Source organism: uncultured Bacteroides sp. (assembly GCF_910585845.1).
In the GTDB taxonomy this organism is placed as follows: Bacteria; Bacteroidota; Bacteroidia; order Bacteroidales; family Bacteroidaceae; genus Bacteroides.
This window is the reverse complement of the sequence record NZ_CAJUHF010000025.1, coordinates 1-49,212: the sequence shown is the minus strand read 5'-3', so window position 1 is coordinate 49,212 and position 49,212 is coordinate 1. Positions and strand designations below refer to the sequence as shown.

Genomic DNA, 49,212 nt, shown 5'->3' with positions numbered 1-49,212 from the left:
TGTGTGCAACTTTTTCATTTGTAAATATTTAGATTCTTAATTCAACCAACGAGTTCATGTATATATTCTCCTACATTATTGCTGTAAATGCGTACAAGCCGTTTCTGATTAGTAACAATACCATCATCGTTTCTTTCAGGTTCTTCATTATCATCATCACTGCAAGAAGTAAAGTTTAAGCACGTCACTACGGCTAATAAAGCCATTCCGATTAATCTAAATGTTTTCATATTCATTGTTATTTTATGGTTATATATTCTTAGGATTGTTTTAATTTAGTAATTTGAGTAATTGTCACAAAATTCACTTCCGGCAATTCTTCTTTTGTGTCTACTGCTATATAGGGCGTTATCTTAGCGTTACCAACAAGTTTGACAGGCTCATTGCAAGGTAGTGTTGAGCGGTCATCAGTTTTCTCTATTTCAGCGGTGGCTTCAAAGGTCAAAAGATTGGTACTGACCTCTTTTAATGATTCTTCTGAGACTTTTACTTCGTGAATGCTTTTGATAGTAAAATCCCATACAGGTAATTCTACTTTTCCAGTATCTGTATGATACTTTTCAATAAAATAGCCAATAACTTCTGCTATGTCTTCTTTATTCATGATATAGTACTTTATATGCTATCCTAATTCCCCGAAGACAGCAGAAAACAATAAGGTGTGGGAACTATATCTGCTTTATCCTACTAACAGGCTTCTCGCATTGCCTTGACTGTGGATAAAACAATAGCATCCCACACCAGTCTTGACATATCTAAAAACCTTATAGAAGATATAAGGTAGGTATATATCAAATGGTGTGGTGCTATTGTTATCATCTTCACAGTCATCAAATTTTGCGAGAATTTGTTAGTAGAAGATAATCTCAATAACACCTTTCGTTAATATGTTCTTTCAGTATCTTAACGCATTAAGTTCACTGAAATCGCGGCAAAGTTAATGAAAGATTTTGAATGGTTAAAGATAAAACACTGATAAATGTAGTTTTAACGTGAGTTCGATATAATTCAGAACAATGCAAGTTGCCTGTCTTTGACGAACTCTATATCAATGGCACAATCAATACACATTTTAAAACTATTATCATTCATAATAATACAATTTATGTAATCATCAACAATAGTACCATGCTATTATATTGTATAACAAGATAGTATAAATAAATGATATTGTAATTTTTCGGAGCTTTTTGTGGTATTTCAAATCGCAAAAGCTTTGTTTGTTTATAGATTGACCCTTCTGGCCTATTTATAGAAAGAAAAAGAAAGCCGATAGTCCTACCTATATAAGGTTACACTATCGGCTCTGTTTCCTCATCCCCTGACGGTATGACAACTTCTTTCTCTCTTCTGCTAACTCTCAGTCAGCTTTTAGAGGCATTCCGTTGTCAGGGTAATGTTTTCAGCAATTCCTCTACAGCTGTCTTGAGTTGCGTATCTTCACCTTTCACGATGGTTTCGGGCGAATTGGCCACTTTGATGTCCGGCTCCAACTGGCTGTTCTCCAGATAGCTGCCGTCGGGCAGGCGATAGCCTATGATGGGAATACCGAATACGAGCGTCGGGTCTTGCAGACGTTCCCATGACACACTGGTCATGGTGCCCGGAACCGGCATGCCGACCAGCTTGCCCAACTTCCGATGGCTGTATACCCACGGCGTGCCATGTGCGTTGGAATAGTTGGCCTCGCACGTCAGCATGATGGAAGGCTTGTTCCAGCGCCGGCTGGGCATGTCGCAGGCTTCGCGCCCACGAACCACCTGTGTGAAGTACTTTTCTCCGCTGAACAAGATCTCTATGTCCTCGTGCAGGCGTCCGCCTCCGTTGAAACGCGTGTCTATCACGATGCCTTCCCGGTTGTTGTATTTTCCTAAGATGTCCGAGTAGACGGAACGGAAACTGTCGTCGCCCATCGACTTGATGTGCACATAGCCCAGACGACCGCCTGACCACTTGTCGACATCGGCAGCACGCTGCTTCACCCAGCGTGCGTAGAGCAAGTCGGTCAGTGCACTGCTTCGGATGGGGGTTACGACTTCGTCCCAACGCTCTTTGGTGTCGGCGTTGTAGAGTGAGACGAGTATCTTCTTTTGCGCCTTGCCGTTGAGCAGCGTGTAGCAATCCATTTCGGGAGTAATCTCGCTGCCATCTATCTTTTCGATGATTACCCCTGCTTTCACTTTGCTGCTTGCCTTGTCGAACGGTCCCTTCTCGATGACCTCGGCAATGCGCATGCCTTTTCCCTGATACTCCCAGTCGAAGAGCACGCCCAAGCTGGCAGTCGGTTCGCTCTGCCCGGTTGGGTAGAAGCGACCTCCGGTGTGCGACACGTTCAGTTCGCCCAGCCATTCGCTCAGCAGTTCGGAGAAGTCATAGTTGTTGTTGATGTGCGGCAGGAATTTGCGGTAGGCGGCTGTCATGGCATTCCAGTCCACACCGTGCATGTTGGTGTTGTAGAAACGTTTCTGCTGCTGTTTGTACACATGGTCGAACATGTATTCGCGTTCGGCGGCAAAGTCCAGTTTCAGCGAGGCGGAGAATCTCACCGGTTTCAGCTCATTGGAAGACATCGCCATCTTCTGCATGCTTTTGCTGCTCAGGATGAAGAGGTTTTTGCCGTCCTTGTCCAGCTCCATCGATGCCCATCCGGCATCTACCGAGTGCAACCACTTGCTTTCTTGTTTACGCAGTTCCATTTTCCAGAGGACGCGTCCGCTCTGAGTGCTTGCCATGTAGTAGAGGTTCTTGCCCTCTTTGTCGAGGATGGCGTTGCTCATATCCGAAGAGTACGGGGTCAGGCGCACGATGCGGTCTTCCATGCCCTTCAGTTCCACGACGATCTCTTTCACTTTGCTGCTGTCCTTCGGTTCGCTCTTTTTGCGGTCGCTCTTTTCCGCTTTGGACAGTTCGTAATCCTCCTTGCTCAGGCGGAACTTGTCGTAAGTTTCCTGATTGAGGAATACTAACATGGCGTCGTTCAGCGACCCCCACGAAGCATGCGCCCTCATGCCGTAACGCTCGGTGACGAACAGCACGGCATTGCCGTCAAGCGCGAAGCAAGGCGACCCGCTGCTGTATCCGCTGTTGGTCAGGTTGATGATTTCGCTGTTGCCTTTCGCGCTGACCAATCCTATGTCTGAGTACGGATCATGCTTGTTTCCGATAAATTCCAGGGTGAACCATTTACTGTCCGGCGACCAGGCGTAGTCGAATCCGCCGCCGGTGCTGTACCATGTGGAGCCATCGGTTATCTGCCGTACCTTCTTGCTCTCCAGGTTGTAGACCATGAGGCGGCTGCGGTTCTCGATGAAAGCAAGCTCCTTCCCGTCGGGCGAGAATTGCGGATGGGAACGTTCTATGGTGTTGGAGGGGAGCAGCGGCTCTTCCTTTATCAGGGTTGCGTTGGGGAAGTTCGGGTCTTCCTCCCGGACTATCTTTGCCAGGTAGATTTGCAGGTTCCCGTTGCGCTCGCTGTCGTAAGCCAGAGTCCGGTTGTCCGGAGCAAACGAGAGATGACTCTCCCGCGCTGCCGTATGGGTGATCTGCTTGGTGGTGGTGTACTCTGTGGAAGTGACGAATACTTCACCCCGCACGGTGAAAGCTATTTGCTTGCCGTCGGGAGATACAGTGGCGGAAGTGGCGCCGTCCGTATATTTGAAGTTGGCTATCTGCGGCTGGTCGTCGCGTATGATGTCCACGCGGGTTTTCCGGGGAGCGGAACCTACCTGCTGGGTGTAGATCTCCCCGTCGTATCCGTAGCACAGGATGCCGTTGCGGCTTATCGAAAGGAAGCGTACGGGATGCGTCTTGAAGGAGGTGACCGCTTTCACGGCTTGCGGCTGCGAGAGCGGGAAGGCATATACGTTGAACGATCCGCCGTTGCGCTCGCTCAGGAAGTAGAGGGTTTCTCCGTCAGGAGCCAGTACGGGGTTCCGGTCTTCGCCTGCACGGTTGGTGAGGTTGGTGTGGCGTCCTGTCTTCTGGTCGTACATCCACACGTCCCGAGTGATGGAGGAGGTATGGTGTTTTCTCCATTCGTTCTCGCCGCCTTTGCGGTCCTGATAGAAGAAACGTTTGCCCGACTTGTCGAAGCAGACGGCTTCGGCGGGCGTGCCTAATACCCGTTGCGTGCGTCCGCCCGCGACGGGCACTTGATAAAGCTCGGTCATAGAGGCAGCAGGAAAAAGCGCACTGCCTGCCGGGTCCTGTATGGAAGCCGAGAACAAGACCTGTTTTCCGTCCGGCGTAAAGGCAGAAGGGAGTTCGTTGGTCGAGTGGGTGGTCAGCCGTCGGGCGGCTCCGCCTTCTGCCGGCATCACGAAGATGTCGAAATTTCCATGCCTGTCGCTGGCAAAGGCAATCTGTTTGCCGTCCGGTGACCATACGGGGTTACACTCGTAAGAATCCTGAGTGGTGAGTTGTACGGCCGTTCCACCTCCGGCGGGCACTTTGTAGATATCTCCCTTGTAACAGAATGCGATTTCTGTTCCGTCGGGTGAGATTTGTATGTCGCGCATCCATAAAGGGGTGGCAGCATAACCGGTCATTGCCGCAAAACTGAGGGCAATGCAAGCAAAAAGTTTGTTCATAAATGTATTTAGATAAGTATTTGTGCAAAGATAGGCAATTCGGTGGCGTTTATGCAAGAGATTGCTTGTATAAAGTTAAAACTCTGTCCGGATCTGCTGTACTATTGTTCTATTTGCAATTCAACTGGGTTATGACAGAAATTTTCTTTTCCCCCCTTTCTGCGCTGTTCGTGCAGTTCGGGAAAATGTCTTTTGACGAATTGCACGAACGAACATTCGTTGAACCCGAACCGCCTTGCCAGCGATTTCACACTTTCGTTTGTTGTGGTGTATAGTTGCAGGGCTTCTTTATATTTCTCCATGCTTTTTGCCGATACAGTCTTGCCGTTTTCTGTCTTTTTCATTCCCAAGCTGGCGTGTAGTTCCGGTTCATGCTCTTTCAGATATTGTCTGAAGCAGTCAGGATGCAGGCTGAACTCGGCTGCTACCTGTGCCGTAGTCAGTCCTCCCTCTCTCAATCGGGCTATGGCATCAGTATATTTGGCTGCGGTGGCAGGGTTGTATCTGCGCACGGACGACCAGTCCACAGGCTTTCCTTCTTCGTAAGGGATGTCTTTGCGCTGACAGATCAGGTCTTTGTGCCAGGTTTGCAGATATTCGTAGAAACCTTTTATCGACACGTTTGTCTGTTTGGCTATTTTTCGGGCAGATGTAGGTGTGGTACGGTATAAGTGCAGAGCTTCCGCGTATTTCTCGATGATTTCAGGAGTAGGGGCATGAACTGTTCCGCGTCCGGTTATCTTACCTTTACACTGTTGTTTGACAGCCTGTTTGCGTATCTTGATGCGATTCTCGACTAATTCCTTGTGATAGAATATCAAGTGTTGTTCCAATCCGGAGTAGGAGACATTACAACGCTTGGCGGCATCTTGTACCGTGATATAACGGTCGGCACGCAACAGTTCCACCGCTTTGGCGTATTGTTCTTTGCACCACGGACGTGTGCCACGCGGCAGACCGTCATTCAATCCTAACCGTTGCCGTGCCCGCTCCCGAAATTCCAGTACTTCAGGATAATGTGTACGCAACTGTCTGGCAAGGTTCGTACCGTTCAGACCAAATTCACGGGCAATCTGTGAGATGTTATACCCTATATAGTCCATACTGTCGCACGCTGCGATAGCTTCCCTGTATTTGGCGTGGGTTTCAGGATGTTGCCCGCGCCGCTGGCGGATCTTGATACTATTGGCCTCCTCCTGGCTGCACTTGATGCCGTTGCGTTTCAGCATCAGATGGCGGTGGTAGGTATCGATATAGCAGGAAAATCCGTAGAGAGATACACCACACTGCCGACAGATCTCGACGTAGGAGAGGTCGGTAGTGGCGTACAACTCCAGTGCAGGACGATATTTCGCTTCAGTTTCGGGCTTGCACCCTCTTATTCGGTTACATTTATTATCTTTCAAGGTTTTATTCTATGTCTTCAACGCACCGGATAAAGCAGGCGGAACTCGTCTTATCCGTCTCTCCTCCTTCCAATGGTTCGGTTCCACCTGTATTAAAGTCAAGGGTAAAATAGTTAATATCGAGAAATGATTTTGCAGGATTTTGCTGATCAGTTTCATTCCCTGAATTGGGTCGAGGCTTCTCGTAGCGCTCACACCAATAAATAGCGCCTGGTCTCATATATATATCCTCAAATAATGGTCTATACTTAAGTGAATTCCAGCCATATTTTTCAGTGTATTCAGAGTATTTCTTTCCACGCCATGAGTATTGTAGACTGCCGGGACCGCCAATGTTTTCCTTGTCATACCATGTCTTGTCTGTTTTTCTTTTACCGTGACCCGACGCACCTATCGGGAAGAATAGATTGTTCCCGTTTTTTACATTATATACAAAGCACCCACGCATTCCGTAACGTTTATCCCCATCTCTGTAGTAGCCGTACACTTCCTCTATCTTCTCCAATGTTTCGGTAGCATCATCGCCATAAAGTACTCCGTAAGCAAATTCTCGGTCGTTGGCATTACGCAGGTTATCATAATCAGCTATACTTGCCACACGGACTTTAACTTTTGTGCCTGGATTAGTAATGTCAGTTACTTGTATGGCTTTATCGGAAAATCCAGGAGAATCAATATTTTTATTAGCGGCAGCAGTTATATCCTTCCATGACTTAGTTTTACCATCAGCTAAAGAAAGCGAATTGGTACCCACCTCACTCTGAAAGCCGTAAGTCTTATTATTCTCGGCAAGAATGGCATCATCTAAGTTTCCGTATTTGAAAAGTGATCCCTCTTCTAACGGTGACTGGGTTTCCTCAGTGGAGCTATACAGGTTGAAAGAGTGCCATTTTATATTTCGATCATTCAGTACCAGCGGTGCATATCCTTGGCGGACAAATATACGATGATGGCATGTATAATTGTTATACTCAACCAAGACAATCGCAGAACGTACCGTTGAACTAGATTTGCACTGTCCATTGAAGTCTATATGAAAGTCCATTGGTGAGTCGATAGTTCCATGTACATATCCATCTTCACCTGCTTCCCTAAGCTTAATCATCCCGTCGTTGTCGATTTCAACTTTTGCACGCCAAGGACCTTTAGACTCGTATGTTTCAAACTCGTCAGCATCTTCATGAGGAAGGATTTTCATTACAACATGGAAACTGTTTGTATTATCCCAACTTCGCCACACACCTTTAGGATTCACACATCGGCGTACCTGAATAATTGAAATTGTATCAATCAGGTTCTTACCATCTTTGTCTTTAAATACTTCCCCGGTATCCTTATTTATTAATTTTAGCTGTAGTTTCGCTTCTCGGGGATAGGCAACAAAAACGTTGTTTCCGGTATATCCGGTAGAGGGTACCAATTGTTTCGGGCGTGTATAAAACGGCATTATCAAATTGATACCTCCGCCTTTAGCCGTCTCTACAGAATAACCGTCATACGTACCAACAGTTAATTTATTAAATGTTCTTAATCCATTTTCTGGGTCCTTTTCCCATTCAGTTTTATTCAGGTCCGGTTGCGTCTTAAAGTAAGCACCATCATCATCTGGCGCAATTATTTTATGCTTATCCTTCTTGAGCGACAAAAAGCCGTTCCAAACAGCCATACGCACTTTCCTTTCAGGATAGACCCTTGCCGTATCGGCATATTTGTAATTGTCACCTTTTTCCAATATGGGCCACCAGTGATTTTCGATTATACGCACTTCTAATTTTGCGTTACTTAAATTACTTCCTTTGAGTCGGATTGGTAAGTTGGCCTCCTGATTATAGAGGTAAGAAATATAGTAGGGATTGGGCACAATCATTTCCTTATCTTCTACATATTCAATATGCCAGTCGACATCATTGGCATAACCGTTGAATACCAATGTTAACTTGTAGTGGCAGTTGCGTCTGGCATTATAATCCTTTATAACGTCCTGTCCAAGCATAAAACGGTAGATAATTTTGCCCTCACCGGGACGGTCACTCATGCGTGAGTCATAGTAACCTTCTACCTCTATGTATGTTCCGAAATCAACTCCGTCCTTTTTGATATAAGTGGCATCTCCGGGTAAACCGGGAGCGTCAAGTTCTTTGTTATTATCGCTGTCCTGTCGTTTGTCTTTAATGTTGGGTTTTGATTTTTCGTCACCCTGCAGGTTCTCGTAGAAATAGAGTGCCGGTGTGTATTCTGTATGATAATCAGCTATCTCAGGCGACTCGGGAACAGGTTGACCGGATGGCATAAGTCCGTAGATGGGCTTGCCACGTGAAACGAATGGCCACGATTCAAAATCCTCATTATCGGGGTCATCGGGTCTGCCGTTGTAATAATAGACTTCTCCGTCTTCATGAAGTTCATCTTCAGGCTTTTTGCCATTAAACTTCTCGAATGTTGCCGATGTATAGCCGGGCGTATTGTCGTTACCCAGATAGCAATACTTTGGTATATGCTTTATTTTTATAGATTTAAAATGTATTCGGATGCCATCTCTCAGTTTGTTAGCATCGAATGCTACGGTCACTTTTGAGGCGGCACGGCGTAGCCAGGCATGAAGTTTTACGCTTTTTTCTTTTATAACAAGGAGTTCCTCCGTTGATTGAGTGGAAGTATTCGTAAAATAACCTATCATTTGGCCATTGGCGGTTACATTCTTAAGATCCCATGTGAGTGAGATATTTTTGAGTCCGTCCACAGTTTTTATTGCTTCGGAATATTCATCGCTTGTAAGCAAGTCGGGGATATTCGCTATGGCATACATATAATATTGACCGAAACCGATTTCCTCCGGTAGCTTAAAAGAGGCGCGTTTGGTCTGTGCTTCTGCATTTTTTCCGTTTTCCGCATCTGTATTTGTACGGTCTTCATTGGATTCGGTATATTCTATTAAATCCTTTAATTCCCATTGGTATTGTTCTATCAGGTTTCTTTGGGAATCATACAACAATACATACAAGCTGCTAATCTCTTTTAGTGCATCTCCTGCGGCTCGTGTCTGAGTCAGTGCTGAAGACATGGGTTTGAAGTCCAATGTGGCAGATATATTTGCTTTGCCTTCGCCTATGGTCTCCTGCTTTATAAATTCGTCATAGCAACCTGTAACGGTTATAATCATCAGATAGACAATGATATGTCGTACAAAATGCTTCATATAATTTCTTATTTATTATTCTTTAATGTCCAATCCGAATATGGGATCAAGTTTTACTTCGCTGTAAGGAATCACATCTACTACGATTTCCATACTGTTTTTCAAAGTTATGTTCACCACAACATGGGTATTGCGGAAAAGAGCCTTCAAGTTGGGTAGCGTACGGGTGAATTTTTTTTCTTTTTCTCCTTCTTTTATATGGAGTGTCAGGATGTACTCTTGTTCGCCATGCACCGGTTCCCCTGCTTTGAGGTTCATGCTCTCGGGTAGATAGAATACGTTCTGTGCTACGCCTGCTTTTGAGTTATCGGGGTAGTCTATATCAACATTTGGTTTTTTTATGGTTACAGCCTCGGTGTGGGTGTAGATTTTTTCCTTATCAGCCAGCGCCGGCAGATCATAGTCTTTCAGCCAACCGGCGGCTTCTGTGCTGTCTTTAGTGTCGTCTTCAGACGAGGCATCGGAGACTTTCTTTAGCCATTCTATCCACGTTTTTCCGTCGAAGAGTGTCCGGTTCTGTTCGCTATCATTGACATGCGCCATCAAGAAGTTCTTGTCGGCATGTTTCTGTAACGTGAATTTGTTCACAATTACTTCTTCGCCACGCCAGTTCATAAAGTTTATTGTGAACTTAGTGGCGACACGCACTACGTAGAACGTCTTCTCGACATTCCCTTTTTCAGGAACCTCTATTTCATACATGGAGGACATGGGGATAGGCTTGTTCGAATAGTCCGGAGTGAAGTAAAGGTTGTTTATTTCGGTTTCAAAGCCGGGACTATTCTCTGTGTAACGATTGAAGAAGTCGGTCAGTGATTGGTCTCCTGTCGTTCCACCTTCTGTCACCGTCACACCTTCCACAGCGGATACACTCTTTTCGTTGGCGAAAAGGAATATCTTTTTCTTTTCATTAGGTGTTACCTTGAGTAAGATGTATTTTGTTTCTTCTGCACTCTCCAGTTCATAGTACCGGTTATGTTCCACTGTTCCGTTTTCATGTAGGATTATGACGCGCACATTTCCCATCTTCTCGTTGACGAGTGGCTCTGCCAGTCCTGATCTCGTTTGTGTAAGTGGCTCGATATTCAGAAACAGGGCAGCTTCCGTAGTGTCCGGCAAGGATTCTTCCTGACTGCTGCACGCCACCATAAAAGGCAGTGCGAATGCCGCCAGGCAGACTACAATGCTATATATAATGTTCGATTTCATCAGTCCAATCCTTCTTTCTGATTATTCAATTTCAATGTTACTCAATTTCAATGTTACTCAATACCACCCGCCAAGAGTGAATCAGTATCTGGCTGCTGATCCATTTGTTGTTCTCGTCGAGGAAGAATGTCATCACATAGTCGTCCTCGCGGTCCAGGAACTCCTGATCGGTCATCCTACGGTTGTATTCCTCTTCGTAATAATCCTTTGCCAGCAGGGCGTAGTCTATCACGGGGATGCGTGCCACTGTTTCACCCTCTTGGTTGGTGATGGTAAGGAACATTTCTTTACGATGGGCTTCTACCAGACGTCCCACAGTCAGGTCGGCGATGGCACCCTTTACGTTAATGGTGGCACGGGTATCTTCTTTGCCCACTCCTGCCTCGCCGTTCTGTGTCTTCCAAGGGCGGTAGGTGATATTTTCATCTTCCATTAATTCGTTGTCATGAGCCATCAGCCCGTTCTCGTCTTCTATACGGAAGTTGAACTGGTTGACATCTACATCCTCTCCCGAAAGGTGTTGCAGGATGACGCGGATGTGGTTGGTGTTCTTGGTCAGGTACATGGTGTAGTCGTAGCTGCCTCCGTCGTCGTTTGAGGGGAGCGACACATCCAAAGTGCCATGAAATAGGCGGTAAAGCCTTTCTTCGCTATAGGCGCCGGATTTATCGTACTTGCGGTTCAATGCACATTGCAATTGTTCCATCCGAGTCTCGCCGATACGGGCTTCGGGTACGGAGAAGGATTCTTCGCGCTCGCCGTCGTTCCGAAGGCCGCACCATGCCAATAGCTGATAGTCGCCGGCAGGCAGGTCGAGCAATATCGAGTAGTTCTCTGCGGTTGACGGGTCTACCTGTTCTTCCTGTTGCCATACCAATACGCCCGACGGGTCGAAGGCGTACAGATGAACGGATGAGACCTCGTTGGCGAAAGCGTCTGCCCACTTCAGGTTTCTATCGTAGCGGAACTTGAGGCGGTAGTACACTGAACAGTCGCCTTCTTCGTCGTAAATCACTCCATTGCATGCGGCAAGTGGAAACAGCAAAACAGCTATCGCCATAAGCCATGCATTTCTGATACAAGCCGATATATTCATGTCATTTATCTTTGTCATCATATATAGTCTCCGACAACTGCCGGAGTATGAATTTCCATTTCAAGTGGGAAAAACCTTACAAGGATTTCCAAAAACGCATCTCTCTTTGCACCGATACGCGAGTGCTTTGTCTGCTAATCCAAGGGAAAGATTGAAAGAAGGTGGTGTGCATTTTATGTTTTTATGCACACCCTCATCTTATTATTTAATGATAAATTACCACTCTAAATCAATATTCTGATTTACGATGCGCCAAGAGAGAATTCTTATTTCAGCAGCAATGTAAGTATCGTCACCTCCTGGTTTCTCAGGATAGATAACTTCTTCGGGATCATATACCGGAGTACCTAAACCGACCAATGAGTGAATATTAGCGGCATAGACGTGGTTACGTACCACACCGTACTTACCTTTGGCATTTGCTGCTGTAGCTTCGCCGTTCTGATGATGAATTTCAAAATAGTAGTAGGTGTTACCGCCTTTCCAGACTTTGGCACTACCCATGCTTTTCAGTCTTTCGTTGGCTTTTACAGGAGTGTTGTCTGTTTTGTCTTCGGATGCATACCAAATAGTGGCTTCGTCTTTTAGCTTGACATATACCTTATAACGGTTCTCTGTTTCTTTTTGCGTTTCATTATCATGTTCATCCGCATCTGTAAACAGCTCAATATCATTTGGAGTTATCTGTCTTCTTCCATCTCCGGCAGCATTTACTGTCCACAAATCGGCAAGTTCAGCGTATTTGTTCAATAATCCATCGATTGTATATCTGATACCTGCATATTCTGCAAATTCCATTGCGACACCTTTTTCGTTAACAAGTTGTGCAGCAATAATTACCTGTGAAGGAGTTGTAGGATCGGTTCCATTCTTAGAGTCATCCGAAGCGTTTTCCTGCAAATAAGTGTAATTTACTTTAGGATTCTCATCTGTGCCGGCATCGAAATCTTTGATATCCTGTGCATGGTTTGTAAAATTACCGTATTTATACTCTATTCCAGTAGGGTTTACAGCCCAGAAAGAGCGACAATAGTCTGCAGTATTCCAAAGAATACTATTACTGAACAAATCTGACTTCCATGCTGGATTGATCTCTTTCAACAAACGTGATTTATTGGTAGTAGCAGTTACGTTCCATCCTAAGAATTTTACATAAATATCCTCACCTTTGAATGTCTCTGTTTCTTTCGTGCCTGATTTGGTAGTTTTATAAATTTTTACGCCGTTTTCTAAAGTCACTGCAGTCAAACCAACAGTCAAACGAGTCTTTGCAAGCACGCGTTCTACGTGAATGATAACAGGGTCGGCTTCTGCTGCATCGGCAGTAGTATAGAGATGGTTATCTACACTTACAGCTTCCATTTTAGTACCATCTTTGGCATAAACAGAATTACTCATCAGGAAGTTTGTGGTAGTCGTACTAAAGTCTTTAATAAAGTTATTCAGAGCAGCCAAACCCATTGAACCCTCCTTTTTGAGTTCAGCTGTAGGATTCAGTACAGCCATAATGGAAGAGGGTAATTTGTCACCCTTTTGGGACTGAATTACCAAAGTTGCTTTGAGGATTTTTTCTACGTTATTCATATCGTCTCCTTTAGAGTTTGGAGAATCGACATCGTAGTAGTTCACCCAATTTTCACCAGTACTTTTCTTTACGTTAATCACGGCGTTATTTTCATCGAGAAAATAGAAACGTACACTTGTTACCTTGTTTTCTTCGCCAGTGCCAGCTTCGTATTCTCCGTCTGAAGTAGTGGCACGTGTCATAGTACCTGTTGTATTAATACTTACAGTCAGATACTTGGGATCCTCATTTGTTTCATTATCATTACCAGGATTAAAATCCTCTCCATTTGAACAACCAACGAACGCCAATCCGACAAACATTGGCATAAATAATTTTTTTAGTCTCATATTGTTTTAATTTAGAAGTTTATTTTTTGCGTCTATTTTCCAGTTCTTCCAGTGTGAGGCCGGCCTTTTCCAGTCCCATCTCTTTCGCCTGATTCAGGTATTGGCGTGCCGTTTCGTAATCTCCCTCCCGTACGGCAAGTGCAGCACGCGCGTAAGCGACCTCGGCAGAGTCGCCCGCCTTATCAAGATACTTGCGTGCCGTCGCAAAGTCATCCCGGCGAATGGCGGCATTGGCTGCATTCAGGTTAGCCACTTCGTCGTTCGGGAACATCCGCACTGCTGTCTCGAAGACATCGGTAAACTCGTCCGTTCCGGGTTCATACTTTTCGGCAACGAGGTAGAACTCGTTCTGACTTAACTTCTGTGGCCGTTCTGCCATGATGCGCTTTATCTCTTCTACCTCGCTGAACATGCGGATGTTGTAGTCTATGCGGTAGTCCGTATGGCGCAAGGCCGGATAGAAATGCTGCAACATGAAGCGGTACTCTTCGGGATAGGTACGTTTGATTTTCGCTTCCTTGGCATCCGGTTCCATATCGCTGTCTATCAATGCTAAAATCTCTTTACGGTGATTGATGTTCGACTGCTCTACGTAGCGGCGCAAGCCTGCCCAGTCCTCCGGTTCGTAATCGGTTTGGATGATGTTGTCCGCAAAATGGTACAACTGTCCGATGTGCTTTTTGAGCGCGGCAGTACGTCCGATGGCAAGTTCCGTGTTATGCTTGTAGGGACTTTCCGGTGAGGCAAAACCCTTCAACCATACGGAAGTGATGGTGACATCCTTGTCGTTGCGCACAGAGTCGATGGTAGCCTGTATCTTGCCCAGTTCTACCGTGTTGCGACGGTAGTCGGGATAGATCACAGTCTGGTCTACCGGGAAGTCGATGTATGCTGAGCCGGACAAGGAACGGGTTTTCATGATTTCCGCTTTGGGCTGAACAAATACCAGTTCGGGGAAAAACGCTTCCTGGTGCCGTCCCAACTCACTGTCGTATTCTGCCAATATATCCTGGCAGCACCCCCAGTCGCTACGGTGGAGCTTGAGCGTGGCTCCGTCCATCCAGTCCTCGTAGATGATGGGTTTGTTGTACTCCAGTTCTCCCGGCTTTTTCGATGTCCGGAAGGCCATTTCCGATTCTCCCGAAATCGTGTTGATGCCATTTCTTATATAATAGTAATAGCGGCGGCGTCCGTAAATACCTATTGACGGCAAGTCCAGAGAATCAGTTCCGTTGACCAATCGTGGGGTAAGCAGTACGGCACGATTGGCGTCCACATCAAGTTCCGTCAGGTCGAAGTCCATCTCTACGGTAAGATATTTGCCGTTGCGATTCATATCGAAATGCTCGATGGAAACACCGGGTAGGATGTTTTTTGTATCTTGCGCCACTGCGTCGGGTATATTTCCCATGCCCAGCAGGATTGCCAGTATGAATATCGTCCTTTTCATGTTCGTTGCATTTTAGAATAGATAAACCAAGTTGACGGCCGCTTTCGTGGGGCCCACGTAATGGTGCGGCTTGTTTGTTTTCACTTTTTTTCCACATCCCGCACAACGGAACTGGTCATAGCGGGTATAGGAATAGCCGATACCGATCTCCGCCTCCAAGTTCCAATGCTGACCGAGAAGCCATGCATAGCCGTATGCCACACCCGCGCCTATGAACCAGCCTTGGTAGCGGGAATCTTTCAGCTTGCGGGCATCCGTTCCCAACAAGTTGATTTTGCCGTTGAATCCGCCGATGTTGTACTGTCCGCCGTGCAGATGCGCGCCAAAAAAATGCGCACCAAAACGGTCACACAGCCAGTAGCGGGCTTCGGGTTGAATTGCCCAATGCTTCCACTTTCTGTCATGCGAGAGGTTCCATCCGTTAAACTGTCCGGTTACGTCCAACGTCCACTTTGGAGCAAGGCCGATTTCAATACCCAAGTTCGGGCTTAAGATCGCATCGGAAAGCAGGTTGGTCTTTACCGCTACATTTTGCCCCCAGACAGTTTGATACGTACCGGCAATGACGATTGTCAGAAGTAAAATGACTCGTTTCATTCTTATTTGTCCTCTATTATTTATTCTTTGTTTTTTGCAATTATACCTCTTTTGGTATACTTCTCTCCATAAGAGAAGTATATTGGGCGCAAATATATAAAATATGTTGAAGAAGAGATGTAAAACAAGTAACTTTTTTCCATCGTATTAACTTTATTTCGCCTGACGCATCAATTGTTGAGCATATTTTATCCATAAACAATTAATTTCCTCTGTGTTTCAATCCATTGTAAATATCAGTCCTCTCTATACTTCTCTTATGGAGAGAAGTGAGTTTTTGCTCAACATTTATTTCACATTTCTTTCGTTTGGCAAAGAGGTTCGGTTGGATATATTCCCTGATATGAAGAGCATTTCTTTGTCGAGTCATATTAAACTTGAGGGTAAATTACAAATAGATAAAACCCGTTGGCGGAATTAAACTGAAATTACATTATGTCTCATGTCTCATAACAAGTAATGTAATGTCTCATAACAAGTCAGTTATGACATACTTCCGCCGTAAATCATCTCTTTGCAGACTGTTTACGGCGGAGGTTACCAGATTCTTTTTTTACAGGGATTTCAAGATAAGACTGTTTGCCTTGTCCACTACTGAAGTATCCAAAGAGGCAAGGTAGATGCGTGTAGTCGTTTCCGAGTCGTGTCCCATTGCCTCGCTGATTGTGGCAATGGGGATATTTTTACTTTTGGCAATGCTTGCCCAGCCGTGGCGGGCGACGTAGGTAGTTAGTGGTATGCCCAATCCCAGACGTTTGCCGATTTTCTTCAAGTTGTTGTTTATCCGGTGTGCTTCGTTTTTGTATTGGCGTCTTTCATCTTTGCCGTTGCATTTGATAATAGGCAACAGATAAGGAGAGACGGTTGTGTCGTATTTGTCTATTAATTCCTGCATCGGCTTTTCCCATTTGATGAATAACTGTTGGTGAGTCTTGTGTCGACGATAGGAGAGTATACCGTTCTGTAAGTCCTTTTTTTTTAAGAATGCCATGTCTACAAATGACATTCCACGTGTGTAGAACGAGAACATAAAGATATCTCTTGCGTAATCCATCACCGGATACAGGCTTAAGTCCAAGTCGCGTATCTGCCGGATGACGTTCAGTGGCACGGCTCGCTTGATGGTCTTATCGATTCCGGTATAGACATGTTTGAACGGATGACGCTGCACGGTCAGTTCCTTGTCTACAGCACGGTTGTAGATTGCCCGGAGATTGCGCATGTAAAAGGATATACTGTTCGGACAGATGTCGATTGATTTAAGGTATGTTTCGTATGCCGTCATCAACTCGGAATCCATGTCGTCTAAGAAGATATCGCGTTTTTTCCTGAATCTTGCGAAACTATTGATGGTTGTCGTGTAGGTCTCTGCCGTACACCGTCTTCCGATTTGCTTTAACTGTTCGACAAGGTTTCGGGCAAAGGAGATGAAGCAGCGGTTGTCTGCTGGTGTGAGGTATGTGGTCACTACATCTTCTGCCGTATAGCTGTTTCTCTCATGCTCAAGGCGTAGGATAACATTTTTCAGTCGTTTCGTGTCTTCCTGTATGGCATTTTTCAAGGAAACCAGATAGTTTCGGCGTACCTCTCCGATGTCGGGAGGAAAAATGATTTCCTTATTTTCTGCATCCCATTCTTGTAGGCGCAGTTTATAATCGGTGTGGATCTGCCTGGCCACCCGGTTGTGAATCACTTGATAGAACAATGTGCCTTCTTTCGTTTCGGAAGAGGATGCACGGAATTTGCTTCTTACTGTTGCCATAAATTATAGAGCCTGTTTGAATTTTATTCAGCATTCTTTGATTGCCTTTCGGCTTGAGCCTGTCTTTCCTTTCGTTTGCAAAGTTACTTTGGACTAGAAGGGATACAATGTAAATGACTCAATAAGTGCTGATGCTCTATTGCGTATTATGGAAGAAGAATATATGTAGTGATAATGAGGATGTTGTGTGGAATAATGTACTTTATGCTTGTAACAGATTACAGAAACTAGAGGTCAGCGGATTTCCCTGCCCATCGGGAAAATCCGCTGACCCAGAATTTGGTTTAATTCTTGGTTTAATTTCGACCATTAAACTGAGGTAAACAGGGTATTGTCATTAAAAACAAAAAGCATCGACAATCTTTCGATTATCAATGCTTTATCGGTAGTCGGGATGACAAGATTCGAACTTGCGACCACACGCCCCCCAGACGCGTACTCTACCGGGCTGAGCTACATCCCGAATTGCGGATGCAAAAGTACAGCTTTATTTTGAATTTGCAAATAAATCGCTGTGAAAATGTATGTGTGTGTATTTCATGATTGCTGTATGTAGCTTTCTATCAATATAATACGGTTGTGTTAAAAACTACTATTTAGACAATATTCTAAATAAATTCAAGGCTGTTTCGGGGGTTATGTGGTATCCTACACAGTGCAAAATAGATGTTTTTTATTCAAACTCTTTTTTATGTGTTCGAATGTTCTTTTCCTAATTTGGGATGGGGAAGAAATAATCGTTTGTGTTGCAAGGCACTACATGGAGCTTATAGCCCCATGCACTCCCTGTAGAAATCGAACATTTCGAGGATTGTATTTTTGTCTGCAGTTTGGTTGAGGCTGATGTCACCTACTTCCTTCAGCAGGGTGAAGTTGATGATGCCGGCACTGTTCTTCTTGTCGTGCTTCATCAATTCATACAGTTGGTCGTATTGCTTACAGTTGAAAATAAAAGCACCGTAATGCTCTTTGATGAACTGTATGGTTTGCCTCATTTTCTCTTTCGGAAAACCGGTTTTTATATAAGAAAGGTATAGTTCGCAGACGATTCCCCATGCAACGGCATACCCGTGTAATACAGGACGGCCTTCGGAAAGTGCAAGACTTTCGAAAGCATGACCTACGGTATGCCCCAGATTCAGTGCCTTGCGGATGCCGTGTTCCAACGGATCTTGCTCCACAATGTTCTCTTTGACCTGTACAGAGCGGCCGACCATCGATTTCAATGCCGCATAATCTATCTTTTCAGTATCGAAAGCCAGTAACTCCGCCAGATGTGCCGGAGTACTGATAAGCCCATGCTTCAGCATCTCGGCATAACCGGAAAAGAAATTACGGTCATCGAGGCTGCGCAGAAATTCCGTTTCTATAAGCACTGACGAGGCAGGGGAGAAGACACCAATTTCATTCTTCAGTCCGTTGAAGTTGATACCTGTTTTGCCTCCCACAGAGGCATCCACCATGGCCAGTAAAGTGGTAGGAATATTGATATAGGCAATACCTCGCTTGAAGGTAGAAGCAGCGAAACCACCCAAATCGGTCACCATGCCGCCGCCCAGATTGATCAATAGTGAATGGCGGGTAGCACCCTGTTCGCTCAGGGCTTGCCATACGGAAGCCAAGGTTTCTAGATTCTTGTGGAGGTCTTCGGCACCGATAATGATTTCTGTGGCTTCCTTTAAAGCTGGGATATCTTTGGTGTGCGGTAAGCAGAGGCAGTGAGTGTGTTCGTCGGTCAGGATGAATAGCTTGTCAGGAGAACATTTTCTGATGGCATTTGACAGATCGTTTTCCAACTTTTTGCAGAGGATTACTTCTTGTTTCTTCATGAGAGGAATTATAAGTTATGATTTGCAATTTATGATTTATTTCGAGGCAAAGATAGTTCTTTCGGCAATAAATGTTACCTTTGCATCATTAAAATAAATCATAAATTATAAATCATTTCATCTTATGAAAGCGTTATTTCCAGTATATTGTCGTCCGTTAGGGTATTTTGTGATTGCGTTGGCTTTGTTCATTCCGATGATTTTCTATATGATGGGAGGAGTGACGGATACCAATCTTCTGTTTTATAAGGAATGTGCCAAGTTGTTGATGATGTTGGGAGCTCTGATGATCATCTTTGCACTGACGAAAGACGAGAATAAGGAGACGGAGAAAATACGTAACAAGGCGGTACGCAATGCAATGTTCCTTACAGTGTTGTATGTCTTTGGCGGCATGCTCTACCGGGTGGCTATAGGGGACATCGTGAACATAGATTCTTCCTCTTTCCTGATCTTCCTCTTTTTGAATGTGCTCTGCTTGGAATTTGGTATAAAAAAAGCGGGAGTTGATAGATTATTTAAGCACGAACATCGATAATTTGAATATTTTTGTTTAAGCCTCATTAAACTTTTTAGGATTAAGTCTGTCAAATGGAACAGTGTAAAAACAGACATTTTGTTTCATAAAAAACAGGCGCATGAAAAAAGTAATTATCGGAACGGCGTTATTGCTGACAACAACGCTTTCCGTATTCTCACAGACTAAAAACATTACAGTGGCAGGACGGGTTATTGAGAATGACACCAAAGAACCTGCCGTACAGGCAACCGTACAGTTACTTTCATTGCCAGACAGTGCATTGGCAGCAGGTATCGCAACGACACAACAAGGATATTTTTCTCTTCCTAAAGTAAAAGCAGGGAAATATGTGTTGAAGGTTTCTTATATCGGTTTCCAGCCCGAACTGCTTCCGTTGCAGTTGTCGGCACAAGCCCCCGACAAGAACGTGGGTACAATCTCCTTAAAAACAGATGCGGTGATGCTGGCAGAAGCGGTGATTACTGCAGAAGCACCGCAGGTGCAGGTTGTGGAAGATACGTTGGTGTATAACTCCACTGCCTATCGTACGCCTGAGGGCGCCATGCTCGAAGAACTTGTGAAGAAACTTCCCGGTGCCGAAGTTGACGACGACGGTAATGTGAAGATAAACGGCAAGGAGTTGAAAAAGATCATGGTGGACGGAAAAGAGTTCTTTGGCGGAGATGTGAAGACGGGCTTGAAGAACCTTCCGGTAGAGATGATCGACAAACTGAAGACATACGATAAGCAGTCGGACTTGGCGCGAATCACAGGTATTGACGATGGTGAGGAGGAAACCGTGCTCGACCTGACTGTGAAGAAGGGCATGAACAGAGGCTGGTTTGGTAATGCTGATGCTGCCGTGGGTACTGAAGACCGCTATGCAGGACGTATGAACCTGAGTCATTTTGTGGACAAAACGCAGATTACGCTTATCGGTTCTGCCAACAATGTAAACAATCAAGGATTTTCGGGCGGCGGTGGAGGTCCGCGCTGGCGTCGCAACAATGGTCTGAATGCTCCTAAAGAATTGGGCATTAGTTTCGCTACCGAAAACAAAAAAATAGAGTTGGGCGGTAGTGCGCAATACAATCATAACAATGCCGATATCATAAACATCAATTCGTCCGAACGTTTCCTGCAGAACGGTAATTCTTACTCCAATTCTAATTCTGCTAACCGGAATCGAAATACAACATTCAGAGCCGATTTCCGCATGGAGTGGAAACCGGACACATTGACGAATATCATTTTCCGTCCGAACTTCTCATACGGAAAGACGAACAATGGATCTACTTCATTGTCGGGAACCTTCAATGCCGACCCGTTCAGTTTGATTGCCAATCCGAATGATTTTCTGGATTTCGATTTTCTGGATTCCGGTGACCCGTTGAAGGATATTCGTGTGAATGCTACCAACAGCGGTACGCTGACCAACAGCAAAAGTATTTCGACGGATGCAACGTTGCAGATCAACCGGAAACTGAACAACAAGGGGCGCAATATCACATTCCGCGGACGCTTTGGCTATGGGGATAATGACAATGACCAATATACGGAATCTATGACACGTTATTATCAGATTCCTACTAACCCGGATTCTATGTTGATCCGTAACCAGTTCATCACTACCCCCACCAATAACTATAATTATAGTGCACAGATCACTTACAGCGAACCGATTGCCAAGGCTACATTCCTGCAATTCAGCTATCAGTTCCAGTATAAATACAGTGAGAGCGACAAGACGACGTACGATTTGTATGGTATCAATCCGGAATGGGGACTTGGCGATCAACTGCCTGCCGGTTATGAGAACCATGCAGTAGATAGTTTAGGTAAGTATGCCGAATACAGATATTATAATCATGATGCATCCGTATCATTGCGTTTCCTCCGTCAGAAGTATCAGTTGAGTGCAGGAATGTCTTTCCAACCGCAAAGTTCCAAACTTTCATACAAGAAAGGAGACTACATGATAGATACTACCCGCTCGGTATTCAACTTTGCTCCGAATATTGACTTCCGTTATCGTTTCTCCAAAATGAGCCAGTTACGTTTCAACTATCGCGGACGCACAGGCCAGCCGAGCATGGAGAATCTATTGCCGATTGTAGACAACTCCAATCCGCTGAATATCCGTGTCGGTAATCCGGGTTTGAAGCCTTCCTTTACGCACACCATGCGTTTGTTCTACAATACGTATAATGCAGAACGCCAACGGGGTATCATGACGCATGCCGGCTTTTCATCTACTCAAAACAGCATCAGCAACAGTACGGAGTATAATGAAGAAACCGGTGGTCGCATCACTACTCCGAAAAACATCAATGGCAACTGGAATGTATATGGTATGTTCGGTTTCAATACGGCATTAAAGAATAAGAAATACACCATCAATTCTTTTTCCAATATCAATTATCAGAACAATGTGTCGTATCTGTACAATCAGGAAACCCGTGTGGATGATAAGAACACGACAACCGGTCTGACGGTGGGCGAACGTCTGAACGCTGCCTATCGTAACGATTGGTTTGAGTTTGGTCTGAATGGTTCTGTCTCTTATACCTCCGAGCGAAACAAACTGCGTCCGGACAACAATCAGTCGCCTTATACGTTCTCATACGGTACCAATACGCAGTTGATGGCTCCTTGGAACATGACTTTCACTACGAACATAGCCAATCAAAGCCGTCGCGGTTATACGGATGCAAGTATGAACCGCAATGAGTTGATTTGGAATGCCCAACTTTCGCAGACTTTCTTGAAGGGTGCCGCTACTGTAAGTTTCGAGATGTACGATATTCTGAGACAGCAGAGCAACATCAGCCGTTCGTTGACTGCAGACGGACGTTCGGTTTCCGAATATAATGGTGTCAACAGCTATTGTATGTTGCATTTCATCTACCGTTTGAATATCTTCGGTAATAAGGCGGCCCGCGAGAAGATGCAAGAGAGAGGTGGATTCGGGCGTGGTGGCTTTGGAGGTCCTGGTGGTCCTGGCGGACGTCCCGGAGGATTTGGAGGAAGAAGATTCTGATGTGAAGAAGGAATTCCTCTTTAGGAGTTATTTTTCTTTCCATTCATACCTATAAATCGCGATTTATATCTATTTTTGTGTGCTAACAGTTAAATCGTTATACACATGAAGAGATTATTATTCTGTTTATTGAGCTTGTTATTTGCCGCTCCGGGACTATTATTTGCCGGAGGCGGCGATACAGCCTATTTGTTTTCTTATTTCATCAATGACAGTCGTGACGGGTTGCATCTGGCATATAGTCTGGATGGACTGACATGGACTCCTCTAAATGATGGGAAATCTTTCTTGGCGCCTACAGTAGGAAAGGACCGCCTGATGCGTGATCCCAGCATCTGCCAAGCGCCGGACGGCACCTTCCACATGGTTTGGACTTCCAGTTGGACGGACCGTATCATCGGTTATGCTTCCTCCCCCGATCTGATTCATTGGAGCGAGCAGCGTTCCATTCCGGTGATGATGCACGAACCGACTGCACACAACTGCTGGGCTCCCGAACTGTTTTATGACGAACCTTCGCAGACCTATTACATCTTTTGGGCGACGACCATTCCGGGGCGTCACAAAGAAGTGCCGGTCATCGAAAGCGAGAAGGGGCTGAACCATCGCATCTACTACGTGACCACTAAGGATTTCAACACTTTCTCCGAAACCAAGTTGTTTTTCAATCCCGACTTCAGCGTGATTGATGCAGCTATTGTGCGCGATCCGGAGATGAAGGATCTGATAATGGTGGTGAAGAATGAAAATTCGCTTCCGGCGGAGAAGAACCTGCGGGTGACACGCGTTGCGCGGATAGAGGACGGATTCCCTGTAGAGGTGTTCTATTACGGGCGACTATTGGTGTGAGGGTCCTGCACCGCTTTTCGTGGGTGACGACCTTTATGTCTATTTTGATAAATACCGTAACCATAAGTATGGTGCTGTCCGCAGCCGCGACCACGGTAAGACGTGGGAAGACATATCCGACCAGGTCTCTTTCCCTCAGGGAACCCGTCATGGCACTGCTTTTCCGGTAGATAAGGCTGTACTCCGTAAGTTGCTTCACAAATAAATATGGCAAGGGAGGTGTGTTTGGTGCACATCTTCCTTGCTTCTTTTCCCACTCCTCCTCCCATAGTTTTTTTCTCGTTTTATCTGCCATCTGCAAGGATTTGGTAGTTATCTTTTTGTGAATCAATATGTTATAGGCTTGCAGATATCCCTTGCAGATGCCTTGCAGATAAAGTATCTGCAAGCCGCCTGCAAGGGGTATATATTTATAAGGATAACTCTAAATTATCTATTTGTTTATTATAGATATAAATACTTGGTTCATAGTTGTGAACACTTTGTTTTTCCTATGTGAACACTTTGTTTTCTTGCTGTAGAACACTTTGTTTTGTCCTATGAAATACTCTGTTTTATCCTATGAAACACTTTGTTTCTTACTACGGAACACTTTGTTTCATCCTATGGAACACTCTGTTTTATGCAGTATAAACGCTTTGTTACGTTATATTAAATGCTTCGTAATATTGTATTGAATGCTTTGTTTTTATATAAAAAGGAGGCGTTTTCTAATTATGCTTTGCACGTTTTACTACTTCAGAAAACTCTTTGATCAATTCAGGCAGAAAAGATTGATCTATTCTGTAGTTGACAATTAAGCTTGATTCATACATCGTTTGATCGATATCAAAATGATTCAATTTTATAGATACATCGATATGACCAAACTCATCACATCGTTTAAGATAAATTTCAATTTGTCTCTCTATAGGGATAAACCGTGCTGAATTTCTTTTCTCATTATAAAGTAACTGTAAGTCAGTTAGAAACATTTCGATATACCACTCGAAATCCTCTATAATCCGTGAAGCTTTATAAAAGGCAAAAGAAATGTTTGCGGAAAATTTCATGACTTGCTCTTCTCGGTTGTCAAAAGAAAAATCATGTAATAGCATGATCATCTCTCTGTTCTTATTGTAAAAATGTATCATAGGTATGTTATTGAATTAGATATATCCTGTAGTCAGATATTTGTACCAAATCACTATGGAAAATGCGAGGAACGTAGAAAGAATCATATAACAATAGGTTATTACGTACCAGTACTTCTTTATTTTAATATTTGACAATAGCTGCTTGTATCTTCCAGTTTTCTGAAAATAGAGATAGTTAAATAGGTATGTGGTGATTATGGATATACATAAAGGGATGCTTATTGTAAAATAATCAGGTCGTTTTAATAGAATAACGGTTGTTCCATATAGTGTAAATAAGTTCATAGCTTGGGAAAAAGCGATACACCATATACTTGAGAATAATGTATCCTTTTGCAAAGGCATTATTTTCACAAATGAATTGTCCAACCTGTCTATTGAACGGTAGAATGCTACAAAGATGAAATTGAAAAAGTCCATGTTAAATCGAATGGAACAGGTTTGTCTTCTTTCAGCCGGATATACAGTCCGACTGAAAGAGAATCATCTGTTTGTTGGAGAAGTTGAATATCAATCGTATCAGTTATGATTGTTTTATTTCCCCAAGCTGAAGCAGTAACCTACGTGAAATTCCACTCCGAAGTTATGGGGAGCAACCATTGTCTGGTCTCCATTCAAGGTGGCCTTGAGCATGTTCTTGGGGAATTCCTTGTCGATGGGAAGAAGTCCGTATTCCACTCCGCAACCAACGAAGAAAGACTTATATTTGAAATCCGCTCCGACACTCAGACCGATGTCCAGACGTTTCAGACCACCGTTTTTATCGAAAGTATCAAATTTGAACTCCATGTGAGCAGCTAAATCTTTTCCCGGTGTAACTAAGTCGCTGCTGTTCCAATGCGGTTCTTGCCATACATCCCCATCGGTACTTCCTCCGATGCCGTATGCAATGTATGGTCCTGCACTTATTTGCAGACCGCAATTTTTGCCTATAGGCAGACAAGTTGCTATCTTCACCGGAAGCTGGAGATAGACGGCGTTTATTGTGGATTTTACCTTTTGATAAAGCGCGACTTCTTCCCCTTCATATAGGGTGTATCCAAATACAGATTCATCAGCAGTACTTTTTCTGTTCAGGAATTGCAGCCCCGTCTGTAACGACCAAGTACGAACCAAAGGAATTTCCACTCCTACACCGAAACGGTATCCGAAGTTGGCCTTGTAGACTTCTTCCTTTGTGATGCCATTGATACCGGCACCACCCTGTACGTTGATTTTCACTTGTGAATAGCAGATAGAGGTTGCCAAACTCAGGAATAGAGCAAATAGAATGTGCTTTTTCATAATTTTTTGTTTTAGTAAATTGTTTAAAATTAGATATTAAGAAAACGTTCGCAATATATTCTAAAAAAATAGGATATGCAAGCAAATGGATAAGTAAATAATATGATGCAGTGTACGTTTTTTGAATTATCCTAAAAGTAATTCATTGTTTAGAATATAGTTATCGGCCCAAGAGGTAATGACAGGGATGTCTATAATGTCATACTCAAGTGCGAGACTAAACAATATAATGTTTTTGTTAACTATTTCTTCCATATTACTTTTAGAATTGAATCTTTATTGATATTCTCTTTTTAACGATGAATTTATACATTGGTTTTATTCCAAATCAAGCCTCCCTATATTTCCTTTCTGAATAATTCCATTATCGAATATGATTTCATAACCTTCTCCTTTATTCCCTAACAGGTTACAACCTTTCAACAGAGTGTTGTTGGAGAAATAAACCGTTTCCCCGAATTGACAGTCGAAGAAGTTCAGAAAGCCGTGAAATATATTCCCTTTCATTATAAATGCTTTTTGGTTGTGTCCTCCGGCCTCAAAATTCGTTTCTTGCAGAATGGTATTATTCGTAAACTTTAATCCAGCTTCGAACCAGCAATAGGGAAGTGTGACTTTTTTAATGATACAGTCTTGAATAATTACTTCAGCGTGAAAGGTAGTAGCCGGTAAATCAAACTTGTCGATAACAGAATGTCTGATCAACAAACTTGAATGCAATTCATTGTCATGGGCAATGATTGCATTATACTTTCTTTTTAGAAAATCTAAATCTATCACTTCTATTTGTTTGTTCTTTATTACTATCATGTGGCGTATGTGTCTTTAAATAATATGCTTTATTAAAGTGCGATTTTCATCATTCGTTTTTGATCCGATTTATAACTTTCTACTTAATATTGTTTTTCCTGACTGGACAGTTAGGGATTTTTCTTACGTAATCTTCTCAATCTATTAACAATCTCTTGTGTTGAGTTCATCTTTTTATTAATATCGACAATCGCTGCATCGTATCCTCCGCTTTTTTCTTTCTGGGTAATATCAAAAACGTACAATGTACCCCAATAATGGGAACAAGAATCATTTGAGATTTCTAATCTTTGTCTCTCAGCTATAAAATATTTTTTCTTGTTGCTTTCGACGTTGCCAATATTGCCGGTAAGGAACGCTACTTTTTTTCCGTTGAAATCAAACTCAGCTCTGCTTATTTGAAAAATAGCATTAAAATATTTGCCTTCTAATTCGGTTAGAATCGGGTTCTCATCTATTCCCATTTTTTCAACTTCATTTAAGATATATAGGGGGATATTTTCATCTTTATTTCTCATTGTATATACTTGAGCTGGTATACTCTCACTGATTATAAAAAGACAGAATAAGATACATTTTTTCATTGTGTATAAAATTATAGTAGGTTAGCATTCATACAGCATACAATTTTGAATTATCCTTTTCTGAACAATGAGTTAAGAGAAGATAACAGATTTCTTTTCTTGACTGTTATTTCCTGCCGGCTTCTAATGGAACAGAATACATTTTTTGTGTCATCGAATCCGAAAATGATATCAGCATCTCCTTCGATTTTAGGAATGGCTACGAATTGCAATTCCTTGTAATTTTCTACATTTTCGATTGGAAGCCAGCATTCCTGTTCCGTATTCCAGTAATTTACATCATCCAGTGTCTCTTCTTTTATGTCCAGATTTGCCGAGATGTCATACTGCCCATCCACGCTTTTCAATAGGATATACGCTTCAAGAAGTTCGTGTATCACGTTGTCACTGTACAATATGGGTTTTTGCCAAGTTTCATCTATTCCCTCCGCTTCTTCTTCATCCAATGCGAATATCCAGATTGGGTTTTCCTGCATATCTTGCAAGGTCACTTCGTCTATGGGCTTGGGTTTGCCGTATACTATTTCAGAATAAATGTCATTTACCTTTTTTATACCGAATACTTTCATCTTTTGTTATGTTTTTAATTCCTATAATAGTGAGAGGCTTTTTAGTATTTGACAGACCGGGACGTACCCGGTCTGTTGCCATTCTTGTTTTCATTCCGCTTGAATATACTTTAGTATTTCTTTGACTTTTGCCTTTATTTCGGCTTCTGTGGTAAAAGCCTTGGGAGCAACCCTATGATCTTCGCTGAACTCAGAATAGCGTCCGGCTATTGTACTCAATTCATCAAGCCATATTTTCTTGTTTTGTTCCATTTCACTTTTATAAGTGCCGATATCATACCATTCATAGAACTTGTTACAAAAGTCTGTGGTACTGATTTTGTCATGCAAGTATTGTTCCAAAAGATTGTATATACACATCTTTTTTGAAATCTGTATGGCTGTATTTCGCAACTTCTCTTTCAGTATGCTTGTTTCATCACTGCTGAGTTTCACTTCTGCAAATGAGACTAAGTAGTTTGAGACTTCCGCTAATTGGTTGAATAGTAATAACTCGCTTCCTCTGAGTTCTTCTGAGCTATTCCAATAGTTGCTGTTATAAATAAATGCAATGTAATACTCGTCTGAAAAATCTATTTCATTTATTTCTCTTGTAATGAGCCTATGGATAAGTTCGTAAAGGTCATCTTTGCAATAGTCTATCTTTTCCATTGATGTTCATCGTTTTTTTTGCTTATTTTTACTGTTCCCTGCCAACCTCCAATGGTTATAACCTACGGAATCATAAACCGTGCAGGGATATTTGATACTGCTTGCACAGTTTAGAACAATTACTGTACAAAATGTCAAAGAATCCAAGAGAGGATCACCTATCTATCAACGGAAATGAATATCAATCGTATCAGTTATAATAGGCTTCCCATTACATTTAATAAAACCTGATGGCAAAAGCGATATCATGTCATTTTCCCTTTTGTTTGTTAGATTAAAAGTGACACTCAAGCTTTCGCCTTCTTTGAATTTATGTTTTGTATTCGTTAGTTTTTTGTTCTTTGACAGAAAACGTAGATTACAAATTTCCATGTCGCTACGGTATGTTTCAATTTTTAAAGAATCTATATCAACAAAATATTCGTTGTCAAAGTCAAAGGCAATAATTATAAAAGATTTAAATGAAGAACCTTGTATTTTTATTGTCCCGCATTCACCCGATAATTCATGCATTCTTTTTCCATTGATAATAAATATTTTTGATACGCTACATGAAATGCAACTGAAAACAAATAATAGGATTAATATTTTTTTAAAATTCATCATAATATACTTCATTTACTATTTTTTTCAGAAGAAAGTTTATTCAAAAATACTATTTTTTCATCGTTTGTCATATCTAAAAAATTGTCAACTAAATAAGCATAATATTTTCCTGCGGTAGCAAACTGCTTTGCCGTTTCAAACCTATCAACGTTATGCTCTTTTATATATTCATTTACATTGTATCTTTTCTCATTGATTTTGGAGCAGCTGGGACTTTTAGTCTTATTATTAATAATGTAGTAATAGACTATTTCATTAATTTCATTCTCATTCACGAATACTAAGAATGTAAAATAACCACGCCCCATTATTTTACTGTCATTCTTTATCAATGTTTCTTTTGAAAGAAAATTAGTTGTAGTAGCGGGGCTATTACAGCTTATTAGACTGATACATAATAAAGTAATAATATACATATTTTTCATATTATGTATTATAAATCCGGTGTTATATATCGTCGTACCGGCATGTGGCATTTCTATTTGTCTATTCTCTATTACTATCATACAGCATATAATTTTTAATTAGCCTTTTCTGAACAATGAGTCAAGAAAAGATAACAGATTTCTTTTCTTGACTGTTGTTTGCTGTTGGTTTCTAATGGAACAGAATACATTTCTTGTGTCATCGAATCCGAAAACGATATCAGCTTCTCCTTCGATTTTAGGAATGGCTACGAATCGTAATTCCTTGTAATTTTCTACATTTCGTCAGTTTGCTATCTCTTATATACGAATCAGGAGATTTTTATACTTGGAAACTGTAGGTGAAGAACATCCGCTGCTGCGGAAATTTATTCAAAGTAAAACTTATCAATAAAATGTTCTAATATCCATCCTGTTTCTGTTGGTTCATAATTCTCATCAAAATGTAACGCGACTTCATCACCTGCCAATTCACGGATTTCATATGCTGTATCTTCATCTAAATAGAGTTTTATAGCGTCAGTTGAATTGAAGATTTTGATTTTATTTATTAAATTCTCACGTCCTTTTAAAAGAGAATGTATAAGATAGTTATACTCTTTTTTAGATAATGTTACTTTTTTAATCATTTATTACCTCCTAATTTTTTTACATATTTTGTATGAGTACCGTATACGGTTATGATTTTCCCTGTTGTAGGATTTACTACTACGGTTGCATTTTTTCCTATATACTTAATACTAGGTCTTCCTTGTGAATCGTATTTTACATCTGTAACTTTAAGTGGATTATTTAGGGCATCGTCAATATTACTTTGAGAGATTTCACGTTCTTGAGCTCTTACTGTTGCGTGTTTACTTGTGTTATTGTTTCCTTTATTCTTTATATCGCTTTTCCAAGTTTTTTTCCCTGCATCTCTAGCAGCTTTTATTCCGTCAGCAGTCCCATTTATTACACCAGACATTAATCCTAAAGCAGCACTTTGAGTTCCTTGTTTTAATGCATCTCCAAGATCAGCACCTGAACCTAATGCCATAGCCGTCCCTAAGCCAAAACCAGTCGCAGAATTCAATGTTCCTTGTGTCAAAACCTCTTTTAGTATAGGACTTGAAATACCTTCCGTTAATTTACTAATTGGTTTTGCCAAATAATTGCCCAAACTTCCTCCTAAATAAGAGGTTATTCCTCCCATTATTCCAGAATTTCCAACCTGCATCCAATCTATGTTGCCCCAACCATTATTGAAGCCTTGATTGACAATACTATTGGTTGCCCCTAATACTGCTGCTCCGGCAACAGGTCCTACATAGATAGTTATAAATCCAGAAGCTGCTCCTGTCCCAAAAAGGGCGAACGCATGTCCTACACTATGTACATTCCCTTGTACGACATTGACTACAACATTGATTACTCCACCGACAATTGCTGCGACCAAATCGTCAATAAGGAACCATTCACCATTCTGATCTACATATACTAACGGATTGTTTAAGCAATAACTGTAACGGTTAAAGTTTTGGCTGAAATCCGGACTCTGTACGTATGGATCAGGACTAAGGAAACGTCCCAATGCCGGGTCGTACAGTCGGGCATTCATATTAATCAAACCAAAGACCGCCAGATGTTCGTGACCGGTATATCCTCTGCCTAAAAAAAGTTCAGGTTCGCTACCTGCCGCATAAATGGCATGTGTAGCCGGATTGCGAAGTCTTCCCCAAGCATCATAACTCAATTCCTGTACAATATTACCGGAAGCATCTGTGATTTGCGTAATACTGCCCAGATAGTCGCGACAAAGATAATAAATATTCCATGCACTGCTACCATTTTTTACTAAAACTGCTTGGGCGGAATAAGCATCACCTCCGACATAAAGTTTTTCTTTAGTAGTGCTTGCCGTTTTATCCAGTTCATATTTGTTTCCTATGTAATATCGGGTCAGTTTATCGGTACTGCCCTGTTTCAATAACATCTTGACGCGGTCGGCATTTCCATTGTAAGTGAACGTAGCAGTGTATCCATTCTCTGTGATGGAGGTAGGGCGCAACATGCCATTGTATGCCACTGTCTGGTTGCGCAAAGGTATGGCATTGCCCGAAGGCGTTACCGTTTCAATGGCATAGGGTTTGTTCGTGCTATATTCAAACTTGCCGATACCACTTAGATTGGTGATATTCCCTTTGATGTCGTAAGTTACAGTCTGATTGCCAAAGGTGGTCAATCTGTTCAGGTTGTCGTATCCGAAATTTTCTTGTAGGTTTCGTTTTATGTTCTTTCTCCAAGCTAAATTGCCGGTAGAGGCAATAAAGTTGCAACCGAAATCTTGTATGGAAGTCGTACCTTGTTTGGCTATGATGGATGTTATTCGTCCGTCAGTATCATACGTCTGAGTACGGTTTAGCGTTCCGGTAGTATAGGCAGTAGGCAGTCCTTGATTGTTCTCGCCGGTCAGTTTCCAGATGGAAATAGAATTGTTGAGTTTGATTTCGGACAGGTTTCCATTTGTATACTTGAAATTCTCCGTTGTGATATTGCCGGACTGTGACAGATAATTTATGGAAGAAACATTCCCGTCGCTATAGTGATAAGTTTTCTGTAACCACTTGCCATCGACTATCGCTTCTTTTTCTACAGACAAACGTAATAGGTCATCATACGTATAGGTCTTCGATGTTCCGTTGTTGCTCTGTTCGGATGCGATCATGCCATCCGTATTATAAGTATAAGTGGTGGTCAGTTCACCTACATATTCAAGTTTTGTCATGCGGTTATGGGCATCATAGGTCATACGTGTAACCTTACCATTGGCAGCAGTCTTGGAACTTACATTACCTGCCGCATCGTAGGCGAATGTAGTACTTCCTGCACTGGGATCTGTCAGTTTGTTTTGCCGTCCGTATGTGTCGTAACCAAAGCTAGTAGTGATGTTGCCGGGAGCGACAATCGAAGACAACTGCCCGTCTGGGCGATAATTGTAGCTGATACTACCGCTTGCATCTTCAATTTTTATCAGATCTCCCATTGCATTGTAAGTCTTTTTGGTCGATATGCCATTGATTACGCTTGTAGTTGTCAGCCCATTATAAGAATAGGTGTCTTGTTTGTCTGTGGCGTAAGTTACCTTAATGACTCTATCGTAATTGTCGTAGCTGTAGGTTTGCCACAAGTTCGGTGTCTCTTTGCATGGATACGAAGTCTTGGATATCCGTCCGTTGCTGTCATATTGATAGTCTGTATATAGATATTTACCATCAAAGCATTTCCCTCCGGTCCTGACCTTGCGGCCGAAAGCATCCAGATAAGTCTGTGCGTCCGGTTCTCCGGTGGAACTCTCGTCGATAACTATCACAGCGTTTGTAGGAGAGGTAGCCCAAGATGCCGTGGCGGTTGCAATGCTTCCGTCGGCGTAAGTCGTCTTTATCTTTCTCCTCCAAGAATCGTATGTGAAATATGTTTTCTTGTTTTTGTGATTTTGGACGTAATTCAATAGTCCGTTACTGTTGTAGAAATACGTTTCTTTCAGTCCCAACGGATCTGTTTTTGCGATAAGTTGTCCATTGGAATTATATTCATATTTGATAATTTCTTCATTTGTAGAAGAATAGAGTTTCGTTTTGGTTTGTGTCAACATATTGGCTGCATTATATTCGAACTTTTCTTCTTTCGCTTTGTTCGTGTTAGCAACGTAGTATGTTTTGCTTGCTGGAAAATAGTTACTGTTGTATGTTAATGTCGTGCGATCTGTATACGTTCCTCCGTTGCGTGTGGTAATTCTTTGTTCACTTAGCGGCAATCCTAATATATAGACCGAGTCATTGGCGATATTTTGGTAAGTGTTATTCTTTGTAGTGGAAAGTCCATTGCCATAATTGACGGTTTCTTGCGTTATATTACCATAAGAGTCATATTGATATTGTCCTGTTACGGATAAATTTTTGGACTTGTTGGTAGTTGTTTTTTGTGTAAGTAATATCTTGGTTATCTTGTTGGATTCGGTAGTGATGTTATATGTATATTTATTGTTCTGTTCATTAGAATCATCTTCTACCAATACAGAAAAACGAAGAGGGTCGAATGTCTGTGTTTTCCGTTTACCGGTAATGTTGTCATATACGTCTACTCGCTCAAATCCTTTAAAACCAAGTCCTTGCTTGTGTATGACAGCATTGGTATATTGATATTTGAGGTCATGCAATAAGTTTCCATTGTTATAGACAGCCAAGTTTGAACAAACCATCAGCCCGCCCTTGAAATTCTGATAAGGGAACTCGGCACCATATCCGGGAGTATATATAGAAACATATTCATCGTTCAACTGTTGATAACCTACTTTGGTTATAACTCCGTAACTATTGACGAATCCGGTCAATAATCTGTTCTTAAAATCGTTGCTCTTATAAGACAATCGGGATGCAATGCCGCCTGTCTGCAAACTGATAAGATTGCTGTAATAGTTGCGGCTTTGTATGTTTGTCGGAATCAAGACTGTTTCTTTAGGTACATTTGTGCTAACTCTATTTTGATACGTTTGATTTGAGATAAAGGCCGTTCTCAGTGATATGATGTCGGCACTGCCTAATGTTTCGACTAAGTCCGTTTGTCCGTCATTGTTCATATCTTGCAGTATGAATCGGGAGGTCTCGCTTCTTATTATGATATTAATGTCTTTTTTATCCCAATACCCATTGCCTTTTGAAGAAAAAATGCTCCAAGTTGAACCGTTGTTTTTCAATGGAGACAGGATAAAGTCTGACTTGCCGTCTCCATTGAATTCACCCAATAATAATTCCCTGTCGCGTAACATGGAATTGTTCAGTTGGCTATCGGTTGTAATACTATTACACTTACTGATAGTTGAACCTGAACCGATAAATGAAAAGATGGTGGTTCCACTATCGTTTATTAGGCATAGATCCGTTTTCCCATCTCCATCATAGTCTATGGTATATAATTTATTGGAACGGGCATATGCTTCCTCACCGCTTATGTTTTTGTCCTGATAAGCGGGAAGTACCAGCCAAAATTGGAAAGGAGTACCTTCATACAAGATCTTATCGTTCTCTAAGTCTATTACATAACATTCAGTTGATGCCCCTTTACCCATTGCATCGTATGCAGAGACTACCAACACTTCCATTTTCCCGTCTCCATTAAAATCTCCAGTGAAATAATATTTAGGATTGATGCTTTTGGCATCTCTATGCTCTAATAAGGTATTGAAACTGTAAGAACGTGTGTATTTCTTTGCTATGCCGGAATATAGATTGGGAGTATATACATGAAAATCTATCTTGTCCATATCACCGGAAACGTAGTTATTGACTTTTACGATTTCTTCTCCGTCAAACTTGTCCAAATCCATACAGAATATGTCAACGAAACCGGCTTCTGTTTTCAGTTCTGGGTTATACATGGCCAGGTCACCGCTCAATCCGGTAGCTATAATGATGGTTTCGTCTCCTGTATATTGATTTTCAATATAATTCCGTGAATGATGGAATGTTCCTGATTTTCTGTAATATTCCACATAGGAGGCTTTATTGGGTAACATGATGATACCGTCATTGTCTGAACCATAATCAAATTTTCCTTTAGTGGTACGTACTTGGTTTGCCTTCTCAAAATTATACCAATGCACTAATTGGGTGTCTTTTTTGTCAAAAGAGCGGATTTGGTTATTGTCTCCGTAGTAGAATCTCAGAGGATTTAAAGATTTTCCGGATGCAGTGCAACTTATTTGTGAGGTAAGTGATATATCTCCTTTGGTTATGTATGACAATGAATATGTTCTTGTCTCATTTCCGGGAAAGTGGGTGGTGATAGATGATAGCCGATAGTCATAAGTGATTTCTTTTCCGGCATTAAATATTCTTTGCGTTCCGTATGTCAGTGTAGAGTATTGGAAGGATATCCACGCTTGTTTTTGTTTGCCATAAGTTATTTTCTCTATTCTGTAATGATTGCCGACTTTGGTATAAGTGTAGTCAATTACCGCTCCCGATTTATCTATCATTTGCGATACATAGTAATTAATGCCATCGTAGGTATTGTATATAGCCCGTCTTCCATCAGGAAAAAATACTTCAAAGCTAATAATTTCAGATTGTACTATATTACTACTATGTAGTAAAAGCTTACCGAATGCTTTGATATTTCCTTGTTCTGTCTGGTATACCTTTTTTAAACCGGAAAGCCCTTTTTCTATTAGTCTTTGTCCGTCAATGTAGAATACAGAGAAAAAGTTACTTACTGTTGGTACGCCGTCTGCTTGGTTGTCATAATACATCGTCTTGTTTCCTCTGGATATGACGGATGTTCCGGCTATATTCCATCCCCATCCTACAGGCCCGTTACCGGCTAAACTATTGTAGGTTAATGAAATTTGTGGCGTGAATCCATCGGGACTTTGGTATGCTTCTATGGGCACGTTGATGGTCATTGCGCCTGTAGGTGATACGTTGGAATTACATGCTATTTCACCTACATCTTTAGTTTTATTTATAGGATAAGAAGTAGGAATATGCGGATGAAGTTCATTTCCTGATATTCTGGCTGTTGCTCGTTGCAATTGAGGTACGTCGGAAATGTTTTCAACATTAGTACTGTCCATTGTTATATTAAAACCTATACTGTCAATGGGAAGCCCTATAAGGTCTTTCATCGTAGTTTGGGCAGAAATGTGGGTTGCGGAGAATATTATTGCCAAAATGATGGCTATTTTGAGTCTGATTTTATCCATGTCGTTATTCCTTTATAATTTTCCAACTGGAAACTTTATCTTCAAGTTTGATTTGCATAATATAAATACCATTGGGCTGGTCACTAAGGTCAAAAGTCTGATTGCTACTGGATAAATCAGATTGATTAATGAGTCTTCCACCCATGTTATAGATGCTGATTTGTCCATTAATCTTGTCCAATCCGGCAATCTTGACATTTAAAAGCCCTTTCGTAGGATTAGGATAGATTGTTATTTGGTGACTTTGAATTTCTTCGGTATAAGCTTCTTGCTCATCATCTTCTGAAAGTAAACTTCTTGTAGAAGACAATACAATCTCCTTTTTTATGCGGTTACCGGATTCGTCATAAGTATACTTGATTTTATTCTGAGTATATGCCAAAGCCACACAACCTAACATTAATATAATGAATAATAGTCTTTTCATAAGTTGAACATGTTTTTCAGTTAAAGTAAGAATTGTCCCCAAAAGAAATGTTCATTGTTGGTTAATTCAATAGTATATGTTCCTGTTTGGTCAGTGTCTAAGCAGAACGTGTACCATTGATTTTCGGATATGTCCAAGATATCCGAGTAAACCGTTTCTCCAGATTCATCAACTATAGTGACTTGCATGTTTTCAAAGCAAATGGCAGAATACATATATATTATGTTTCCTTTGTGTGAGAGTTGCGGAAAATAGGACATCGAACGCTTATCTTCTCCAAAGTATCTTTCTATGACTTTGATGTCTTTTTGTTCTTCCAATGTTCCATTACTTTCATTACCGGCCCAAGAGGCTAACGTTGTGGCGATACATGCCAACATAATCCATTTTTGTTTCATGATACTAATTTTTTTTGCTACAAAATTAGTATGAAAGCAACTGGAGGCTGTTATGCTTTAGTACGGTTTTAGTACGTTTTTTCATTCCAAACATGGTTTGGAGAGGGTTACGTTAGAAATCTTGTATAAATTGGTCTAATTTGTCGGGGCTACCCTGTTGTCCATGTATTTTCTCGTACAACTTTTTGCGCGAAGAGGTCACAGCCTGTTTGGAACGCATGGTCAGATGGGCAATGCCGGTGGCGGAAATTGAAATCTTAAGCAACAAGCATACGTGCATTTCCTGTTCGGTTATCTTGGGATAGAGTGCGCATAGCCGTTTGGAGAAATTCTGATAGGTTTTGTCTACTGCATCTTGTAACGTGATCCAATCTGCATCTGTCACTTTACTCATGTTCTTGGCGGATTGATGAAACAGGATGTAAATGTCGGAATGCTTTAAACTCGCTTCTGAAAGTATCTGCTCCTTTTGTGCTGACACTACTTGCCGGTTGGTGTCTTCTATCAACTCCTTTTGTGCATGAAGCAGTTCTTGATGCAGTTGGTCTTTTTCTGATTTTGACGTTTGTAGCTGGTGCTCCAAATATTGGATGTGCTTCTTGTTTTCTTCGATAAACTGGAGGCTTTTTCTGTATTGTCTTTCCTTTTCCTCTTCCAGCCTTCTCTGCTGTTCTCGCTTTTGCTCTTTCTTCCGTCGGGAATACTGTGAATAGGAAAAAACGCTTACGGCCGATAGTATAAGGATAAATAGAAGCCCCACCACCTGGGTATTTTGCCGGGTGTTTATATCCTTAAGTCTTTGGTTTTCTTTTTCCCTTAGCTGGTAGTTGTATAACGAGTGCATTTTACGTATTGTTTCCGTATCGGTGTGTTTCTTTATGGAGTCGGTATACGCCAGATATATATCGATATACTCCAAAGCTTCTTTGTACTGATGTCTCTGTCTGCATATCTTACTCAAACCTTCATATCCGCCTTGCTTGCTGTAATAGTTGTCAAACTCTAATAAACGATGGTAATAATAAGCGGCGGAATCCAAATTACCCATTTGCAGGTATAAATCGGCCATCACAGAGAAACGTGGTATTTGGTTCTTTCGCTTTCCCACTTGTGTGGAAGTACGTACTGTTTGTTCCGCTTTTTCATACATGCCCAGTTGGGTGTAAAGTCCGGCAAGTTCTATTGCTACGACGCTTGTCATGTGTGTGTGCTGTATACGTTGTGCCAGCCGGTATGCACTTTCGTAGTAGAAAAGGGCATTGTCGGCTTTGTTACATCCGGTAAAGGCACGACCGATGTCGCGTAGGCTGTATATTTGTCCGACGGTATCAGCTGACAAAGCATCATGGTAATAACTTTTTTTGAAAACAGACAGGGCTTCATCGTACACTCTTTGATATACATACAATGTTCCCATCTGGCTATAGATTCTACTGATAAGCCGATGGTCTTTACTGGTCCGTAGAGTTTCCAGTGCTTTCTGGAAATAATCCAAAGCTTGTGGCGCATCGCCTAAATCACTGTAGACACGTCCGGCGTAGTAGTAGGTTTCGGGTAGATATTCCATTGCGCTTTTCCGTTCGTAATAATTCACTATACGGCGGATGATGGAGTCTGATTTGTGGGGAATATATGCTTTGTCTGCCGCTTTGGTATACAGTAACTGATAGTACATTTGTATCCGTTGGTTTTCTTTGTCCATATTTGCTTTTATTGCAGTTAGAACGGCCAAAGCACTGTCTGGATGAGTACAGCAAAGGGAATCTGCTGATAATAATATTTCGGGATAGGAGCGTCCGATGCGTCCGCAACCGTAAAGGCAGTGCAGCAAAAGGAGTGTAAACAGATGTACAAGTAATGATATTGTATGTTTATTCATCTAGTTTGACTTATTATTTGTTCTAATCTTTTCGATTAGAGCGGTGAAAGGTATGGAAAAAAGTCGAACTAACCAACAAAGTATTTTAGAAAATGTAGGAAATATAGGAAATATTTCTCTTTCCTGTCTATATCCAAAGTATTTTCGGTTCAGAACAGGTTTAGAAACTTATCGGGGGTGTTTGTTTTTCTATTTGCTCCCTTTTTTATCTTAAATATTCTTTTTACTTGTATTATTCATAGTCGAAGTCTCTTTTTTGTTGTTATAAAAACGGGATATCTCTAATTTTCTTTATATTTGCTTCTGTGATTGATTGGAACTATATACTCAGCCAGATAGCTACGGTTGCTTTTGATATGGTATACTTTGGGGCTATTATCGGAACGATTATTGTCATTATACTCGACAATCGTAATCCGGTGAAGACGCTTGCGTGGATACTGGTGCTGATGTTCCTGCCGGTTGTGGGACTGGTGTTCTACTTTTTCTTCGGACGTAGCCAACGGCGCGAACGGATGATAGGAAACAAAATGTATAACCGCCTGCTCAATAAACCGATGGCAGAATACTTGGCACAGGATGTATCTGCCTTGCCTATGGCATACAGCCGGCTGATTTCTCTGTTCCGCAACACTAATCAAGCACTTCCTTTCGATGGAAACCGTGTAGAGACGTATACCAGCGGTGTTTCGATGTTGCAGTCTTTGTTGCGTGAACTGGAAAAAGCCCGCGAACATATCCACATCGAGTTCTACATCTTTGAAGATGATGCCATCGGGCGTATGGTCCGTGATGTCTTGATCGGAAAGGCTAAGAGTGGGGTTGAGGTGCGCGTCATTTACGACGACGTGGGTTGCTGGCATGTTCCTAATGCTTTTTATGACGAGATGCGTGCGGCCGGTATCGAGGTACGCAGCTTCCTGAAAGTGCGTTTCCCACAATTCACCAGTAAAGTGAATTATCGCAATCATCGTAAGATAGTGGTCATAGACGGCCGTGTGGGATTTGTAGGCGGAATGAATCTGGCGGAGCGTTACATGCGGGGATTCTCATGGGGAATCTGGCGCGATACGCATATCTTGCTGGAGGGCAAAGCCGTGCATGGTTTGCAGACGGCCTTCTTGCTCGATTGGTATTTTGTTGACCGCACGCTGCTCAGTGCTTCCCGCTACTTTCCTAAGCTGGAGACTTTGGGTACTTCGTTGGTGCAGATCGTGACGAGCGACCCCATCGGTCCTTGGAAAGAGATTATGCAGGGGATAAATATGGCGATAACCTGCTCGAAGAAGTATTTTTATATACAAACACCCTACTTCCTGCCTACCGAACAGGTTTTGGCTGCTATGCAGACTGCGGCATTGGCGGGTGTGGATGTACGCTTGATGTTGCCGTTGCATGCGGACAGCCGGCTGACGCATTTAGCCTCCTGCTCTTATCTGGCAGACGTGTTGCAGGCTGGTGTGAAAGTCTATCTGTATAAACTGGGCTTTCTGCATTCCAAACTGATGGTGTCGGATGATGAACTTTCCACCGTCGGTTCCACCAATGTGGATTTCCGCAGTTTCGAGCATAATTTTGAGGTAAACGCCTTTATCTACGACACGGAAACCGCATTGCAGATGCGCGAAATCTTTCTGCAGGACCAGCGGAACTGCGTGCAGATACATCTTAAGAACTGGGTGAAACGCCCTTGGTGGCGAAAGGCGGCAGAAAGCGTAGTCCGTTTGCTGGCTCCGCTTCTATAAGTTGTTTCTACAAATTGTTTTTATGATCCCGCCTTTACAAACCGCTCTTATCAATTGAATTTTCACCTTTCATCTTTTCATTCTTCCATTTCCCATTTGAAAAAGGAGAAATTCACACTGCCGTACACCCGTCTTTCCACAAAGTTGGGGTGCGCTTCGAAGTTGTTCTTCTTGCCGTGCTCCAGTACGAACAGCCCGTCCTCTTTCAGTAAGTGGTTCTCGAATATGAGGTCGGGAATAGTCTCCAGGCCTTCCAGTTCGTAAGGCGGATCGGCAAATATGAAGTCGAACTGTTCGCGTCCTCCCTTGATGTACTTGAATACATCACCACGGATAGGAAGGCATTTGTCGGTTTTCACTTCCTGCATTATTTTGCAGATGAAAGCGTGGTGGTCGCGGTCTTTCTCGATGCTGATTACCCGGTCGCAACCGCGTGACACTAACTCGATGCTGATGCTTCCCGTTCCTGCAAAGAGGTCGAGGGCGGATACACCGTCTTCAAAATCCAGATAGTTGGAAAGTACATTGAACAGATTTTCTTTGGCAAAATCTGTTGTAGGGCGTGCCTTGAATGTGCGCGGCACGTCGAATCTTCTTCTTTTATATATTCCGCTGATTACTCGCATGTTATGATGGCTTGTAAGTCGAGGTTCGTATGAGTGGCAGGGGGCATGATGAATACCTGCCGGATGAATTTTTGCAGTTCGCTGAGTAGGGCTTCTTTGTCGGACAAGTCGCCCGTGAGATGCAGCTCGTCGCGCTCCTGCTCCAAGCCGAGCTGCTTCCAGATATACAACAGATAATAGACGCGGTCTGCCGTATGTCTGCATTCGAAAGAGTTGGCAAACAGCAGGCGGCCGCGGTCGTAGCAGTATAAGTCGGCGGCATCTTTCCGCAGGTGTACGTACATTTTCCGGTTGTTGCCTAAGCGGCTTTTGCCGGAGAAGGATTCAATGAATGGGCTTGCCTGCGAGTAGAATCTTACATCGGGGTACTGCTCGCATAAGAAGGTACGGGCGCTTTTGTCCATACTGAACAGTACGACGACATTGTTTCTGCGCAAAATGTTGTATTGCACTGTTTCGTTTTCCCGCTTGGAGTGGTTGTGGTAAAACAGCAGTTCCGTTTGTTCGTCTTCGAAAAATTCAAGAGGTACGAGGGTGAAGCGCTTGCCTGCTATGAGTACGTTTACGCGTCGGTAAGAATAGTTCAACCATTCTATTTCACGGAAAGTCTGCTTCAGGTTGGCAGTGAGGGAGAGGGTCTCTTCCACTTGCCGGTCGAAGAAGTAAAATTCTCCTTCAACCAATGGATTGAACACAGAAAAAGAAAATCCATCCGCGCTGAGGCGGATGGATAACGTATATTGTTCTGATTTACTAAAGTCCATGTGTTTTTGAGTTCTAAAGTCCGTGAGCCTTTAAGTTTGCTTTTTCTTGAACTCTCGCGAAACGAATGAACTTAAAAACTCAAAAACTTATAAACTTAGAATTATTCCCAGTTACCTGCGTTGTTGTTAGCTGTTTCCAAGCTACCGATCATCAGACCGCAGTATTTACCCAATTTGGTTTGCACGTCTTTCATGTTGGCAATTTCCTGTACGTCCAGACCGTTCAGGTAAGTTTCATACGGAGTCTTAACCTCGAGCAGGCAGAAAGGAGCACCGGATTTTGCGGTATCGTTCTTGATAGCCATTTCAAACTGTGCGCCATTGCCATAAGGCACGTATCTCATAGAATCAGGATTAAATCCTTTGGGGAAGATAGTATCCAGTACGGCAACCCACAGCGTATCACGCTTGAAGTTCTCCAAACCGGCTTTTTTAACTTCGTCGTATTTACCTGTTTTCTTTGCTTTGTTGATGATGGCGATAGCTTTCTTTTCGGTCATTCCGTCTTCCAACTGCTTATCGTCCAGTTCACCTTCTTTGTAAATGAAAGGCAGTTTCTGGTTCTTAACGAAATTAATCAAGGTGTCAAAACTTGCCGTATACTGCTGGTGGTTCAGGTTACGATACTCCTGTTGAGCTTTACGGATGTCCATCAAACGGGCAATGACTGCCTTTTCTCTGTGCTTTCTAGCCTTCTCAAAATTAATAGGACCCATAATGCTGGCATAGCAGATGTAAACCAGTACCACTGCACATAAGCCTAAAACGATGTTAAATACTGTTTTCATGATAATATGTTTTTTTTAGTTGTTATATTCGTACCGCAAAAATAAAATAAATAATTCTAATGGCGATAGTTCCTGTAACTTTTTTCTATTACAAAAATGATAAATAACTATTTAGAAACGCAAATTAAGGAAATTTTTCCTTATGAACCAACTTTTGAACAAGAAATGGCACTAAAATCGTTGGCGGCTTTTTTGTTGTCTCCCCATAATGATGCGGTTTTTGTGCTGCGGGGGTATGCCGGTACAGGAAAGACATCATTGGTGGGGGCGTTGGTGCGTGCGTTGGACAAGTTGCAACAGAAGTCGGTACTGCTGGCTCCCACGGGGCGGGCGGCAAAAGTCTTTTCGGCTTATGCCGGACATCCGGCTTTTACTATTCACAAGAAGATCTATCGGCAGCAGGCTTTTTCCAATGAGATGGATAACTTTTCGGTGAATGATAATCTGACTGCACATACCTTATATATAGTAGATGAGGCTTCGATGATTTCGAACGAGGGTTTGTCCGTCTCTGTCTTCGGAACGGGACGTTTGCTGGATGACTTGATACAGTTCGTCTATTCCGGCACCGGTTGCCGTCTGTTACTGTTGGGCGATACCGCGCAGCTTCCTCCGGTGGGTGAGGAGCTGAGTCCTGCGCTCTTTGCTGAGGCATTGAAAGGGTATGGGCTGGATGTGATGGAGGCGAACCTGACACAAGTGGTACGTCAGGTGCAGGATTCGGGTATCCTGTGGAATGCTACCCGATTGCGCCAGCTCATAATGGAGGAGGCTTGCGGGAGCCTGCCCAAGATAAAGGTGTCGGGATTTGCCGATATCAAAGTGGTGCCGGGCGAAGAACTGATTGATACGCTGAGTACCTGCTACGACCGCGACGGGATGGATGAAACGATTGTAATCTGCCGTTCGAACAAGCGGGCGAATATATATAATAATGGTATACGCGCGCAAATCCTTTGGCGGGAAGACGAGTTGAACACGGGCGACCTGCTGATGGTGGCGAAGAATAACTATTATTGGACGGAGAAATGCAAGGAGATGGATTTCATTGCCAATGGTGAGATAGCCGTTCTTCGTCGGATGCGTCGGACGCGCGAGCTGTACGGGTTCCGCTTTGCCGAAGTCCTGCTTGTTTTTCCTGACTATGGGGATTTGGAATTGGAGGTTAATTTATTGCTGGACACTCTGCATACGGATGCGCCTGCCTTGCCTAAGGCGGACAATGACCGTTTGTTTTATGCCGTGTTCGAAGATTACGCCGATATATCTACGAAGCGCGAACGGATGAAAAAGATGAAAGCCGATCCGCACTACAATGCCTTGCAGGTGAAATACGCATACGCCATTACTTGCCACAAAGCGCAGGGCGGACAGTGGAAGAATGTGTTTCTCGACCAAGGATACATGTCAGATGAGTATTTGACGCCGGACTACTTCCGTTGGCTGTATACTGCCTTTACGCGTGCTACAGGGACGCTCTATCTGGTGAACTATCCGAAAGAGCAAATCGAATGACGCCTTCTTAGAGCCTGTTTAAATTTTCTTCAAAAAGTTTTTTATTCAGCTTCTTTTCGGTCTGTTTTCCTCTTTTTATTCGTCACATAGCCCGCTATGCTCCTCATAAAAACAGAAAAACATCCTCAAAAAGAACTCTCAAAAGAAGGCTGAACAAAATTTAAACAGGCTCTTAGTTGAAATAAGAAAAACTCCGCTTCCGAAGGAGCCGTCATCATTCTATAGTGAATTATGTTCCTTCCGAAGCGGAGTCTCTAATTTATGGATAAACCGGAACAGTCAGATCAGATGCCTGCGAGTTCCAGCACTTTCTCTACTGCGGCATTCAGTCCGTCGACATTCTTTCCACCGGCTGTTGCAAAGTGAGGCTGTCCGCCGCCACCGCCTTGTATCAGCTTGGCAGCTTCTTTCACCAGGTTACCGGCTTTCAGTCCGCCTGCTACCAAGTTGTCGCTCAGCATAACGGTCAGCATCGGCTTGCCTTCATTCACGGTTCCCGCCACAAAACACAAGTTCTCCGTGATTTCTCCACGCAACTGGAAGGCGATGTTCTTGATATTTTCGGCAGGTATCGGAGCGCAGATCTTGATCACTTTCGTTCCGTTCACTTCCTTCATCTCCCTCAGCAGGCGTTCTTTCAGTTGCGCCTCCTTCTCTTTCATGAAGTCTTCCACTTGCTTCTTCAGTCCGGCGTTCTCTTCGATGTACTTACGGATGGCACCGGAAAGGTCGGGGGCATTGTTGAAGAGGGCCTTCAAATCGCGTACGGTATCTTGGAAAGTATCCAGCATCTGCTCTACGCGTGCACCTGTATATGCCTCGATACGACGCACACCGGCAGCAACCGAGCTTTCGGAGATGATCTTCACCATACCGATGTTTCCGGTAGCAGCCACGTGCGTACCTCCACAGAACTCGATGGAAGACCCGAACTGGATGACACGTACATGGTCTCCATATTTCTCACCGAACAAGGCAATGGCACCCAGCTCTTTGGCCTCTTCGATGGGGATGTTGCGGTATTCCTGCAGAGGAATGTTGGCGCGGATCTTTGCATTTACGATGTGTTCTACCTTGCGGATCTCCTCGTCCGTCACTTTCTGGAAGTGGGAGAAGTCGAAGCGCAGCGAATCGGGCGTCACCAAAGAACCTTTCTGCTCTACATGCTCACCCAATACTTCGCGCAATGCGGCATCCAGCAAGTGGGTAGCTGAGTGGTTGGCTGCACAGGCGGCACGTTTGTCGGTATCCACGCATGCCATCATCGGGGCTTCGATGTGTTCGGGCAGTTTCTTGGTGATGTGGATAGGCAGGTTGTTCTCCTTCTTGGTATCGACCACTTCAATGGTTTCAAATTCGTTGACCAATACACCCGTATCGCCTACCTGACCACCACTTTCGGCATAGAACGGGGTCTTGTCCAGCACAATCTGATACAAGGTCTGGTTCTTCTGCTTCACCTGGCGGTAACGGAGAACGCTTGTTTCATATTCCGTATAATCATAGCCGACGAATTCTGTTGTACCTTCTCTCAGTGTGATCCAGTCGCCGGTCTCTACCGCAGCGGCATTGCGGGCACGCTGTTTCTGCTGTTGCATTTCGGCGTCGAACTCTTTGATGTCGGCAGTCATTCCGTTTTCGCGGAGAATCAGTTCGGTCAAGTCGAGCGGGAAACCGAATGTGTCATATAAAGTAAAGGCATCCTTGCCGCTGATTTCTGTTTTTCCGGCAGCCTTGGCATCCTCCATAGTCTTATCCAGCAATCGGATACCCGTCTCCAGTGTACGTAGGAACGAATCTTCTTCTTCTTTGATAACCTTGCTGATCAGTTCTTTCTGTGCATTCAGTTCCGGATATGCCTCACCCATGTTCTCGATAAGCACGGGGAGCAGCTTATACATAAATGCCTGTCTCTGTCCGAGGAATGTGTAACCGTAGCGGACGGCACGGCGAAGAATACGACGGATAACGTATCCTGCCTTGGCGTTCGACGGCAACTGTCCGTCTGTGATGGAGAAAGCAATCGTGCGGATGTGGTCGGCAATTACACGCATGGCGATGTCCTGTTGCTCATTGTTTCCGTAGGTGGTATTTGCCATATTGCCGATAGCTTTCAATATGGGTTGGAATACATCTGTATCGTAGTTGGAGGTCTTTCCTTGCAGCGTACGTACCAAGCGTTCGAATCCCATACCGGTATCTATCACCTTGGCGGGCAGACCTTCCAGGCTTCCGTCAGCTTTGCGGTTGAACTGCATGAACACGAGGTTCCAGATCTCGATCACTTGCGGGTGGTCTTTGTTCACCAACTGTGCTCCGGGAATTTTAGCCTTCTCTTCTTCCGGACGCGAGTCGATATGTATCTCCGAACATGGACCGCAGGGACCGGTATCACCCATTTCCCAGAAATTATCATGCTTGTTTCCGTTGAGGATATGGTCTTTCGGAAGGAACTGTTCCCAATAAGTAGCCGCTTCGTTGTCGCGTTCCAATCCTTCTTTTGCATTGCCCTCGAAAACTGTGGCATAGAGGTCTTTGGGATCTATCTTCAACACATCTACCAGATATTCCCATGCCCATGAGATGGCTTCTTTCTTGAAATAGTCGCCAAACGACCAGTTTCCCAACATCTCGAACATGGTGTGATGGTAGGTGTCGTGACCTACTTCTTCCAAGTCGTTATGTTTTCCGCTTACACGAAGGCATTTTTGTGAATCCGCCACTCTTTTATACTTAGCCGGATGATTGCCCAAAATAATATCTTTAAACTGGTTCATGCCCGCGTTCGTGAACATCAACGTGGGGTCATCTTTGATTACCATCGGTGCCGAAGGTACGATCTGGTGTCCTTTGCTCTCGAAGAAACTCTTGAAAGAGTCTCTGATTTCATTTGCAGTCAACATATATGTCTTGAGTTTTTAATTTTATTAATGTCCATTTTGAGTTTTATGGCCAGAAGGTTAAAGGAGACGTTTCTGACAAATAAATTATGAAAGAACTTAGAAATTAATCGACTGACAAACTTAAAAACTCAAAAAACAGCGCAAAGATAGCGTGTTTTTATTACTTTTGCGGCATTGACAAGCGAAATATTTCCAAGATGCGCAAAGTTTACTATATTTATAATCCGCAGACGCAGACCTACGACCGTATTTATCCCACTGTCCGGCAGCGGGCGATGGGTATTCTCCGCCAATTGTTTATTGGCATGGGATTGGGTGCCGGCAGTTTTCTTGTGTTATTGTTTGTTTTCGGTTCGCCTTCGGAAAAGGAGTTGCGGAAGGAGAACAGTATGTTGCGTGCGCAATACAACGTGCTTGATGCACGATTGAATGCAGCCTTTGGAGTGCTTCAGGATATTCAGCAGCGTGATGATAATCTCTACCGGGTTATTTTCCAGGCAGATCCTATTCCTTCTGCTATTCGTAAGGCAGGCTATGGCGGTACGAATCGTTACGAGCATCTGATGGATATGGCGAATGCCGAACTAGTGGTAAACACTACGCAAAGATTGGATCTGCTTGATAAGCAACTATACATTCAGTCCAATTCCTTTGATGATGTGGTGGAGATGTGTAAGAGGCATGATGAAATGCTACGTTGCATTCCTGCCATTCAGCCTATTTCAAACAAAGACCTTAAGAAGACCGCTTCCGGTTACGGCACCCGTATAGACCCTATTTATGGAACACAGAAGTTTCATGCCGGCATGGACTTCTCGGCTAATCCGGGTACGGATGTTTATGCCACGGGTGATGGTACTGTCGTCAAAATGGGATGGGAGACCGGTTACGGTAACATTATCATCATCGATCATGGATTTGGCTATCAGACGTGGTATGCCCACTTGCGTGATTTCCGAACGAAGTTGGGCAGGAAGGTAGTGCGCGGAGAAGTGATTGGCGGGGTAGGGAGTACCGGCAAGAGTACCGGACCGCACCTGCATTATGAAGTGCACGTGAAAGGTCAGGTAGTCAATCCGGTGAATTACTACTTTATGGATTTGAGTGCTGAGGATTACGATCGTATGATACAGCTTGCGGCAAATCACGGGAAGGTGCTGGATTGATGCCGGTTGCGGTTTAAGAGGTGTTATCGGTTTTGTTCGTATTTTGAGTATGTTTACATACTTGGCCAAGTATGTAAACATACATGGCCAAGTATCTTAAGATACTTTACTGAGTATCTTTACATCCTTTTTTTCTCTTTCTTTTTCTCTTTCTTTCTTTCTTTCTTCCTTCCTTTCTTCCTTTCTTCCTCTCTTCTTCTCTCCTTCTGATTCCATTAGAGACTTTTCTCTTCATTATCTGAAACACTCTTTTATGGTTCTAACTTGCTGATTTCTTTTGGAGATAGTCCGGTATATTTGGCGATTACTTCTGTCGACAGGTTGTCTGCTTTCATTTGGGCGGCAATGATGGCTTTTTCTTCAGCTCTTCCTTCTTCCCTTCCTTCAGCTCTTCCTTTGTTCAGTGTCGTTTTCATGACACTGTACTAATCTCTGAATGCTTATTGAGTATGCCTACCGTATACACCGATTTCAGTTCATAATCCCATCCTCTTCCTTTTGAAACTTATTCACGTATGGGAAATGTGGTGTAGAACAGGCTTCTGTCTTTGAAGAACTGCTGTTCTCCTCGCTGCATCTCTACCAGGAACTTCTCTCCGTTCTCTCCTTCGCAGTAGACGTCGAATACGGCTCTTCGGTCTATCTCTTGTGTGCCTAAATGCTCTGTGTTCAAGTAAGTCACATTCTTCACCGTCTGTTCGCCTTGCAGCAGGGCATTGAGGAAACTGATGAGCAGTTCC

Annotated in this window: 36 protein-coding genes, 1 tRNA gene and 1 pseudogene; 6 read left to right on the top strand and 32 right to left on the bottom strand. The window is 43.0% G+C overall.

Features of this window, described 5'->3' with window-relative positions:
* Window positions 1-41 precede the first annotated feature (41 nt).
* The 13 genes from QZ323_RS08795 to aroB all read right to left on the bottom strand — a co-directional run bounded on the left by QZ323_RS08795 (window position 42) and on the right by aroB (window position 19,048).
* Window positions 42-230 (bottom strand): hypothetical protein, encoded by a 189-nt coding sequence (locus QZ323_RS08795; protein ID WP_294634230.1) that lies wholly within the window; start codon window positions 228-230, stop codon window positions 42-44.
* 29 nt (window positions 231-259) lie between these two features.
* Entirely contained in the window at window positions 260-604 is a 345-nt protein-coding gene (locus QZ323_RS08790) for a hypothetical protein (protein WP_294634229.1), read from the bottom strand.
* A 784-nt stretch (window positions 605-1,388) separates the two neighbouring features.
* Window positions 1,389-4,589, bottom strand: coding sequence for a S41 family peptidase (locus tag QZ323_RS08785; RefSeq protein WP_294634228.1), 3,201 nt, complete (start codon window positions 4,587-4,589; stop codon window positions 1,389-1,391).
* Between the two features lie 101 nt (window positions 4,590-4,690).
* On the bottom strand, window positions 4,691-5,995 hold the full coding sequence (locus QZ323_RS08780; RefSeq protein ID WP_294634227.1) for a hypothetical protein: 1,305 nt from the start codon (window positions 5,993-5,995) through the stop codon (window positions 4,691-4,693).
* Between the two features lie 4 nt (window positions 5,996-5,999).
* A complete protein-coding gene (locus tag QZ323_RS08775) occupies window positions 6,000-9,191 on the bottom strand; it encodes a hypothetical protein (RefSeq protein ID WP_294634226.1) in 3,192 nt (1,063 codons plus the stop codon).
* Between the two features lie 15 nt (window positions 9,192-9,206).
* Entirely contained in the window at window positions 9,207-10,400 is a 1,194-nt protein-coding gene (locus QZ323_RS08770; protein ID WP_294634225.1) for a hypothetical protein, read from the bottom strand.
* Window positions 10,401-10,437: 37 nt separating this feature from the next.
* Window positions 10,438-11,460 (bottom strand): FimB/Mfa2 family fimbrial subunit, encoded by a 1,023-nt coding sequence (locus QZ323_RS08765; RefSeq protein WP_294634224.1) that lies wholly within the window; start codon window positions 11,458-11,460, stop codon window positions 10,438-10,440.
* 252 nt (window positions 11,461-11,712) lie between these two features.
* Window positions 11,713-13,410, bottom strand: coding sequence for an Mfa1 family fimbria major subunit (locus QZ323_RS08760; protein WP_294634223.1), 1,698 nt, complete (start codon window positions 13,408-13,410; stop codon window positions 11,713-11,715).
* Between the two features lie 19 nt (window positions 13,411-13,429).
* A complete protein-coding gene (locus tag QZ323_RS08755) occupies window positions 13,430-14,860 on the bottom strand; it encodes a DUF3868 domain-containing protein (RefSeq protein ID WP_294634222.1) in 1,431 nt (476 codons plus the stop codon).
* A 12-nt stretch (window positions 14,861-14,872) separates the two neighbouring features.
* Complete coding sequence (locus QZ323_RS08750) at window positions 14,873-15,457, bottom strand: DUF3575 domain-containing protein (protein WP_294634221.1); 585 nt, start codon at window positions 15,455-15,457, stop codon at window positions 14,873-14,875.
* Between the two features lie 553 nt (window positions 15,458-16,010).
* Window positions 16,011-17,219, bottom strand: a complete 1,209-nt coding sequence (locus QZ323_RS08745; protein WP_294634220.1) for a site-specific integrase — start codon at window positions 17,217-17,219, stop codon at window positions 16,011-16,013.
* A gap of 389 nt (window positions 17,220-17,608) precedes the next feature.
* A tRNA-Pro gene (locus QZ323_RS08740) sits at window positions 17,609-17,682 on the bottom strand.
* Window positions 17,683-17,986: 304 nt separating this feature from the next.
* Window positions 17,987-19,048, bottom strand: a complete 1,062-nt coding sequence (gene aroB, locus QZ323_RS08735; RefSeq protein WP_294634219.1) for a 3-dehydroquinate synthase — start codon at window positions 19,046-19,048, stop codon at window positions 17,987-17,989.
* 124 nt (window positions 19,049-19,172) lie between these two features.
* Between aroB and QZ323_RS08730 the strand changes: the two genes are divergently transcribed.
* The 3 genes and pseudogenes from QZ323_RS08730 to QZ323_RS08720 all read left to right on the top strand — a co-directional run.
* Complete coding sequence (locus QZ323_RS08730) at window positions 19,173-19,586, top strand: hypothetical protein (RefSeq protein ID WP_294634218.1); 414 nt, start codon at window positions 19,173-19,175, stop codon at window positions 19,584-19,586.
* 100 nt (window positions 19,587-19,686) lie between these two features.
* On the top strand, window positions 19,687-22,608 hold the full coding sequence (locus QZ323_RS08725; RefSeq protein WP_294634217.1) for a TonB-dependent receptor: 2,922 nt from the start codon (window positions 19,687-19,689) through the stop codon (window positions 22,606-22,608).
* A 105-nt stretch (window positions 22,609-22,713) separates the two neighbouring features.
* Window positions 22,714-23,653: pseudogene (locus QZ323_RS08720) on the top strand (glycoside hydrolase family 43 protein); the annotation flags it as partial.
* A gap of 514 nt (window positions 23,654-24,167) precedes the next feature.
* Here QZ323_RS08720 and QZ323_RS08715 read toward each other — a convergent pair.
* The 13 genes from QZ323_RS08715 to QZ323_RS08655 all read right to left on the bottom strand — a co-directional run bounded on the left by QZ323_RS08715 (window position 24,168) and on the right by QZ323_RS08655 (window position 38,788).
* A complete protein-coding gene (locus QZ323_RS08715; RefSeq protein WP_294634216.1) occupies window positions 24,168-24,554 on the bottom strand; it encodes a hypothetical protein in 387 nt (128 codons plus the stop codon).
* Window positions 24,555-25,127: 573 nt separating this feature from the next.
* Window positions 25,128-25,877: a porin family protein gene (locus QZ323_RS08710; RefSeq protein ID WP_294634215.1), complete on the bottom strand. Its 750-nt coding sequence runs from the start codon at window positions 25,875-25,877 to the stop codon at window positions 25,128-25,130.
* A gap of 318 nt (window positions 25,878-26,195) precedes the next feature.
* Entirely contained in the window at window positions 26,196-26,687 is a 492-nt protein-coding gene (locus QZ323_RS08705) for a hypothetical protein (RefSeq protein ID WP_294634214.1), read from the bottom strand.
* A 110-nt stretch (window positions 26,688-26,797) separates the two neighbouring features.
* On the bottom strand, window positions 26,798-27,205 hold the full coding sequence (locus QZ323_RS08700) for a hypothetical protein (RefSeq protein WP_294634213.1): 408 nt from the start codon (window positions 27,203-27,205) through the stop codon (window positions 26,798-26,800).
* A gap of 116 nt (window positions 27,206-27,321) precedes the next feature.
* A complete protein-coding gene (locus tag QZ323_RS08695) occupies window positions 27,322-27,840 on the bottom strand; it encodes a hypothetical protein (RefSeq protein ID WP_294634212.1) in 519 nt (172 codons plus the stop codon).
* A 90-nt stretch (window positions 27,841-27,930) separates the two neighbouring features.
* Complete coding sequence (locus tag QZ323_RS08690; protein ID WP_294634211.1) at window positions 27,931-28,491, bottom strand: hypothetical protein; 561 nt, start codon at window positions 28,489-28,491, stop codon at window positions 27,931-27,933.
* Window positions 28,492-28,656: 165 nt separating this feature from the next.
* Complete coding sequence (locus QZ323_RS08685) at window positions 28,657-29,097, bottom strand: hypothetical protein (protein WP_294634210.1); 441 nt, start codon at window positions 29,095-29,097, stop codon at window positions 28,657-28,659.
* 8 nt (window positions 29,098-29,105) lie between these two features.
* Window positions 29,106-29,603, bottom strand: coding sequence for a hypothetical protein (locus QZ323_RS08680; protein WP_294634209.1), 498 nt, complete (start codon window positions 29,601-29,603; stop codon window positions 29,106-29,108).
* Window positions 29,604-29,890: 287 nt separating this feature from the next.
* Window positions 29,891-30,151 (bottom strand): hypothetical protein, encoded by a 261-nt coding sequence (locus QZ323_RS08675; RefSeq protein WP_294634208.1) that lies wholly within the window; start codon window positions 30,149-30,151, stop codon window positions 29,891-29,893.
* On the bottom strand, window positions 30,148-36,261 hold the full coding sequence (locus tag QZ323_RS08670) for an RHS repeat-associated core domain-containing protein (protein WP_294634207.1): 6,114 nt from the start codon (window positions 36,259-36,261) through the stop codon (window positions 30,148-30,150). Before QZ323_RS08670 ends, QZ323_RS08675 begins: the two co-directional genes overlap by 4 nt.
* A 4-nt stretch (window positions 36,262-36,265) precedes the next feature.
* Window positions 36,266-36,688 (bottom strand): T9SS type A sorting domain-containing protein, encoded by a 423-nt coding sequence (locus tag QZ323_RS08665; RefSeq protein ID WP_294634206.1) that lies wholly within the window; start codon window positions 36,686-36,688, stop codon window positions 36,266-36,268.
* A 20-nt stretch (window positions 36,689-36,708) separates the two neighbouring features.
* The gene (locus QZ323_RS08660; RefSeq protein ID WP_294634205.1) at window positions 36,709-37,086 is read right to left on the bottom strand and encodes a DUF3244 domain-containing protein; all 378 of its coding nucleotides are present in this window, start codon (window positions 37,084-37,086) and stop codon (window positions 36,709-36,711) included.
* A gap of 112 nt (window positions 37,087-37,198) precedes the next feature.
* Entirely contained in the window at window positions 37,199-38,788 is a 1,590-nt protein-coding gene (locus QZ323_RS08655; protein WP_294634204.1) for a tetratricopeptide repeat protein, read from the bottom strand.
* Window positions 38,789-39,270: 482 nt separating this feature from the next.
* Here QZ323_RS08655 and cls point away from each other — a divergent pair, with 482 nt between their 5' ends.
* Window positions 39,271-40,710, top strand: a complete 1,440-nt coding sequence (cls, locus tag QZ323_RS08650) for a cardiolipin synthase (protein ID WP_294634203.1) — start codon at window positions 39,271-39,273, stop codon at window positions 40,708-40,710.
* A gap of 77 nt (window positions 40,711-40,787) precedes the next feature.
* Here cls and QZ323_RS08645 read toward each other — a convergent pair whose 3' ends face one another.
* From QZ323_RS08645 to QZ323_RS08635, 3 genes are all read right to left on the bottom strand, one after another.
* Window positions 40,788-41,336, bottom strand: coding sequence for an RsmD family RNA methyltransferase (locus QZ323_RS08645; protein ID WP_294634202.1), 549 nt, complete (start codon window positions 41,334-41,336; stop codon window positions 40,788-40,790).
* The gene (locus QZ323_RS08640; protein ID WP_294634201.1) at window positions 41,327-42,100 is read right to left on the bottom strand and encodes a DUF3822 family protein; all 774 of its coding nucleotides are present in this window, start codon (window positions 42,098-42,100) and stop codon (window positions 41,327-41,329) included. Before QZ323_RS08640 ends, QZ323_RS08645 begins: the two co-directional genes overlap by 10 nt.
* Window positions 42,101-42,201: 101 nt before the next feature.
* On the bottom strand, window positions 42,202-42,888 hold the full coding sequence (locus tag QZ323_RS08635; RefSeq protein WP_294634200.1) for a hypothetical protein: 687 nt from the start codon (window positions 42,886-42,888) through the stop codon (window positions 42,202-42,204).
* Window positions 42,889-42,984: 96 nt separating this feature from the next.
* Between QZ323_RS08635 and QZ323_RS08630 the strand changes: the two genes are divergently transcribed.
* A complete protein-coding gene (locus tag QZ323_RS08630) occupies window positions 42,985-44,403 on the top strand; it encodes an AAA family ATPase (protein ID WP_294634199.1) in 1,419 nt (472 codons plus the stop codon).
* 284 nt (window positions 44,404-44,687) lie between these two features.
* On the opposite strand, the gene alaS is transcribed toward QZ323_RS08630, so the two are convergent.
* Window positions 44,688-47,306, bottom strand: a complete 2,619-nt coding sequence (gene alaS / locus QZ323_RS08625; RefSeq protein WP_294634198.1) for an alanine--tRNA ligase — start codon at window positions 47,304-47,306, stop codon at window positions 44,688-44,690.
* Between the two features lie 197 nt (window positions 47,307-47,503).
* Between alaS and QZ323_RS08620 the strand changes: the two genes are divergently transcribed.
* On the top strand, window positions 47,504-48,472 hold the full coding sequence (locus QZ323_RS08620; RefSeq protein WP_294634197.1) for a M23 family metallopeptidase: 969 nt from the start codon (window positions 47,504-47,506) through the stop codon (window positions 48,470-48,472).
* A gap of 251 nt (window positions 48,473-48,723) precedes the next feature.
* Here the strand turns inward: QZ323_RS08620 and QZ323_RS08615 are convergent, their stop codons facing one another.
* Both QZ323_RS08615 and QZ323_RS08610 read right to left on the bottom strand, forming a co-directional pair.
* Window positions 48,724-48,888 (bottom strand): hypothetical protein, encoded by a 165-nt coding sequence (locus tag QZ323_RS08615; protein ID WP_294634196.1) that lies wholly within the window; start codon window positions 48,886-48,888, stop codon window positions 48,724-48,726.
* A gap of 89 nt (window positions 48,889-48,977) precedes the next feature.
* The coding region (locus QZ323_RS08610) for a PD-(D/E)XK nuclease family transposase (RefSeq protein WP_294634195.1) at window positions 48,978-49,212 on the bottom strand (235 nt) is incomplete at its 5' end.

Excerpts from the sequence above, each read along its gene's own strand:
- QZ323_RS08795 (WP_294634230.1), bottom strand. The coding sequence starts at position 230 with ATGAAAACATTTAGATTAATCGGAATGGCTTTATTAGCCGTAGTGACG.
- QZ323_RS08790 (WP_294634229.1), bottom strand. The coding sequence starts at position 604 with ATGAATAAAGAAGACATAGCAGAAGTTATTGGCTATTTTATTGAAAAG.
- QZ323_RS08785 (WP_294634228.1), bottom strand. The coding sequence starts at position 4,589 with ATGAACAAACTTTTTGCTTGCATTGCCCTCAGTTTTGCGGCAATGACC.
- QZ323_RS08775 (WP_294634226.1), bottom strand. The coding sequence starts at position 9,191 with ATGAAGCATTTTGTACGACATATCATTGTCTATCTGATGATTATAACC.
- QZ323_RS08770 (WP_294634225.1), bottom strand. The coding sequence starts at position 10,400 with ATGAAATCGAACATTATATATAGCATTGTAGTCTGCCTGGCGGCATTC.
- QZ323_RS08765 (WP_294634224.1), bottom strand. The coding sequence starts at position 11,460 with ATGGCGATAGCTGTTTTGCTGTTTCCACTTGCCGCATGCAATGGAGTG.
- QZ323_RS08760 (WP_294634223.1), bottom strand. The coding sequence starts at position 13,410 with ATGAGACTAAAAAAATTATTTATGCCAATGTTTGTCGGATTGGCGTTC.
- QZ323_RS08755 (WP_294634222.1), bottom strand. The coding sequence starts at position 14,860 with ATGAAAAGGACGATATTCATACTGGCAATCCTGCTGGGCATGGGAAAT.
- QZ323_RS08750 (WP_294634221.1), bottom strand. The coding sequence starts at position 15,457 with ATGAAACGAGTCATTTTACTTCTGACAATCGTCATTGCCGGTACGTAT.
- QZ323_RS08745 (WP_294634220.1), bottom strand. The coding sequence starts at position 17,219 with ATGGCAACAGTAAGAAGCAAATTCCGTGCATCCTCTTCCGAAACGAAA.
- aroB (WP_294634219.1), bottom strand. The coding sequence starts at position 19,048 with ATGAAGAAACAAGAAGTAATCCTCTGCAAAAAGTTGGAAAACGATCTG.
- QZ323_RS08730 (WP_294634218.1), top strand. The coding sequence starts at position 19,173 with ATGAAAGCGTTATTTCCAGTATATTGTCGTCCGTTAGGGTATTTTGTG.
- QZ323_RS08725 (WP_294634217.1), top strand. The coding sequence starts at position 19,687 with ATGAAAAAAGTAATTATCGGAACGGCGTTATTGCTGACAACAACGCTT.
- QZ323_RS08715 (WP_294634216.1), bottom strand. The coding sequence starts at position 24,554 with ATGCTATTACATGATTTTTCTTTTGACAACCGAGAAGAGCAAGTCATG.
- QZ323_RS08710 (WP_294634215.1), bottom strand. The coding sequence starts at position 25,877 with ATGAAAAAGCACATTCTATTTGCTCTATTCCTGAGTTTGGCAACCTCT.
- QZ323_RS08705 (WP_294634214.1), bottom strand. The coding sequence starts at position 26,687 with ATGATAGTAATAAAGAACAAACAAATAGAAGTGATAGATTTAGATTTT.
- QZ323_RS08700 (WP_294634213.1), bottom strand. The coding sequence starts at position 27,205 with ATGAGAAATAAAGATGAAAATATCCCCCTATATATCTTAAATGAAGTT.
- QZ323_RS08695 (WP_294634212.1), bottom strand. The coding sequence starts at position 27,840 with ATGAAAGTATTCGGTATAAAAAAGGTAAATGACATTTATTCTGAAATA.
- QZ323_RS08690 (WP_294634211.1), bottom strand. The coding sequence starts at position 28,491 with ATGGAAAAGATAGACTATTGCAAAGATGACCTTTACGAACTTATCCAT.
- QZ323_RS08685 (WP_294634210.1), bottom strand. The coding sequence starts at position 29,097 with ATGATGAATTTTAAAAAAATATTAATCCTATTATTTGTTTTCAGTTGC.
- QZ323_RS08680 (WP_294634209.1), bottom strand. The coding sequence starts at position 29,603 with ATGATAGTAATAGAGAATAGACAAATAGAAATGCCACATGCCGGTACG.
- QZ323_RS08675 (WP_294634208.1), bottom strand. The coding sequence starts at position 30,151 with ATGATTAAAAAAGTAACATTATCTAAAAAAGAGTATAACTATCTTATA.
- QZ323_RS08670 (WP_294634207.1), bottom strand. The coding sequence starts at position 36,261 with ATGGATAAAATCAGACTCAAAATAGCCATCATTTTGGCAATAATATTC.
- QZ323_RS08665 (WP_294634206.1), bottom strand. The coding sequence starts at position 36,688 with ATGAAAAGACTATTATTCATTATATTAATGTTAGGTTGTGTGGCTTTG.
- QZ323_RS08660 (WP_294634205.1), bottom strand. The coding sequence starts at position 37,086 with ATGAAACAAAAATGGATTATGTTGGCATGTATCGCCACAACGTTAGCC.
- QZ323_RS08655 (WP_294634204.1), bottom strand. The coding sequence starts at position 38,788 with ATGGACAAAGAAAACCAACGGATACAAATGTACTATCAGTTACTGTAT.
- QZ323_RS08645 (WP_294634202.1), bottom strand. The coding sequence starts at position 41,336 with ATGCGAGTAATCAGCGGAATATATAAAAGAAGAAGATTCGACGTGCCG.
- QZ323_RS08640 (WP_294634201.1), bottom strand. The coding sequence starts at position 42,100 with ATGGACTTTAGTAAATCAGAACAATATACGTTATCCATCCGCCTCAGC.
- QZ323_RS08635 (WP_294634200.1), bottom strand. The coding sequence starts at position 42,888 with ATGAAAACAGTATTTAACATCGTTTTAGGCTTATGTGCAGTGGTACTG.
- QZ323_RS08630 (WP_294634199.1), top strand. The coding sequence starts at position 42,985 with ATGATAAATAACTATTTAGAAACGCAAATTAAGGAAATTTTTCCTTAT.
- alaS (WP_294634198.1), bottom strand. The coding sequence starts at position 47,306 with ATGTTGACTGCAAATGAAATCAGAGACTCTTTCAAGAGTTTCTTCGAG.
- QZ323_RS08620 (WP_294634197.1), top strand. The coding sequence starts at position 47,504 with ATGCGCAAAGTTTACTATATTTATAATCCGCAGACGCAGACCTACGAC.
- QZ323_RS08615 (WP_294634196.1), bottom strand. The coding sequence starts at position 48,888 with ATGAAAACGACACTGAACAAAGGAAGAGCTGAAGGAAGGGAAGAAGGA.